We start from the raw sequence: 57671 nt of genomic DNA on the forward strand, positions 1-57671 counted from the left end.
TCGCAGCCGCCAGCAGCAGCCCCAGACTCCGACGCCTCATGACACCCCCATCGGACGATTCCTGCGCCACACAGTAGAACCGCGCACACACTTACACAATGTCTCTGCAAAAACTCACTGGATGCCCCCGTGAGCCCGCATGCTGGCCGGATGACGATCGACAGCGCGGTTGACTGCCCGCAGTGCAGCCGGCCGTTGCCGCAGGACAAGCGGTACGCGGTCTGGTGCCGGCACTGCGGGTGGAACCTGGGGCCCGCGCCCACGCCGGACGAGCCGGCCTGGCAGCTCGAGCGGGAACGCAAACTCGCCGATTCGCTCGTCGAACGCCCGGCGTCAGGACCGGAGCGGTCGCTCGGTGCGTTCCTGTTGTCGTTGCCGGTCCTGCTCGTGCCGCTACCCGGTCTGCTCGGTGGAATCGCCCTGCTCGCGTTCTACCGCCCGATCTGGTTCGCGGCGCCGTTCGCGGCGGTCCTGTTCGTCATCACAGCGATCTTCCGTCCGCGCATCACCCGCCTCCCGGACGGCGCGCAGTACGTCACCAGGGCCGAAGCACCCCAGCTGTACGACGTCCTCGACCGCTTGGCCGCGCACACCGGTACGCCGAAACTGGGACACGTCGTCGTCACCACCGGCACCCGGATCGCGGTCGACCGGGTCGGTTGGCGCTACCGCCGTACGCTCCGCATCGGCCTCGCGGCCTGGAGCGTCCTCGGCCCGCAGGAGCGGTACGCCGCACTCGCACACGCCCTGTACGACGACCAGCGCGGCCTGCACGACCGGGTGCTCGGCGCCGCGCAGCACATCATCGGCGAACTCGCGGCGGCCGTCACGCCGGGCGCGCTCGACTCCGCCGGCGACGGGCGGATCAAACACTCCGAAGGCGTCGTGGTGATCGTCGGGCAGGGCAGCGACGACCAGATCCTGCACGCCTGGCTCGTCAAGCTCGGCAGCGCCGTGCTCGGTCCACCGATCCGCGGGTACCGCCGGCTGCTGCACCGCCTCGACCTGGCCGGCCGGCAGCGGCGCGAGTACCGCATCGACCGCCGGGTGGCCGAGCAGGTCGGATCCGAACCGGCCGCGGCCTCGCTCGAACGCGTCCTGCTCGCCGGAATCGCCCTGCGCGCCCTCGAGCGGGCCGTTCGGTTCGACCGGTTGACCGATCCGCTCGACACGTTGCGGCGTACCGCGGCCGAGATCCCCGACCACGAGTTCGCACGGCTGGTGCGCGTGGACCAGGCATCCAACGGGCGCAGCGACGTCGACCATCCGCCGACCTGGCAGCGGACCCGCCTGTTGCGCGCGCACCCGACGCCGACGACCAGCGTGTTCGCGCCGGTCAAGGACGACGAACTCAGGGCCGCGGCACGAGCGGCAGCCGCCGTGCTGCACGAATGACGAGATGCGTCAGTCCGCGGTGCGGACCCGGGTACCTGGATAGGGTCGCCGGCATGACGACTGTTGCCGCTGACCTCGCGCCCACCGGTGTGCTTCGCGCCTCGATCAACCTCGGGAATCCGGTGCTCGCGCAGGGTACGCCGGACGCGCCCACTGGGATCACCGTCGACATCGCGCGCGAGCTGACCAAGCGGCTCGACCTGCCGCTGGAGCTGGTCTGCTTCGACGCGGCCCGGAAGTCGTTCGAGGCGCTGACCACCGGCCAGGCGGACATCTGCTTCCTCGCGATCGAGCCGGCCCGGGCGGCCGAGGTCGCGTTCACCGCGCCGTACGTCGTGATCGAAGGCGTCTTCACCGTCCCGCAGGACTCGACGCTGACCACGGTCGCCGAGGTGGACGCGCCGGGCGTGCGGATCGGCGTCAAGCAGGGTTCGGCGTACGACCTGTACCTGACCAGGACGTTGCAGCACGCCGAGATCGTCCGGGGCGCCGAAGGGGTGGACGTGTTCCGCGCCGAGGGCCTCGAGGTCGCGGCCGGGATCCGCCAGCCGATCACGCAGTACGTCGCGCAGAACCCGGACCTGCGGCTGATCGACGAGCGGTTCATGCAGATCCAGCAGGCCGTCGGTACGACGAAGGACAAGAGCGCTGAGACGGTCGCTTACCTCACTGACCTGATCGACGAGCTGAAGTCCTCCGGCTTCGTCGCTGCGTCCCTCAGCTCGGCCGGGCAGTCCAGCACTCTCGTCGCCCCGTAGCGGAAAGTAGTCAGGCAGGAACCTGCCGTGGCAGCGGGTTCGGGCAACCTTTCGGTCGGCTCCGGACATCTACCGGTGAGTGGTCGCGCGGCTCCGCTCTGTAAGTGGTCCAGCGCGACCCCATGTGAGGACAACGATCGGGAGGGACTCATCGTGGTAGCCACACCACGATCGAGGCGCTTCGGCCTAGCCGCCGTCGCCTCGGTCGCCGCTCTGGGGCTCGGGCTGTCCGCCCCGGGCCAAGCATCAGCCGGACCGCAGACCCCACCAGCCGCGAAGCCGAAAGGATCCGACCGCAGCATCACGCTGATCACAGGCGACCGGGTCACCCTGCAGGGCGGCGACCCCGCCCGCGCGACGATCCAGCCCGGCAAGGGCCGGACCCATGTTGCGTTCAGTTCGTACCGGCAGAAGGACCACCTGTACGTCGTACCGTCCGACGTCCGCGCGCGGCTCGCCGAGGGGAGGCTGGACGCCCGCCTGTTCGACGTGACCGGCCTGATCAAGGACGGGTACGACGACGCCGTGCCGCTGATCGTGACGTACAAGGGCAGGCGGGCCGCCGTACCGGGCGCGCGTCAATTGCCCGCGATCAACGGCGCCGCGCTGGCGGCGACGAAGGACTCGAAGGTGCTGGACGACGCCGGCATCGACAAGGTCTGGCTGGACGGCAAACGCCAGGTCACGCTGGACCAATCGGTCCCGCAGATCGGCGCGCCGACCGCCTGGAAGGCCGGCTACACCGGCAAAGGCGTCCCGGTCGCGGTCCTCGACACGGGCATCGACAAGTCGCACCCGGACCTGGCGACCCAGGTCGTCGGGATGAAGAACTTCACCGACTCCCCGGACGGCGATCACTTCGGCCACGGCACCCACGTGGCGTCGACGATCGCCGGTACGGCGGCCGCGTCGAGCGGCAAGTACAAGGGCGTCGCACCGGACGCGCGGCTCTACGACGGCAAGGTCTGCGACGACGGCGGCAGCTGCCAGGACTCCGCGATCGTGGCCGGGATGGAGTGGGCCGCGAAGGACGTCAAGGCGAAGATCGTCAACCTCAGCCTCGGCAGCACCGACACCCCGGAGATCGACCCGCTCGAGGAGGCGGTGAACCGGCTGACCGCCGAGACCGGCACGTTGTTCGTGATCGCGGCCGGCAACGACGGTCCCGGCGAGCGGACGATCGGCTCGCCCGGCAGCGCGGAGTCCGCGCTCACCGTCGGCGCGGTCGACAAGCAGAACGGGCTGGCCGACTTCTCCAGCCGCGGTCCGCGGATCGGCGACGGGGCGGTGAAGCCGGACATCAGCGCGCCCGGCGTCTCGATCGTCGCGGCGAAGGCGCAGGACTCCGTGATAGGCGAGCCGGTCGGCGACCGGTACCTCCGGCTCGACGGTACGTCGATGGCGACCCCGCACGTCGCCGGGTCGGCCGCGATCCTCGCCCAGGAACACCCGACCTGGAAGGCCGCCGAGCTCAAGGGCGCGCTGATGGGTTCGGCCAAGCCGGCCGCGGACCAGACCGCGTTCGAGCAGGGCGCCGGACGCGTGGATGTTGCCAAGGGCATCAAACAGACCGTGATCGCGGAACCCGGCGACCTCTCCTTCGGTACGGCGGTGTGGCCGCACGGCGACGACACACCGGTGACCAAGACGCTGACGTACCGCAACCTCGGCGACAAGGCCGTCACGCTCAAGCTGGCCGCGAACCTCAACGCTCCGGACGGCGCGCCCGCTCCAGCCGGTGCGCTGAGGCTGAGCGCGACCACGGTGACCGTTCCGGCCGGTGGTACGGCGTCGGTCCAGGCGACCTCGAACACCAAGCACGACGGCGCCGACGGCCTGTACTCGGGCCGGATCACAGCGACCGGCGGCGACGTCAGCGTCACGTCCGGAATCGGTGTGGAGAAGGAGAAGGAGAGCTACAACCTCACGCTGAAGGCGATCGGCGTCGACGGCAAGCCGACGGCCTTCGACGGCGTACTGCTGGGGCTGAGCCAGAACCTCTTCCAGTTCATCGGTGACGGTAGCGAAACGCTCAAGCTGCGGTTGCTGAAGGGCGAGTACTTGGTGCAGAACAGCCAGTTCGTCGAGAAGTCCGACGGCAGCGTCGCCAGCTACGGCCTCGTGCAGCCGTCGATCCAGCTCACGAAGGACACCACGGTCGTGTTCGACGCGCGGACGGCGAAACCGGTCAAGGTGACCGTGCCGCAGGTCGGCGCCAAGGCGGCCCTCGCCGACGTCGGCTTCGACCGCGCGTCCGCGGACGGCGCGTACGGCCTGAGCTATGCGGGCTTGTCGTTCGGCTTCGACGACATCTACAGCGCGCAGGTGGGATCCGCTGTCCTGCCGCCGGCGCAGTTGACCGGGCACGTCGCGTCGCAGTGGGCGCAGCAGGACGCAGAGGGCAGCTTCGACAACTCGCCGTACCTCGTCGGTCAGGCGAACTCGTTCCCGGGCGTCTTCCCGACCGGGTTCATGCGCGCGGTGAAGCCGACCGAGCAGGCCGCGGTCGCGCAGGCCGTCAACGCCACCAGCGATCACCCGCTCCAGCGGATCGTGCAGGGTGTGGCGCCGGGCATGAGCGGCGGTTGGGCGATCGTGCTGATGTACGGCAAGGCGCCGCTGACCACCACGCTGTACGCCGACGCCAAGCCGGCTCGCTGGCAGACCGAGGTGGACGAGGTGGTGCCGAGCACCGATCCGAACAACCCGTTCCCCGAGACGCTCAGCACGCTGCTGTCGCCGTCGACGGCGTACCGCGCCAAGCCGTACCGCGAACGGTTCAACGCGGCGGCGTTCACGACCGCGCCCGGCGAGGCGGTCCGTACCGGCGGCGACCTGTACCTGTCCGCGTACGGGCACGCCGACGCGGACGGCAACCGTGGCTTCATCGCCGCCGACTCGCAGTCGAGCAAGCTGCTGCACGACGGCAAGGTTGTCGCGGAGTCGCCGTACTTCGGTTACATCGAGGCGAGCGGTCTGCCGGCGGCGAAGACGGCGTACACGCTGGAGTCGACGCAGACGCAGTCCGCCGGTCCGTCGTCGACCAGGATGGACCTGCGCTGGACGTTCACGTCGGCGGCGACCTCTACCGCGACCAGGCTGCCGTTGCTGGGGATCCGTTTCCAGCCGAAGGTGGACGACCACAACCGGGCCGTGCGCAAGCCGATCACCGTGCTGCCGGTGGTGGTCGACCCGCAGGACGGGCAGCAGTTGCCGGCGATCCGGAAGCTGACCGTGCAGGTGTCCGGCGACGACGGCAAGACCTGGCACAACGCCGCGGCGGTGCCGATCGGCCACGGCCGGTACACGGCGATCTTCGAGACCCCGGCCGGTTCGTCGATCTCGGTGCGCTCGCACCTGGCCGACGGCTCCGGGAACCAGACGGACCTGACGGTGGTCAGGGCGTACCAACTGCGGTGAGAACGGCGGAAGGCCCCCGGGATCTGAACTGGTCCCGGGGGCCTTCTGTTCTGCTGGTGTCAGCCGATCAGGCCGAGGTCCTTCACCGCGTCGCGCTCCTCGCCGAGCTCGGCGGTCGAGGCGTCGATCTTGCCGCGGGAGAACTCGTTGATGTCCAGGCCCTGGACGATCTCCCAGTTGCCGTCCTTGGTGGTCACCGGGAACGACGAGATCAGGCCCTCGGGTACGTCGTACGAACCGTCGGAGACGACCGCCATCGAGGTCCAGTCGCCCGCGGCGGTGCCCTTCAGCCAGTCGCGGGTGTGGTCGATCGTGGCGGCCGCGGCGGAGGCGGCCGAGGACGCGCCCCGGGCCTCGATGATCGCGGCGCCGCGCTTCTGCACAGTCGGCAGGAAGTCGTTCTCCAGCCAGGCCTGGTCGTTCACGACCTCGGCGGCGTTCTTGCCGGCCACTTCGGCGTGGAAGATGTCCGGGTACTGGGTCGCGGAGTGGTTGCCCCAGATCGTCATCTTCTTCAGGTCGGTGACGTGCACGCCGGCCTTCTTCGCCAGCTGCGCCAGCGCCCGGTTGTGGTCCAGCCGGGTCAGCGCGGAGAACCGCTCGGCCGGGATGTCGGGCGCGTTGCTCTTCGCGATCAGCGCGTTGGTGTTCGCCGGGTTGCCGGTGACGGTGATCCGGATGTCGTCGGCGGCGTGGTCGTTCAGCGCCTTGCCCTGGACGGTGAAGATCGCGCCGTTGGCCTCCAGCAGGTCACCGCGCTCCATGCCCTTCGTCCGCGGCCGCGCGCCGACGAGCAGCGCGACGTTGACGCCGTCGAACACCTTGTTCGGGTCGTCGCCGATCTCGATCCCGGCCAGCGTCGGGAACGCGCTGTCGTCGAGCTCCATCACGACACCCTCGAGGGCCTTCAGCGCCGGGGTGATCTCCAGCAGCCGCAGCTCCACCGGGGTGTCGGGCCCGAGCAGCGCACCGCTCGCGATCCGGAACAGCAGGCTGTAGCCGATATTCCCCGCGGCCCCGGTAACGGCCACCTTCACCGGTGTAGTGCTCACGACTCGCTCCTTTGTGCTTTGTGGTGCTTGGGACGCTAGCAAGCCACGTGCTCGGTACCAACGCTGGGGGCGGGGCGATTACCTCACACCCCGATGGATCGTTCACCGATCGGCCATCCGGCGTACCTGATGAGGCCGACGCCGTGCCTGAGGGTGAGCTGAGAGTCCCCTGACGTGTGAGGAGTACCTGATGAAGCTGTCCCACCGGTGGTTGCCGGTCGCGGCGTTGGCGGTCGCGGCGGCGATCGCCGTACCTGCCTCGTCTCCTGTTGCTGTTGCCGGTCAGCACGACGCATTCGTGATCGTGGGTCATCGGGGCGCGTCCGGGTACCGGCCCGAGCACACGTTGGCGTCGTACGAGCTGGCTGCCCGGATGGGGGCCGACTTCATCGAGCCGGACCTGGTCAGCACCAAGGACCACGTGCTGGTCGCCCGGCACGAGCCGGAGATCGGCGGTACGACGGACGTCGCGAACCACCCGGAGTTCAAGGACCGCAAGAAGACGAAGGTGCTCGACGGCGTCGCCACCACCGGCTGGTTCACCGAGGACTTCACGCTGGCCGAACTGAAGACACTGCGCGCGGTCGAGCGGATTCCGGCGATCCGGCAGCACAACACGGTCTTCAACGGGCGGTACCAGATCCCCACGTTCCAGGAGGTCATCGACCTGTCGAAGCGGCTGTCCAAGGAGCTCGGCCGGCCGATCGGCATCTACCCCGAGACCAAGCACCCGACGTACTTCCGCGCCCAGGGTCTCCCGCTGGAGCCTGAGCTGGTGAAGGCATTGAACCGCAACGGCCTGAACCGGCGCGGCGCCAAGGTCTACGTGCAGTCCTTCGAGGTCGGGAACCTCAAGGCGTTGCGTCGCGAGCTGCGGGTCCCGCTGGTGCAGCTGACCAGCGCGAGCGGAGCGCCGTACGACTTCGTGGTCTCCGGCGACAAGCGCACGTACGCCGACATCGTCAGCGCGGCCGGTCTGCGCGACGTCGCGACGTACGCCGATGGTGTCGGTCCGTCGAAGGACCAGGTCATCCCGGTCGACGCGACCGGCAAGCTCGGTACGCCGACCGCGCTGGTCGCGAACGCGCACCGGGCCGGGCTGGTCGTGCACCCGTACACGTTCCGCGTCGAGAACACGTTCCTGCCGGCCGAGTTCGACAGCTCGGCGGTCCCGTCGGACGCGGGCAACCTGTTCGCCGAGATCGCGGCGTACCGCCGCGCCGGCATCGACGGCCTATTCACCGACAACACCGACGTCGCGGCAGCCGAGGACCGCGAGACCAGCTAACTGCTGAACCGGCAGGTGCTGCCGCGGAGGGTGATGCCGCGGCGAGTGCTGCACACCCGAACCAGGTACCCAGGCGCAAGGTGGGGTCGGGAGTGGGTTGTTGGGGGTGCGCCGCGGCGAGTGCTGCCGCGGAGGGTGCTGCGGCGGGTGTTGCCGCGGAGGGTGCTGCGGCGGGTGTTGCCGCGGAGGGTGCTGCGGCGGGTGTTGCCGCGGAGGGTGCTGCGGTGGAGGGTGCTGCGGTGGAGGGTGCGGGGCGGAGGGTGCGGGGCGGAGGGTGCGGGGCGGAGGGTGCTGGGGCGGCGGGTGTTGCCGCGGAGGGTGCTGCCGCGGCGTGTGCTGCTCGGAGGGTGCTGCGGTGGAGGGTGCTGCGGCGGAGGGTGCGGGGCGGAGGGTGCTGGGGCGGAGGGTGCCGGGGCGGCGGGTGTTGCCGCGGAGGGTGCTGCGGTGGAGGGTGTTGCCGCGGAGGGTGCTGCGGTGGAGGGTGTTGCCGCGGAGGGTGCTGCGGTGGAGGGTGCTGGCGCGGAGGGTGCTGCCGCGGAGGGTGATGCCGCGGCGAGTGCTGCCGCGGCGAGTGCTGCCCGGAGGGTGTTGCCGCGGAGGGTGCTGGGGCGGAGGGTGCTGGGGCGGAGGGTGCTGGGGCGGAGGGTGCTGGGGCGGAGGGTGCCGGGGCGGAGGGTGCCGGGGGAGCCGGAGGGTGTTGCCGCGGAGGGTGCTGGGGCGGAGGGTGCTGGGGCGGAGGGTGCCGGGGCGGAGGGTGCCGGGGCGGAGGGTGCCGGGGGAGCCGGAGGGTGTTGCCGCGGAGGGTGCTGGGGCGGAGGGTGCTGGGGCGGAGGGTGCCGGGGCGGAGGGTGCCGGGGGAGCCGGAGGGTGCTGCGGTGGAGGGTGCCGGGGGAGCCGGAGGGTGTTGGGGCGGAGGGTGCTGGGGTGGAGGGCGGGTCGGTGGGCGAGGATGGGCGGGTGGAACGTAGGACTGCCTCCGGGCTCGCCAGCGTCGAGGCGCAAGCCGACGGCACGTTCGTACTGCGGGTCGACGGGACGCCGCAGTCCCAGGTCGACCTCGCGGATCCCGCCCACCTGCCGTTCGAGTACATGCGCCGGATCGGCGACGTCATGGACGCGATCGCGCCGCGACGTCAGCCGATCGCCGTCGTCCATATCGGCGGCGCCGCCCTCAGCCTGCCGCGGTACGTCGCCGCGACCCGGCCACGCTCGCGCCAGATCGTCCTCGAGCCGGACGAGGACCTGACCGAATTCGTCCGCGAGACGCTGCCGCTGCCGAAACGGTCCGGCATCAAGGTCCGCCCGGTGACCGGCCGGGCCGGGATCGTGGAGCTGTACGACGACTCGATGGACGTGGTGATCCTCGACGCGTTCGAACACGAGGCGGTACCCGCGAACCTCGTGACGTCTGAGTTCTTCACCGAATGCGCCCGCGTCCTGCGCCCGACCGGCGTACTGATAGCCAACCTGATCGACGGCCAAGCCGGCCTACCCTTCATCCGCCGAACAGCCGCGACAGTCCTCTCCACCATCGGCCCCGGCGCAGTCCTGGCCGAACGAAAAATCCTCCGCGGCAAATCCTTCGGCAACGTCATCCTCGTAGCCTCCCCCCACCCCCTCCCCACCCTCACCGATGCCGGCCGCCAAGCCCAGCCCCCGTACGACGTAGCCCCCCTCACCGAACTGGCCGGAAAAGCCAAACCCCTAACCGACGCCGACTCCTACCCCACCCCCCAAGCCCCCGCCGCAGTCTTCCGCACCTAACCCCCCCGCCGCCCACCTGTCGTCGCCCATCTGCTGCGCACCAGCCGGCGCCCACCTACGGCCCGCATATCTGGTGCCAGCCAACTGCTGCCGCGCACCTGCCACCGCCCACCTGCCACCGCCCACCTGCTGTCGCCCACCTGCTGTCGCGCACCTGCCACCGCCCGCCTGCCACCGCGCAGCAGCCGCCTGCCACCTACGGCCCGCCCATCTGGTGTCAGCCGCCTGCCGCCGCGCATCTGCCGCCCGCTCCGCGCCTATGACCGGTCGGTGGGTGCATGCTGGTCGCGTTTATCGGATGGTGGCTGGGGTTCGTTCGGTTGTGCTGAGACGCGACAGTGTGCGGGCTACGGCGGAGCGTTCGGCTGGTGTGCCGCCGACGGAGCGGACGAGGTGGTCGAGGCGGTCGCGGCTTGGGAGGCGGGTGCCTCGGAGCCAGGCTTGAATGGTCGCGCGCGGAATGCCGGTGGTCTGCTGGAGGGTCCGCAGCGAGCGCGGCCGGGTGAGTACGGCGACAGCAGCGCCCAGGTGCTCAAGGGTTTGGGCGTGCTCGAGCAGAGCGACCACGTCGCGCGGGTCGCGCGCGGCCTCCTCCCAGCGCCGGCGCCATACCGGCATCAGATCCGCGGGTACTCCGCAGCCCGTCAGGTACGCGGCCGCCACCTCCCACGTCGGCAGTTGCTTGCCGCTGGTGGCGCGGATGAGATGCGCATGGGAGTAGTGCGCCCGCTCCGCCAGCTCGCGGTACGTCAGCCCAGCATTCCGCCGTACCCGTTGCAACGCGTCAGCGAACTCTTCGACATCCTCCACGTATTCAAACATAACTCAACATGATTCAACAGAGCAAGCGCCGGTTACGCTTGACCACGTGTCTGTCGCGAAGGTTGCCGCCTTGAACTACTACCCGGTGAAAGGCCTCGCCGGGATACCCGTCGACTCCGCCGAAGTCGGCCCGACCGGCCTGCTGAACGACCGCCTGTTCATGCTCGTCGAGCCCGACGGCACGTTCCTCAGCCAACGCAAACTCCCCGCGATGGCCACGCTGCAGGCCGCGGTGAACGGCGGTACCCTCCGCCTCTCCGGACCGAACGACCCCGAGCTCGAGGTCGACATCCGGTACGACGGAAAGCGCCGCGACGTCAGCCTCTTCGGCAAATGGTTCGGCCAAGGTGTCGTACAGGACCCGGCCGCCGACGCGTGGTTCACCGAGCGTCTCGGCGTACCGGCCGCGCTGGTCCGGGTGACGCCCGAGCATGAACGCCCCGGCTGGGGCGCACACCGCGGCTTCACCGGGTACGGCGACGCGCACGCGCTGATGATCACGTCGCAGTCGTCCCTCGACGGCCTGAACGCCCGCATCCTCGAACACGGCGGCAACCCGATCCCGATGAACCGCTTCCGCCCGAACATCGTCATCGCCGGCTGGCCCGACGCGCACACCGAGGACTCGGTACTCCGGATGACCGCCGGCACCGTGGAAATCGGCTACTCCGCCCGCGGCATCCGCTGCGCTGTACCAACCGTCGACCAGTCCACCGGCACCAAGTCCGGCCCCGAACCGACCCGAACCCTGGCCACCTACCGCCGCGAACCCACCTACGGCGGCGGCGTCAGCTTCGGCATCAAAGCCGCCGTACTAACCCCCGGCACCATAACCGTCGGCGACCCGCTGACGGTCCACGAATGGATCCCCCCAAACACAGACCCAGCCCCCGCCACCCGCACCCCCTAACAACCAACCACCCCCAAGGAAGAGCTACCAAGCAGCCACCCGAGAAAGAGCTGACAGCCGAGCACCTACGCGAGGACGGGCTGGCAACCGAGCACCTACCCGGGGAAAGCTGCGAGGTGATGTGCTCCGTGGGAACAGTTGGCTGGCGGGGAAGTGGCGGCGGAGGACCTGGCAGCTCGTCACCCCGTGGATGTAAGGCCGAGGACCGGGCTGTCGCCTCGTCCGGCTGTCCGTCTTGGAGGAGGTCGGCGCGCTTGCAGGCGCCATCGTCAGCCCGCAGGCCCACCGGCTGGCCGGCCCGCAGGCCCGTCGGTCAGTCAGCCGATCAGCCAGCAGTCGGTCACAGAGCAAGTCGGCTAGGCAGCGCTGTCGGTTTGCGCAATCCAGGCAGGTGTCGCCGGCAGGGCAGCCCATCAGTCAGCCAGCAAGTCAGCCAGCAAAGTCAGCCAGCAAAGTCAGCCAGCAAAGTCAGCCAGCAAAGTCAGCCAGCAAAGTCAGCCAGCAAAGTCAGCCAGCAAGTCGGCTCGGGGGCGCCGTCGGTGGGGCAGTCCGGGCAGGTGTCAGCCGGCGAGGCAGCCCGTCAGTCAATCAGCAAGCCAGCAAGCCAGCGAGCCAGCCAGCGAGTAAGCCAGCGAGTCAGTCGGCCAGCAGGTCGGCCCGGGGGGCGGTCGGTTGGGGCAGGCCGGGCAGGTGTCGGCCGGCGAGGGAGCCCGTCGGTCGGTCGGCCAGCAGGTCGGCCCGGGGGCGGTCGGTTGGGGCAGGCCGGGAGGTGTCGATCGGCAAGGGGGCCCGTCAGTCAGTCAGTCTGCACTTCGGTCAGTCAGCGAGTCGGCCCGGGGGCGCCGCCGGGGGCCGCGGAATCCGGGGAGGTGTCAGCCAGCAGTCAGTCCATCACTCAGTTTCTGGAAGCGGAGCGGGAGGTGGGGTGGTCAGATGGTCGCGAAGGATGGGGGGTCTGTGGTGGGGGTGGTCGCGGGGGGTCCGTTCCAGACTGCGAAGCGGGCGGCTTCGGTGTAGGTGGTTGGGTTTGCGCGCCAGCGGCTGGGGATGGTGGGTGCTGGGTGGGCAGGGCTGTTTTGGCCGGGGGTGTCTGGCCACGGGTTGGGTGTTGGTGATTTTGAGTGCGGGGGATTGGGGGGTGGTGGGTTGGGGCTCGGGGTAGGCGGGGGCGGGGGGTCTGGGGTGGTGTGGGGTTTGAGGGGGTTGATTGTGGCTGGTCTTGGGTGGGGCAGGGGTGGTGGGTCGGCCCAGGTGGGGCGGGCTACTTGGGGGTGGCCGTTGGTGAACGTGATGGTCCAGCGGTCGTTGTGTACGTCTACGTGGTGGCGGCGGCACAGTAGAGGCTGTCGCACGAATCGCGCGCCTGCGGGGTCTGGCTGGGGTTTCGCGGGAGTATTTGGTGTGGCTGTGAATGTGCGTTGTGGCGACGTGGATCAGTTGATGTTGATGCCGCCTTCGGTGCGGGAGTGGCTGCCTGGGGATCATCTGGCGTTCTTCGTGCTGGACACGGTGGCCGAGCTGGATCTGGCGGAGTTCTTCGCGGCGTATCGGGCTGACGGGCGGGGTGGTTCGGTCTACGACCCGGCGATGATGCTTGCTGTGTTGCTGTACGCGTATTGCACTGGTGAGCGGTCTTCGCGCCGGGTCGAGCGGCGTCTGGTCGAGGACGTCGCCTATCGGGTGGTGGCGGCGAACCAGCAGCCCGATCACGCGACGATCGCGCGGTTTCGGGCGCGTCATCAAGAAGCGATTGCCGGGTTGTTCGGGCAGGTCCTTGGTTTGTGTGTGAAGGCCGGTCTGGTTGATGCCGGCGTGGTCGCGATCGACGGCACCAAGATCGCCGCGAATGCATCGTTTTTCGCCAACCGCGAAGGCAAAGCCCTGGCCAAGGAACTCACTGCGATGGCCGAGCACAGCCAGGCCGGCCAGATGGATCCTGGCGATCTGGTCGATGCGGCGCGTGAGGTCGCCAAGGCGGTCTTGGCCGAGGCTGCCGCGGTCGATGAGGCCGAGGACGCTGAGCATGGCGATGCCCGCGGCGACGAGCTTCCCGTCGAGTGGGCGGGAGGCCGGGATCGTCGGGCCCGGATCCGTGCCGCGCTCGATGAGCTGGAGTCGCAGAAGTCGCGCGACTACGAGTCCCGGATGGCTGAGCGCGCGAAGAAGGAGGCCGGGCTGGGACGAAAGCTGACCGGCCCCAAACCCAAGGAAGACGCCGCTCGGCGCTCGAAGCCGCGGCGGGCCAACACCACCGATCCGCACTCGCGGATCATTGCTCAGGCGTCGAAGGGTGTCATGCAGGGCTACAACGCCCAAACAGCTGCCACGACTGCTCAGATCGTGGTCGCGGCCGAGGTCACCGCAACCACCAACGATCAACCCCACTTCGTGCCGATGGCCACCGCGGTGAGCGAGAACCTGACCGACGCCGGACACAACGACGGGGTCGGGGCGTTCGTGGCCGATGCCGGTTACTGGACGGCTGCGAACGGCACCACCGGTGTTGGTGCCGAGGTGCTCATCGCGACGAAGAAACCCTCATGGCGCAAGGCAGACAAGCCCGACGACGACAAGCTCGCGGTCCTGGCCAAGGTCAACCGTGGCGAGTTGTCACAACGCAAGGCCGGCGAGATCCTCGGTGTCTCCTACACCTGGGTGCGGGACATGACCAAGCGGTACTTCGGAAACGACGGGCAACGCATCACCCGAAGCGCCGAACCCGAACCCGCCGAATGGATCCCGGTCATCGAACAAGTCGCCCGCGGGGAGATGTCCAAACGCGCCGCCCGCGACGAGCTCACCGTCTCCGACACCCGCATCAACGCAATGCTTGCCCACGTCCGCGGCGAAGCCACCGATCCAACGGTCGCCCGCAAAACGATGGACACCAAACTCGCCGACCCCGGCAACGCCGAACTCTACAAGCAACGGGCCTCGAGCATCGAACCCGTGTTCGGCAACATCAAGCACAACCTCCGATTCCGGCGCTTCGCCCGCCGCAGCCTTCCGGCCGTGCACAGCGAATGGCGCCTCATCTGCACCGTCCACAACCTCCTCAAACTCCAACAAGCCACCCCCGCCTGACCGGCAGGGGCAGCACCCCCGGACCGCCGAACACACGACCAACCCCCGGCCCCGAGGATTCGCGCGACAGCCTCAGTAGGGCGAGGTTGGTGATTGCTGTGATGCCGCCGTCCAGCCAGTGGATCAGGTGGTGGGCGTCACACATGATCGGTGGGGCGCCGCAGACTAGGCAGCCGCGGTCGCGGGCGTTCAGGGCTCGGCGGATGTGCTTCGTCACCAGGCGTTCGCAGCGGCCGACGTCCAGGGGTTCGGAGTTGGAGCCTAGGACGATCGGGATGATGCCGGCGTCGCAGGCCAGTCGCCGAATGGCGGCCGCGGACAGGCCGTTGCTGTAGACGGTCTGGCCGATCGCGTCCGCGGTGGCGGTTTTCAGGTCGTCGAGGTCGATGGTGACGGTGATGTTCGCCTTTGCGCCGTACCCGGGCACGCACTCTCCGCGCCGAGAAGCCTGTGGATCCGCCGCATTCGCGGAGCAGTCGGTCGTTGGAGCGGCCATCGGTTCATCTGTCGGCGGAGGAGTTGCCGCTGTGTTGGTGTCCCACGCGGCGGCGGCGACGCTCAGGGCGGTGGAGAGGGCGTCTGCTTGGCGTTTGTCGCGGGAGCGGGGGTCTTGTTCGCCGTCGGGGGTCTTGTGGGGGCGGGCGCCGGCGTGGACTATGGCGCGGAGGAGTTCGGCGTTCTCGTTGGCCAGGAAGCCCTTGAACTTCACGCCTCGGTCGGCTGCGGTCAGTGTGAGGGATTCGCGGGCGGCGGCTTTTTGCTCTTCGGGTTCGGGGCCGTCGGAGTCCAGTAGGTCGCAGACTTCCCGGGCCGCGGAGCGCAGTTCGGCCGGTGACATGTGCAGCGCCAGTCCGACGAACTGCTCCTCGACGACGTCCAGGTGCTCGACCGGTACGCGCGAACGGACCCGCTCCAGCTCGGAGACGATCGCCGCCGCCTGCGCGGTTCGCATCGGGCGAAATGCACGCGGCCCGGACCCGCTGACCGAGGCATTGGCACCGCCGTCGCCGAGCTGCGAAACGCCGGTGCCCTCGGGAGTGCCGGTGTCGCTGGGGGCGACCGCACAGTCAAGGTCACCAGGGCCGTCAAGCGCGGCGGGGCGGTCGAGGGCCGCGGGACGGTCAAGGGCGACGGTGCCGTCGAGAGCGCCGGTGTCGCCGGGGGCGACCGCACAGTCAAGGGCGACGGGGCGGTCAAGGTCACCGGAGCCGTCAAGGGTGGCGGGGCCGTCAGCGGCTACGTGGTCGTTGGGGTTGTCTGGGGTGGCGGCTTCGGTGGGGGGTTCGATGCCGTGGGTGAGTGCGTCGGAGATGGCGTTGTACCTGGGCAGGGCTTTCGCCAGGCGTACGTCGCGCCAGGTCTCGGCGCGGTCGCGGCGGTAGCGCTTGGAGACCAGTTCGACAGCGTCGCGGGCGCCGACCTCCTGGGCGTAGCCGGTGTCCTCGATGCGGGCGATCAGCTGTACCCGGAGGTGCTCGAGTGCGTTGATCTCGGCGTCCACCGCGTCGAAGGCAGGCAGGAGCTCGGCGTCGCTCAGCGACACCACCGATCGCCCATCCAGGACGCCGAGAATCTCCATGCCCGCAACGTTACCCACGCCCTCGGACAGTTTTCAAAGCCGGATCCCCTTGTTTCCAAGGGGATCCGGTCATCCACGATGTCAAGCCCAATCTTGCGTTCTGTGGATATTGCCTAAGGCAACGATTCTCAGCAGCCGACGCGGTACCGGCCGGTGACTGCCTTGTAGGTGCAGGTGTCGAAGGTCTTGCCGGCCGGGGTCTGGAAGCGGGCGGTGTCGCCGGTGTTGTTCCAGACGTACCAGCTCTGGTTCCAGTACAGGGTCAGTGCACGGTTGCGGTTCTTGCCGGTACGGACGATCACCGTCGACCGGCCCGGCAGTACGTACCCGCGGGGAAACACGAACAGGTGGTTCGCCGCGTCCAGCACGCGGAACCCGGACAGGTTGATCGGCCGCGAGCTGATGTTCCGGACCGTGAAGAACTCGTTGTTGATCTGCGCGTTGGTACGGGTGTCGGTGCCCGGTGGGTCGTACTGGATCCCGCTCAGCACGACGGTGATCGCCGCGTCGGCCGTCAGTGGTGCGAGTACCGCGGTACCGGCCAGCACCACTGCGGCCGTGGCGGCGGAGAAGAGCGTGCGAAAACGTCGTACGAACACAGGAACTGGTCCCCTTCGGCAGTGGGCCGATGTCCCCCCGGCCCGATGAAGTCAAGCTGCCGGTTCCCCCCGGCGGTCGGCCACGCTAGCCGTCACGCTCCGTACTCGTCAAGCCCTCAAGCAACCGTTTTCGGAACGCCGTGCGTCAGCAGTTCGACGCGGTCCTCCAGGCCGGCCTCCCGGAAAGCGGCCAGGAAACGTTCCGGTCCTTCGGTGAAGTGCGTCCAGCCCTCGGTGTGGACGGGCACGATCCGCGCGTCGCCGAGGATCCGGGCGGCCTCGACGGCGTCCTCGGAGGCGAGGGTCAGGTTTGCTCCGTTGAGCAACGGCGTACGAGCCGCGCCGGCGAACAGTACGGCGACGTCGATCGGCGCGAACCGGTCAGCGATTTCCTTCACGTGACCGAGCGATGCGTTGTCCCCGGAGACATAGACGGTCGGCAGACCCTCGCCCTGCAACACGAAACCGGTGACGAAGCCGAGAACGGCCTCGGCGCCGTCCGGCCCGTGCAGCGCCGGTACGCCGGTCACCGTGACGACGCCGCCGTCCGGCCGCCGGAGCTCGATCGACTCCCAGTTCTCCAGGCCGCGCACGCCCTCGATGCGCAGCGCCGCGCCGGGCGTCGAGAGAACGGTCGGCACCGACGGCAGCAGTGCGCGGCCGGAGTCGTCGAGATTGTCCTTGTGCTCGTCGTGGGAGAGCAGTACGACGTCGACCGGGCCGAGGTCCGCGGCCGGGATCGCCGGGCCGGTCAGCTTGGTCATCACCCGCCCCGGAAGCTGGTAGTCGCGGGGCTCGTCGAACGCCGGGTCGGTCAGGAAGGTGAGGCCGCCGAGGTTCAGGACGGCGGTCGGGCCGCCGATGTGCGTGATCTTCATGACCACGATCCTCGGTCCCGGCGACCTGTCTCACCATTGGCCCGGGAGCCATAGTTTCCGAAGATCGGGCCATACTGGTCTCATGCGCAGCGTCGCGATTTTCGCGTACCCCGGGATGAGCCCGTTCCACCTCGCCGTACCGTGCCTGGTCCTCGGCGAACGGCGCGGCCTCCCACCGCGGTACGACGTACAGGTGTGCGCCGAGGAGCCGGGGTCCTTCCCGACCAGCGCCGGCTTCGGGATCACCGTGGATCAGGGGCTCGACGCGATGGAGACAGCCGACGTCGTCGTACTGCCGAGCTGGGAGCCCGGGCTGGTCGCATCCGACGTACTGCTCGACGCGATCCGGCGTGCGCACGCCCGCGGCGCGACCGTCGTCGGGTTGTGCGTCGGTGCCTTCCTCGTTGCGGAAAGCGGCATCGCGGAAGGTCGCGAGGTCGTGACGCACTGGCGGTTCGCCGACGAACTGCGGTCGCGGTACCCGTCGTTGAAGGTCCGGGCGGACGTGCTGTGGTCGGATCAAGGTGACCTGGTGACCTCGGCCGGTACGGCGTCCTCCTTGGACTGCTGCCTGCATCTGGTGCGGCGGCATCACGGGTTCGAGGTGGCGGAAAAGGTTGCCCGTGACATCGTCGTGGCGCCGCATCGGAGTGGGTCGCAGGCGCAGTACATCCCGGTACCGGTACCGCCCGACCCGGACGACGACGTGATCGAGAAGGCGATGGTATGGGCGCGGGAGCGGCTCGACCAGCCGGTGTCGCTCGACGAGTGGGCCGGGGCCGTCGCGCTGTCCCGGCGTACGTTCACGCGGCAGTTCCGGGCGCGGACCGGGAGTTCGGGCCAGGCCTGGTTGTTGCGGCAACGGCTGGACCGGGCCCGATTGTTGCTGGAGACAACCGATTTGTCAGTCGAGCGGGTGGCGGCAGAAAGCGGTTTCGGAAGCAGTGACACGCTGCGGCACCATTTCCATACGGTGCTCGGTACGACGCCACAGCGGCATCGGCAGGAGTTCTACAGCAGTGCGAGCAGGATGTAGACCACCGGCGCCGCGAACGTGATCAGCAGGATCCACGCCATCATCTTGTGGCCGGGTTTTCCGCGGTCGAGGGACGAGGCGAAGTAGAGGACGGCGCCTTCTTCGGTGTGCCGGCTCAGACCCATCCGCCGCGCCTCGTCCGGCCGTGGATCCGGCCGCTCCTCGGCGAACGCGTCCGGATGGATCCCGAAGTGCGCCGGCCCGGCCCGATCCACATCATCACGCTCGGAAAACATCCAGCCTCCCGCAGGTTGGTGGACCAGGTCCTCCAATCATGTTCGCACCAACCGGCGGGAAGAGTGCCGCAGTATTACGAGAAGTTCGCCACCCACACGTTGCGGTCGGTGTAGCCCAGGCACCCGATGATGATCGGGATCGTGCACCGCTGCGCCGTGCCGAACCCGACACCGAGGGTTGTGAGACCGCAGTTCAGGACTGTGCTTCGGCTGTTCGACATGAGGTTGTTGTAAGCCTGCTGGGCGGTCATCTTGTCGCCGCCGGCGCCGATCTGGGAGCCCGACGGGTCGTTCATGCCGCTGCCCGTCTTCGCGCGGCTGCCCGCAGTCGCCTCGGCGCTGTTGGTGAGGCTCGGGTCCTGTAGCAGCCGACCGCAGCCGTTGTTCACTCGCGCGTTGTCGATGAGGTCGAACAACTGCTTCTCGTTGGCGTCCATACCGCCGTCGACCGGCGGTGGGGGTGGCGGGGTTGTCGTTGTCGGGGGCGGTGTGGTCGGGGTCGGCTTGGAGGTGACGGTCCCGCCTGGAGACGTCGGCGCGGTGGTCGGGTCGGTCGACGTGGGGGCCGAGGTCGGGGCGGACGTCGGGACGGTCGTCGACTCGCGGGTCGGGGCGTCGGTCGGGATGTTGGTGGGGCTGCCCGTCGGGGTTGCCGAGGGGGCGGCGGTCGGGGTGGTGGTCGGCGTGACCGGCGGGGTTGCGGTCGGCGTGGTCGTTGCTCGGGTCGACGGGGTTGCTACGGCTGCCTTGGTGGTCGGGGTGGGGTACGTGTCGTCCGTACGCGTGACCATCGGGATCGAGGCGTCCGCCGGGTCGTTCTGCGGTTGGTGCAGGAGGATCCAGGAGATGGGCGTGATCACCAGCAACACCGAGGCGACAGCAATCACCGTCCGCCGCCCGCGAGCAGCCCGCCCACCAGCCGCCACCCGAGCCGCACTCCGCCGCCCGGGCCGTCCAGTCCCGCGGGTCCCTGACCCACCGGTCCCAGACCCACCGGTCCCAGACCCACCGGACCCGGAGCCGCCGCGTCCGCCACGGCTACGGCCGCCAGCAGCAACATGCTCACCGTCACCACCAGCCGCCCATGCGGAACCAGCAGCCGAGCCGTCGGAGCCGGCAGTCGCCGCGGATACCGCGGCACCAGTCGCGGCGCTGTAGGCGGTGCGGGTGGCTGTGGGCCTTGTGTCGGGGGCAGCGGGTGTGCCGGAGCCGGTGGCTGACGTACCTGCGTCGGCTGCTGCGCCGTACGTGCGCTGTGCAGCTGCCGGTGCTGTGTGGGTGGCTGTGGGCCTTGTGTCGGGGGCAGCGGGTATGCCGGAGCCGGTGGCTGACGTACCTGCGTCGGCTGCTGCGCCGTACGTGCGCTGTGCAGCTGCTGGTGCTGAGTGGGTGGCTGTGGGCTCTATGTCGGGGGCAGCGGGTGTGCCGGAGCCGGTGGCTGGCGTACCTGCGTCGGTTGCTGCGCCGTAGGTGGGTTGTGCAGCTGCCGGTGCTGTGTGGGTGGCTGTGGGGTTTGCGTAGGCGCCGAGGGCGGTGGTGGCGTCCGGGGTGCTGCGTGAACTGGCGTCGTACTCGCTGGGTGTGGCGGAGTATGTGGTGTCGCCGGGTGCGGTGACGGTGCCTGCGGCTGAGCCTGCTGCGGCGAGGCCTGCAGCTGCGTCGATGCCGGCTGCGCGGCGCTTTGAGGTGGAGTCTGTTGGTAGGTCGCCTGAGGTGGGGCGCTTGGTTGTGTCGGCGGACAGGCTCGCGTCGGACCTGATGGACAGGCTGTTCGCCGCGGTCGACGTGCTGGGGGTTGCGGCCGGGCCGAGGGATGCCCAGTCGTCGGCGGCGCTGCGGGCGGACCAGGTGCCGGCGGTGTCGCCGAGCGGCGCACGGCCGGATTCCACTGCGGAGGCGCCGCTCGGGGATGCGTCGGCGGTGGTGTCGCCGAGAGCCGCGCGACGTGCCGACTCGCCGAACGACGTACGGGACTCCGACTCGCCGGACGACGTACGGGACACCGACTCGCCGAACGAGGTACGGGACACCGACTCGCCGGACGACGTACGGGACGCCGGGTCGCCGATCGAGGTCTGGTTGTTGATGGTGGAGTCGGTGCGGCGGGCGGCTCGGCGGGCTCGGGTGGGGGGTTCTGGGTCGGTGCCCCCGAGGGACTGGTCCACCCAGGAGGGGCCGCTGCCGGCGGGGCGTCGGATGGCTTCTGCGCGGCTTGCGGTCAAGCCGGACGGCGTCTCCGCAGCGCGCGATCCCGAGGCGTAGCCGGATGACGTGTGACCGGTGCGGGATTCCGAGGCGTAAGCAGATGACGTCTGGCCGCCGGGAGATTCCGAGGCATAGGCAGATGACGTCTGGCCGGCGGGAGATTCCGAGCCGTAGCCGGGTGACGTTTCCTCTGCGCCGGCTCCGGGCGTGTAGCCGGACGCGACCGGGCGGTCCACCGTGGGAGTTGGGCGGGTGGGGAGGCCCGAGGTGGTGTCTGGGGTGGTGTAGCTGGGGAGGGCGGTCCGGGGCGCGTACTGGGGCGTGGCGGGGCGGGATTGGTTGCTGCCGACCCAGAACGGGGAGTCGGTACCGCCCTTGGGGGCGTTGGCCCAGAACGGAGACTCGTCGCTGCGCGGGGCGTAGCGCGGGGGTTCTGGTGGTGTCGGCGGGGTGGATTCCGCGGGCGGCGGAGTGGACCGGTTGCCGGAACGCGAGGAGCGGGCGGCTCGGGTCGCCTTCCTGCGCGGTTTGTACCGGCCGTTGCCGGACTCGGACATTATGTCGTTGTTCCCTTCAAAGTCGCGCCCCCAAGACGTGCCTCATCAACGAGACGAGCCTCACCAGCCGTCTCACCGGAGCCCCCCAGGAACGTCCGGCAACATGACAAGGACGGAATTACCCGCCGCGACCGGCCGGCAACCGGTCGGACATTGTGGTGGTTGAACAACGTTTCCGCCACATTCGGTGTGTTCGAGACAATGACATCAAGGACATCCACGGTGCCGGCCGGTCTCAGCTTCGGCCGAAGTCCTGGACCCAGCTGCCCGGTCCGTAGTCGGACTTCACCCGGCCGGGGTCGTAACCGATGCCGATCGAGGTGAACCGGCAGTTCAGGATGTTCTTGCGGTGGCCGTCGCTCTGCATCCAGGCGGCGACCACCTTCTGCGCGCTGTCGTACCCAGCGGCGATGTTCTCGCCCCAGGTCGACCCGCGGTACCCGGCGGCCGCCATCCGGTCGCCCGGGTCCTGGCCGTCGGGGTTGGTGTGGTCCATGTAGTGCCGGCGGACCATGTCGGAGGCGTGCTCGCCGGCCGCCTCGACCAGGGCGCTGTCCAGCTTGAGCGGGCCGCAGCCCTGCTGCTCACGGATCTGGTTCGTGTAGTCGAGGACCTGCCGTTCCTGCGCGTTCGTCCCGCCGCCGCCGGTCGGCGGTTCCGGGGTGTCGCTCGGGGTCGGCTCGGTCGTCCGGGTCTTGGTCGGCGTACTCGACGGCTGCCTGGTCGGCCTGGTCCTCGGCGAACCGGTCGGCGTGACCCACGGGGTCGCGGCGGTACTGCGGGGCCCGGTCGGCGAAACGATCACCGTTGTCACCCCAACCGTCGGCACCGTAGGCGCAGTCGGCACGGTCGGGGTGGCCGGCGAGCTGCTCGGCGTACTCGAAACCACTGTCGCGCCCTCCGCCGGCGTACCCACGACGGCCGTGGTGGTGACGCCGTTCGGCAGCGTCTTGGTGATCGTGATCAGCGGGGAGCTGGTCGTGGTGGCCTCGACGGACGCACCGCCGTTCAGCCGGGTGTCCTCGGAAACGTTCAGCACCTTCGCGGCGCCGTCGGTCCGCGGCTGGTCGTGCGACATCAGCCAGACCACTGGGCCGATCGCGAGCAGCACCGAGAGCGCGCTGATGACCGGGCCGACCAGGCCACGGCTCCGCCGGGGAGCTCGTCTACTACCGCGGTGCCGCCGGGGGGTTGGCGAATCCGTCATGGGTGGGCGAATCCTCTTCGTTTCTTCGTGATACCGAAACTGCGCGTCGTTCCCCGTGAGTACAGCCAGGTCCCCCCAAGGGTGTGTCTGACGGTTCCCCGCCTACTGCGCGGCACTCGGCACGGCACCTCGCCACCCTGGAGCAAAGGCCACGATGCGCCGCATCGAGGCCTTCGCTCCAGGGCGCCGATGCACCGCACCGAGCACCTGCTCGCGACGGCGCGGAACCGTCAGACACACCCTGGTCACCGAACAGCGACCTTAACCGACGCGCGAGGTCATCGTTACACCGATGTGAACACTCTTAACGAAGCCCGAAGAAAACGATTGACTGAAACTCGCTGACCATCGAAAGTCAGCCGCCGAAGTCCTGCACCCAGCTCCCGTTGCCCCAGTCCGGCTTGACCTGGCCGGGGTCGTACCCGATGCCGATCATCGTGTACCCGCAGTTCAGGATGTTCGCGCGGTGCCCGGGGCTCTTCATCCACCCTGCCACGACCGCGGCCGGACTGCTGTACCCGACCGCGATGTTCTCGCCCATCGAGCCACCGGCGAACCCGGCCGCCTTCATCCGGTCGAACGGGCTGCGGCCGTCCAGGCTGTCGTGCGCGAAGTAGTGCTGGTCGACCATGTCCGCGGCGTGCGCCTCGGCCGCCCGGACCAGTGACTTGTCGAACCGCAGCGGACCGCAACCGGACTTCGCCCGTTCCTGGTTGGTCAGCGTGAGTACCTGCTCCTCGGCCGGCCCCGAGCCACCGACCGGCTTCGGCGTCTTCGTCGGTTTGGACGTCCTGGTCGGCGTTGGCGTTGGCCTGGGGGTAGGCGTCGGCGTGGCAGTAGGCGTAGGCGTCGCCGTGTGCCGAGGCGTGTACGTCGACTTCGCCGGCGTCCGCGTACTACCCCGACTCGGCGCGCTAGTAGACCTTGTCGGTGTAGGCGTGGCCGTCGTACGCCGAGACGGCGTCACGGATGAAGCGTCGTCAGCAGGCAGCGCGGACGTGATCGAGGCGTCCTGGCTGGTCGGTCGAGGTGTGCCGGTCTGCCGCATGACGAACCACCCGACGCCCACGAGCAGGACAAGAGCGGACAGCGATGCGAGGAGGGGACCGGCCACGCCCTTGCCTGGTGACCGTCGGTGGTTCGTCATGCTGAGCAGCCTTGCCCAGGTCAGCGGTTGCCGACTCCCGGCAGGGCAAGCACTTCACAAACCTCTGACGATGGCAATCGTTTGAACGACTACCGCGACCGGGCGATCACGATGTCCGCGATCACCTTCCACCCCAAGCTCCGGTACAGCCGCAGGCCGTCGATGGACGCGATCAGGATGCCGCGTTTGGCGCCCTTCGCCGCGGCCGCCTCGACCAGGGAGGCCATCACCGCGCTGCCGAGCCCGCGCCGCCGGTGCGCCGGGTCGGTCTCGATCCGGTCCGCGACCGCGTCCTCGCCGACCACGGCCATCCGGCCGCTGGACACCACGCCGCCGTGCAACGTGGCGCGGGTGATGATCAGGTCGTCCTCGAGCTCGGTGTGCAACGCGTAGCGCTCGTGCAGCTTCAACGCCGGCTGCTCCGAGAGCTGGATCGTCATCAGCCAGTCCTGGTCCTGCTGGACCTCGAGGCCAAGCTCCTCCAGCTGTTCGATCCGGGCTTCCTTGTCGTCGGTGGCCAGCGTGATCCAGCCCGAACCACGCCCGCCGCCGTCGGCGAAGGCCAGCTGGGCGGCGCGTTCCACCCGGTCCGGCTTCCCGTCGGCGTCCAGTACGACGTACTCGGTCGGCCGGCTCTCCTCACCTGCCCGGACGATCAGAATGCCGTCGTTGTCGTCCTCAACCGTGGTCCAGCCCCGCGAGACGGACCACCCGGCCTGCCAACGGCGGACGAGTTCCTCACGATCTCTCACCCGTCGATTCAAGCAGCCCGGCCGCGCCACGGCGAGGGGAACCGGTGTCGGATGTCACCAACCGGCCGTGAATCAATGCCTGCGCGCGGTGACCGATACCGCTCAACCGCGCCCGTCCGCAACCCCTCGCCGGTGCGCAACTCACCGCTCGTCGGCGAGCAGGTCGTAGGTCAGCAGGTTGTCGTAGCTGCCGTCGCGGCGCGGGTCGGCCCGGCGTTCGGTGCCGACCAGCGTGAAGCCGTTGATCTCGGCAACGTGCGCGGACGCGGTGTTCACATCGGCGCACTTCACCACCAGCCGCCGCCGGCCCAGACCGCCGTCTTCGATCGGCCGGAAAGCGTGTCCGATCACCAGTTCCACCGCGGTCGTCATCACCTTGCGGCCGCGCGCCTCCGGGTGCATCCAGTACCCGATCTCGCCCTTGGTCTTGTCGATCCGGTCGCTCAGCTCGAAGACGCTGACGTTTCCGAGCAGTTCGTCGCTGGTGGCGTCGGCGACTGCCCAGGTAACCGCCTCGCCGCCAGCCGCCGCGTGCGGACGGCTCGCGATGAACCAGGCCGCGTCGTCGAGCGTGTACGGCGACGGCATCCCGGACAGCCAGCGCTGGGTGCGTTCGTCGTTGCAGGCCTCCATCACGCGCTGGGCGTCGGTTTCCCGCATTGCCCGCAACCTGATTCCGTTGTTCTCCAGCACCGGCACCGCCCACCAGTTGCCCTGCGGCTCGAGTACGTCGTCCCGGCCGACCGTCGCGACCCACTCGTCCTTCCGGACGCCGCGCGACACGCCGCCACCAGGGACGGTCACCAGCCCGCGGAACCCCACTTTCCACGCCACCCGGCGGCTCGCGTAGTTGCCGACGTACGCGCGCCAGATCACGCGGCTCCACCCCAGTGTGTCGAACGCGTACCGCACCACTAGCCGCAGCGCGCGCGTCATCACCCCCTGGCCGCGAACCTCGGGCGACACCGCGAACCCGACCTCGCCGACGCCACCCACGCCGTCGCGCAGGTCGATCGTGCCGACGTACTTCCCGGCGTACGAGATCGCCCACGCCCACGAGGTGTTCTCGCGCCAGCCGGCCGGGATCACCTCGGTCAGATAGCCGACGGCGTGCTCGCGCAGGTACGGCACCGGGATCGTGGTCCATTCCTGCATCACCGGGTCCTGGCACATCCGGTACGCCGGTTCGACATCGTCGGCCGTGTGCGCACGCAGGGTCACCGCGTCGTCGGTCAGCACCGGCACATCCTCAGGAAAACGCATGCTTCAGGGTGCCGCGCAGCCCCCGCGTCGGCAACGCATTTCACTGACACGAGGACGTTTGAACACTAGGCTGTGGACCGTGAACGCAGCCGGAGCAGAGCCGCCCCGCGGTCGTGGCGGCCAGTTGGCCGCCCAGCGGCAGGCCACGATCGTTGCCGAGGTCAACAGCCGGGGCGCGATCACGGTGGCCGAACTGGTCGACCGGTTCGGGGTCTCGGACATGACGATCCGCCGCGATCTGGACGCCCTGGACTCCAGCGGCCTGCTGCACAAGGTGCACGGCGGCGCGACCTCGGTCGGCCTGCGGTCCGCGCACGAGCCGGGCTTCGACGCCAAGCTGACGCAGGAGTCCGCGGCCAAGCAGGCGATCGCGGCCGAGGCCGCCACCCGCGTGCAGCCGGACAGCGCGATCGGCATCGGTGCCGGTACGACGACCTACGCGCTGGCCCGGCAGTTGCTCCGCGTGGAGAACCTGACCGTGGTGACGAACTCGGCCCGGATCGCCGACGTGTTCCACGGCAACGGCCGCTCCGACCGCACCGTCGTCCTGATCGGCGGGATCCGGACACCGTCCGACGCGCTGGTCGGGCCGATCGCCACCGCCGCGCTGGCGTCGCTGCACCTGGACCTGCTGTTCCTCGGTGCGCACGGCGTGGACGCCGAACACGGTCTCAGCACGCCGAACCTGATGGAGGCCGAGACCAACCGCTCCTTCATCGCGGCCAGCCGCGAGGTGGTCGTGGTCGCCGACCACACGAAGTGGGGCACGGTCGGCCTGAGCACGTTCGCCACCTGGTCCGACCTCGACGTCATCGTCACCGACAACGGCCTGTCGGCCGCAGCCCGCAAGGCAATGCGCGACACGGGCTGCGACCTCGTGATCGCTAACTGATCCGGGACGCGCCGGCCGAGGGAGTAGCCGCGAGCGACGACGGGGCCGCGAAACCGTGCTCCGCAAAGGCTTTCTCGATCGCCGCGAGCACGGATTCGGCCGCGGACGCCTCGACCAGCGCGATGATGCAGCCACCGAAACCGCCGCCGGTCATCCGGGCGCCGAGCGCACCGGCGTCCAGCGCGGCGTCGACCGCGACGTCCAGTTCGGGCACCGTGACCTCGAAGTCGTCGCGCAGTGAGACGTGCGACGCGGTGAACAGCGGCCCGACCTCGCGCAACCGACCGGCGCGCATCAGCGCGATCGCGTCCTCGGTCCGCTTGATCTCGGTCACCACGTGCCGGACGCGACGCCGGTCGACCTCGTCGTCCAGCCGGGCGAGCGCTGCGTCCAGCCCGGCGTAGTCCACCGAACGCAGGGCCGGTACGCCGAGTGCGGCCGCGGCGTGCTCACAGCTCTGGCGGCGCGCGGCGTACTCACCGTCGGCGTGCCGGTGCGGCGCCTTCACGTCCACCACGAGCAACCGCAGCCCCTCGGCCTCGGGGTCGAACGGGATCTGGTCCAGCGCACCGGACCGGATGTCGAAGGCCAGCGCGTGACCGGCTGTGCAGCACATCGACGCGGTCTGGTCCATCAGACCGACGGGCGCGCCGACGTACTGGTTCTCGGCGCGCTGGGCGAGCCGGGCCACCTCCGCCGGATCGACCTCCTCGCCGGCCAGTCCGAGCAGCGCGATCGCGGTCGCGCAGAGCAGCGCCGCCGACGACGACAGACCCGCGCCCGAGGGCAGGTCGGACTCGAAGTGCAGGCTCGCGCCGCCGATCGGGTACCCGGCCTCGCGCAGCACCCACGCCGCACCTGCCGGGTACGCCGCCCAGTCGCCGACGGACCCCGGCGCCAACGAGTCCAGAGGGAACTCGATCACCTCGCCGTGCCCACCTGACGCCACCGCCACCAGGCCGTCGGTACGCCGGCCGGCGGTGACCACGATCTGGTTCGGCAGCGCGATCGGAAGGACGACGCCATCGTTGTAGTCGGTGTGTTCGCCGATCAGGTTGACCCGGCCCGGTGCCCGCCAGCTGCCGTCGGGCGCCGTACCGAAAACGTCTGCAAAGCTCACGAGCCAACCTTCCGCAGGGTCTCGGCCACGTCTTCCGGCCGGGTGTCGCTGATGAACGCGCCCATGCCGGACTCCGAGCCGGCCAGGTACTTGATCTTGTCCTTGGCCCGGCGGATCGACAACACCTCCAGGTGCAGGTAGCCGAGCTCGCGGTCCACCCGGACCGGGGCCTGGTGCCAGGCGGCGATGTAGGGCAGCGGTTCGCCGTACAGGCCGTCGAGGCGCTGCAGGACGTCCAGGTACAGCTCGGCGAAGTCGTCGCGCTCGCCGACCGACAGCTCGTCGATGCCGCCGACCTGGCGGTGCGGGTACAGGTGCACCTCGACCGGCCAGCGGGCCGCCTCCGGGACGAACGCGGTCCAGTTGCCGTTCTCGCCGATCACCCGGGTGCCGTCCTTGCGCTCGGCGGCCAGTACGTCGGCGAACAGGTTGCTCCCGGCAACCTCTTGGTGCTTGCGGGCCTGCCGGAGCAGGTTCTGCATCCGCGGCGGCACGAACGGGTAGGCGTAGATCTGGCCGTGCGGGTGGTTCAGCGTGACGCCGATCTCGCGGCCGCGGTTCTCGAACGGGAAGACCAGTTCGACGTCGTCGCGGGCGCCGAGCTCGGCGGTCCGGTCGGCCCAGGCGTCGACGACCAGCCGGGCCTGGCCCTGCGACAGGCCGGTGAACGAGCCGTTGTGGTCGCTGGTGAAGCACACCACCTCGGTCCGCCCGGGGCCGGCGAAGGACGGGAACCGGTTCTCGAAGACTGCGACGTTGTAGTCGTGGTCCGGGATCTCGGTCGGGTTGCCGGGCTTGCTCGGGCACAGCGGGCACTGGTCCGCGGGCGGTAGGTAGGTTCGCGTGTTGCGGTGCGTCGCGTACGTGATCACGTCACCGGTCAGCGGGTCGGTCCGCATCTCCACCTGCGGCTGCGGTGCGGGTAGCCCGCGGGTGTCCTCGAGCGGCACCCGCGGCGGCGTGTCGGCCGGGTCGTAGTAGATCAGCTCGCGACCGTCCGACAGGGTGGCGTCGGTACGGCGGACACCGCGCGGTGTGTTCATCGTGAGACCTTCCCGGCCGTACGACGTGTCCGGCCAGGAATCATCGTAAACCAACAAAGTCGAACATGCATCGTGATACCACTCGCCAGTAGAGTGGATAAATGGACGACTACGCCCAACGCCCGCCCTCTCGACATACGACGAGAGGGCGCTAGGAACTCCGAGCCATGAACGACACCCTGCTCAACATCGTTCTGATCCTGGTCTTCGTGCTGATCGGGGGCGTGTTCGCCGCCGCCGAGATGGCTCTCGTGTCACTGCGAGAGAGCCAGCTGAAGGCCTTGTCCCATCGCGGCAGGCGTGGCGAGATCGTCGCCAAGGTCGCCGCCAACCCGAACCGCTTCCTGTCCGCCGTGCAGATCGGCGTGACCCTGATGGGCTTCCTGTCCGCCGCCTTCGGTGGCGCGACGCTGGCCGACGGCCTCGCCCCGCACCTGCACAAGCTCGGCCTGCCGGAGTCGCTGGCCAGTACGGTCGCGCTGGTACTGATCACGATCTGCATCTCCTACGTCTCGATCGTGATCGGCGAACTGGCCGCGAAACGCCTCGCGCTGCAGCGGGCGGAAGGCTTCGCGCTCGCCCTCGGCCCGCTGGTGGACCGGATCGCCTCCGGCGCCCGCCCGGTGATCTGGCTGCTGTCGAAGTCCACCGACCTGGTGGTCCGCGCGCTCGGCGGCGACCCGAACGCGAACCGCGAGGTGATGACCGACGAGGAGCTCCGCGACCTGGTCACCGCCAGCGAGTCGCTCGGCGAGGAGGAGCGCAAGATCGTCGACGACGTCTTCGAGGCAGGCAGCCGGCAGCTCCGCGAGCTGATGCTGCCGCGCACCGAGGTGGACTTCGTCGACGCCGAGATGCCGGCCTACAAGGCGGTCAAGTTCGCCGCCGAGCGGCCGCACTCGCGGTACCCGGTGATGAACGGGTCGGCCGACGACATCGTCGGGTTCGTGCACGTCCGGGACCTGTTCGACCCGGCGGTGGCGACCCGCTCGGTCCGGGTCGGTGACCTGGCCCGCGAGGTGCTGATGCTCCCGGACACCGCGAAGCTGCTGCCGACGCTGACCGAGATGCGCCGCCGCAGCACCCACCTCGCGATCGTCCTCGACGAGTACGGCGGTACGGCGGGCATCGTGACGCTGGAGGACCTGGTCGAGGAACTGATCGGCGACATCAAGGACGAGTACGACGAGGAACCGGCCGAGACGACCCGGCTGCGCAGCGGCGACATCGAGGTGGAGGGCCTGCTGAACCTCGACGACTTCGCCGACGCGACCACGATCGAGCTGCCCGACGGCCCGTACGAGACGGTCGGCGGGTTCCTCGCCGCCGCGCTCGGCAAGGTGCCGTCGACCGGCGACGAGGTACCGCTGGACGCGCACACGCTGACCGTCACCGAGATGGACGGCCGCCGGGTCGCCCGGGTCCGCCTGCACCGGGTCACACCGGCTGAGGAACAACCCGAGACAGCACCCGCCGCCGAGTGAGAACGACCAGCCCACCCACGACGTACCCGAGGCCCTGGAAGACCAGGATCGGGATGATGCCGACGGCGTCGCCGAGGAAGCCGGCCGCGGTGATGCCGATCAGCACCGCGACGCTCTCGGCGGCGCCGACCGCACCGTAGATCCGGCCCCGGGTGCCGTCGACGGTGAGGTTCTGGAACACCGTCATCATCCCGGCGATCGTGAGCGCACCGGGCAGGCCGACGACGATCATGCAGACGAACGCCGGGATCACGCTGTCCGACGCGAGTGGATAGAGGAACAGCACGGTGTCGATCAGCCCGAATACGAACGCACCGATACCCCAGAGCGTCGCGGCCGGCCAGCGGTTGCCGATCGCGGCCGCGACCAGTCCGCCGATGATCCCCCCGATCGCCTGCGAGGAGACGATCAGGCCGTACACCCGCCCGTCGCCGCCGAGGTCGGCGCGGACGAACGGCGCGAACAGCGTGCTCATGATGCCCTCACCGACCCCGGTGACCAGGCAGAACACGAAGAACAACCGCATCGCCGGCCCGGCCACGCACAGCCGCAGTCCCTCGGTCCACTCCGCCTTCAGCCGCTTGACCGCACCTCCGGCTGATTCGTCCGTGCGGTCCGGCCGGGACTGCCGATGCCGCATCGCCGCGACCAGTACGACGGCGATCAGGAACGTGGCCGCGTCACCGAGCGCGAGCAGCGTGAGCCCGCCGGCGGCCGCGAGTACGCCGCCCAGCGCCGCGCCGATCAGTCGGGCGAGGTCGCGGATCTGACTGTTCAACGCGTTCGCTGTGACGAGTTGGTCGGAGTTCACGAGCAGCGGGACGAGCGATTGTTCCGCGGGCGTGAAGAACTGTTGCAGACAGCTCTGCGCGAGCACCACGGCGTACACGATCCAGATCATGCTCGCGTCGTGGACGGCGATCAGCGGCAGCAGGACGACCGCGTTCAGCACGTTCGTCACGATCATCGTGGTCCGCTGGTTCCACCGGTCGACGAAGACACCGGCCAGCGAGCCGAGCAGTACGGCGGGCAGGAACGACGCCAGCAGCAATCCACCGGAGGCCAGCGTCGAGCCGGTCAGTACGTAGATCTGGAACGCGAGCCCGGTTCGCAGCAGCCAGTCGCCGATGAGCGAGATGAGCCCGGCGCTCAGCATCAGCCGGTAGTCACGCTGCCGTGCAAGGACGCCCCATAAGTCCTTCATGGCTAGTCCTCCGCGGCGATCGTGACGATCTGCGTGAACGACACGTACTTGCTGCCGGGCGGGCGGGTGGACTTGTCGTCGATCGGGCGCTCGTCGACCCAGCGCTGGAGTAGGTCGTTGATCTGGCCAACGATCTCGGCGAGCTCCGCACCGGTCAGGTAGATGCCGGTCTGGCCGATGCCCGAGTTGTCCCGCCAGACCGGATCGGCGTCCGGGCGCAGCTGCTGCCATTTCGCCAGCGCGTCCAGGGCCCGCTCGGCCATCAGTTGCTCGAGTACCTCGGCCGCCGCGGCGCCGTCGGGCGTCTTGAGCGCGTCCTCCCAGGACTGCGAGGTCGACACCAGCCGCCACGGCCGCTCGCGGTTGTCCTTGCCAGGCGCCGGCTCGACGAAGTCGTACTTCGCCAGCTGCCGCAGGTGGTGCGACGCCAGCGCCTGGCTGATCCCGAGCCGGCGGGCCGCGTCCGCCGCGGTCATCGGGCCCTCGCGTCCGAGCAGCGACTGCAGGTCCAGCCGTACCGGGTGTGCCATCGCGCGGATGGCCAGCGGATCGTCGAGCAGCCGCGACCGGCGCGGGTCCTTCTCCAAAGACATGCTTGGAATATGCGCCGGACCGAATCCGATGTCAAGGCATTGCTTGGAATGTCAGTGCTTGCCGTGCTGCTTGTGCTTGACCTTGCCGTGGCCCGTTGCCTTGGCGCTCCCCTTGGCGGGAGTAGACGCCGAGTGGCTCGGGGCCGGCCGCGTTGTGGTCACAGCCTTGGTGATCGTGACAGTGGGGGTGACGGTGGGCGTGACCACTGGGCGCGGTGGAGCGATCGTCCGCCGCGCCGGTTGCGACGGAACGACGTTCGCGGGCGCGATCGGCCGGTCGGTGTCCGGGTCGCTGAGTACGCCGGCCGCCATCACGCAGCCGGCGGCCACCACGGCGGCCGCCACCGCGACGGCCTTCCGCCAGTTCTGCCGGGGTAGCGCTCTGAGCTCCAGGGTGGGCAGCTCGGGCGTCTCGGCGAACGTCCAGCCGGCGACGTCGGCGGCGGTCGGGCGGTCGGCCGGGTCCTTGGCGAGCATCAGGTAGACGAGATGGGCGAGGGGTGCGGAGAACTGCTCGGGAACGACCGGAGCGGTGTGGACGTGCTGGGAGAGGATCGCGGTCGGGTCGGCGCCGGTGAACGGAGGATGGCCGGTCAGCAGTTGGTACAGCACGCAACCGAGCGCGTACACGTCCGACGCCGCGGTGGCCGGATGCCCCAGCGCGCGCTCAGGGGCGACGTAGTGACTGGTGCCGAGGATCCGGCCGGGCGTCCTGGTCTCCGGTTCCATCGCCGAGCGGGCAATCCCGAAGTCGGCGACCTTGACCGAGCCGTCGACATCGATCAGCAGATTGTCCGGCTTGATGTCGCGATGCACGATGTCGTGCTCGTGGGCGGCCGCCAGGCCCGCGGCCACTTGCTGGACGATGTCGACGGCGCGTTCCGGATCGAGCGGTCCGTTCAGCGCGAGTTCGCGGGTGACGGTGCGCCCGGCCATCAGCTCCATCACCAGGAAGTACTCGCCGTCGGACTGGCCGAAGTCGTACACGGCGACGACATGAGGATTCTTCACCCCGGCCGCTGCCCGTGCCTCCCGCCGGAACCGTGCGGCCGCGAGCGGATCGCGGACGTCGGGGCGGAGCAGTTTCACCGCGACCGGACGGCCGAGCAGTTCGTCGCAACCGCGATAGACCTCGCCCATCCCACCATGGCCGAGGATCTCGGTAATGCGGTAGCGCTCCGCGAGTAGCACACCGAACCGGTACCCCGGCAAATGCTGAGGACTCAGCCGATCTGTTTGCGGATCCACCGCAGGGCGGGTTCCGCCTGATCGAGGATCGTGATGTGGCTGAGATCTTGGCGTATGTCGAGGGTCGCGGCCGGAAGGTTCTCCGCGAGCCAGCGGGCGTGTGACCACGGGATGATCCGGTCGGCGGTGCCGTGTACGAGCAGCGTCGGCGCGGTGATCGTTGCCCAGTGCCACGGTTGGACGTACGAGCAGTCGTCGTCGACCGGGCCGTCGGGTCCGTGCGGACCGCCGGCCACGGAGCCGAGCCAGCCCCACGGTCCGTCGAACATCGCGAGGTCGGCCGCGGTGAACTCCGGGTCGTACTCGACGGCCTCGTTCGCCAGCCGCGCCTCCCGGCCGTCCGCCGCGGCGTGCAGCGAGGCGAGACCGGACGCGATCATGCCGTCGTACCAGTCGAGGCCTTTCGCTGTGTCGTCCGGGTACGGCGCGATCGCGGCGAGGGTGGCGACGGCCGTGACCCGGTCGCCGAGGAGGGCGGCGGCGCCGAGCGCGTACGTGCCGCCGCCGGAGTAGCCGAGCTGGGCGCAGCGCCGGATGCCGAGCGTGTCGAGGACCGTGGTCAGGTCGGCGGCGACGGATCCGACCGTACGGCCCGGCGCGGGCGTCGACCCGCCGTACCCCGGCCGGTCGAACGAGATCCACCTGATCCCGAGCTCCTCGGCGGCCGCGTCGAGCGGCGCGGGCGGCGTACCGAGCCCCGGAGTGCCGTGGTGCCAGACCACCACGGCCCGCTCGTTGTCGCCGGGCGCGCTGTCGTAGGCGTGCAGCACCCGGCCATCGGGCAGCGGGAAGTCGATCTCGTCCATGGTCCACAGCGTAAAACCCCGAAATGTCGAGTACGGCGGACCGCTTCCGACCTCTGCTGCGAAGATCCACTCAACTGCCCGAAAGGACACCGATCATGAAGTACCTGCTGATGATCCACAGCAACCCGGTCACCTGGAGCCACCCGTCCTTCCTGCACACCGAGGAAGGCAAATCGCTGCCGAAGAAGGCCCGTGACGCGCTGGTCGACCAACTCAACAACCTGCTCGAGGAACTGCGCGCGAGCGGCGAACTGATCACCGCCGTCCCGCTCGACCCGCCGGCGAAGACCCGGGTGGTCCGCGTCCGCGAAGGCATTCGGGCCACCACCGACGGCCCGTACTCCGAGGCGAAGGAACAGTTGGCCGGCGTCTTCCTGATCGACGTAGCCAGCCAGGAACGCGCCGAGGAAGTGGCCGCCACCATCCCGGAGGCCGCCTTCTACGCCGTAGAGGTCCGCCCGGTCTCGGTCTTCGACTAGTGCTCTACCAGGCGGGTGTGGTTCTCGGTGGTGGCCAGGTCGAGGGCGGCCAGGGCCAGCCAGGTGGCACCGCCCACCCCGTCTTTGGCGGTGCGGACGTCGCCGGCGAAGTGCTCCCGGATCAGTTGACCTACCGGGGAGGACTCGCCGGCGACGCTGCCTGCCAGCACCATCGGGCCGCTGTCCGAGGTGACCTTCAGCCGGGCGGCGGTTTCGGTGAGCAGTTCGGCTGCGCGTTTCACCAGGGCCCGCGCAGTTTCGTCCTGCTGGTGATACGCCGCGATGACGGCCGGCGCCAGTTCGGCGAGCATGACCGGCGGGCGGCTGTTCACCGTCATCACCAGCAAATCACGTAGCGCGTCGTATCCTTCACGGTGTGCCACCAGATCCTCGTCCCGGCCGGGCAGGATCGCCTGTACGACGGCCTGCCCGAGCAATCCGAGCGGCTCCCGCAGATCCAGCGACTCCAGCACGCTCCGGACCGCCTCGCGGCCCAGCCAGAAGCCGGATCCGTCGTCGCCCAGCAGCCACCCGTGCCCGCCCGCGGTCCGCTGCAGCTGGTGATTGCGGACCAGCCCGACGTTGCTGCCCGTCCCCGCGATCAGCACCGTCCCGTCGGGTTCCGGCGTACCGGAGGCGAACGCGACCTCGAGATCCCCGATGTAGCCGGGCGGCACCGTGAGCCCCGCACCGGTCCACGCCGCGTCGAACTGGGCCGCGACCTCCGGGCGCTGGAGCGCGACGCCGCCGGCCATCCCGACCACCGCAGACTTGATCGCGGCCGGGTCCAGCCCGGTGAGGGCCGCGTGCAACGCCTGACCGAAGTTCGCCGCCGCGCTCGCCGGATGACTGGTCGGATTGCCGCCGGCGGCAGCGCCGCGGCCGATCACGTTGCCCTCGGAATCCGCGACCACGATCCGGGTGGAGGTGCCACCGAGGTCCCCGCCCAGGACCAGTACGTCCGACATGCGCAATGGCTCCAAACTGCTGACGCAACGGTCCCGATTGGGGAGATTACACGGATCAGCCTTGACTTTAGCTGTGAGTTGAGAAAAGTTCTGTCCAGTAAACCGCAAACTTGCGCATTTGTCGGCACTGCAAGTGTCGCGCGCGGATCAGTCGAGGGGTTGGCCGCCGATGGGCAGCACTAACACGGGCGACGCGGGCGTGAGCGCACAGGCGTACTTCCAGACGTTGATGCCGATCATGGCCGCGGTGACCGCGCAGATCGACGGCCCGATCCAGGACGCCGCCGACCTGATGACCACGTCGCTGCGCGCGAACGGCGTGATCCAGGCGTTCGGCTCCGGGCACTCCGAGGCGCTCGCGATGGAGATCGCCGGCCGCGCCGGCGGTCTGATCGCCACCAACCGGATCGCGTTGCGCGACCTGGTGCTGCTCGGCGGCGAGCCGCCGGAGCTGCTGCGCAGCGCCGAGCTCGAGCGCGACCCGCAGTACTCGCGGAAGCTCTACGAACTGTCCGCGGCCCGCGAGGGCGACCTGTTCGTGATCGCCTCCAACTCCGGCGTGAACGGCTCGATCGTCGAGCTCGCGAACGTGGTCAAGGAGAAGGGCCACCCGCTGATCGCGATCACCTCGCTGCAGCACACCGGCGGGATGGAGTCCCGGCATCCGTCCGGCAAGAAGCTGATCGACTTCGCCGATGTCGTGCTCGACAACCACGCGCCGTTCGGCGACTCGGTGCTGGACCTGCCCGGCGGCGCCGGCAAGGTCTGCGCGGTCTCGTCGATCACTGCCGCGCTGATCGCACAGATGCTCGTCGCCGAGGTGCTCCGCCGGATGACCGCCGCCGGCGAGACCCCGCCGGTCTACCTGTCCGCGAACATCCCCGGCGGCGACGACCACAACCACGCCCTCGAGGCTTTGTACGCCGGCCGCATCCGCCGTACCGCCTGAAACCCCGGCGAGGTAATAACCTGCCGGGGTGTTGAGACGGCGGTCGTTACTGCAGGGGGCGTTGGCCGGTGCCGTGCTGGCCGGGTGTTCGAAGCCACCGGTTGTGCCGGTTGTGTCGCGCGACAACCCGTTCAGCGTGGACGCGAGTGCGCCGGTCGACGTGGTGGTCAGCGAGGAGTACGGCGGGTTCGCGGCCGCGGCGTACCGGAAGAAGTACGCCGCCGCGGCGATCAGCCCGAAGGTGACGGCGCGGCTGTCGGACGACCTGTTGCCGCGGTTCGCGACCGGTACGCCGCCTGATGTCGCGCTGTCCACCGGTGATCAGAAGCTCGAGCTCGGCAAGCTGGTCAAGGACAACCAGCTGGCCGACCTGCAACAGTTGCTGGAGGCACCTTCCTGGGACGACGCGTCCGCGAAGGTGCAGGACCAGCTGCTGCCGGACATGCTCGAGGTCGGCCGGTTCGACGGCACGCAGCGGACCGTCAACTACATCTCGACCGTCTACGGGATCTGGTACTCGGCCGGCCTGTTCCAGCGCAACGGTTGGGACGTCCCACGCAGCTGGGCGGAACTGCTTGCCCTCGGCACCGAAATGAAAGCGGCCGGTCTCGGCCCGTTCAGCTACGCCGGCGCGCACCCGTACTACCTGCTCGAGCTGGTTCTCACCCTGGCCGCGAAGACCGGCGGCCCGGACGTCACGAAGCGGATCGACAACCTCGAGGACGGTGCCTGGCAGGACGAGAGCGTCACCGCGGCGATCACCGCCGTCGGTCAGCTGGCCAAGCGCGGGTTGCTCGCGCCCGGCACCGCGCAGTACGACCACATCGGTTCGCAGCGGCGCTTCCTCGCCGCGAAGGCCGGCATGCTGCCGTGCGGGAACTGGCTCGAGAACGAGATGAAGGGCCTGGTCAAGGACGACTTCGCGCTCAGCATGTTCGCGGTACCGCCGCTGGACTCGTCACCGGCACTCCCGAGCGGGCTGCACGTCGCCGCGACCGCGCCGTTCTTCGTACCGGAGAAGGCGAAGCACAAGGCCGGCGGGCTCGAGTACCTGCGGGCGCTGCTGTCCGCGGACGTCGCGGCGCAGGTCACCTCGGAGTCCAAGCAGCTCACGATCGTCCGCGGTGCGGCCGACGGGCTGGAGCTGACCACGGCGCTGAGCTCGGCGCGGGACCTGGTGGCGGCGGCCGGCGACCAGATCATCAAGTGGTACTTCGACACCTGGTACCCGGCGTTCGCGACCGCGGCCGCCGAGGCCACCGGCCAGTTCATGGCCGGCGGCCTCCAGCAGCCCGAATGGACCACCCGGATCCAGGCCGCCGCCGACCAGCTCAAACAGGACGATGCGGTGACCAAATATCACCGGGATTAACGGGGTAGAAGCAGGCCGCACAGCCGCCGTACGCTCTGAAGTGGAGAGTGAGAGCGATGGCTTGGCTGATGTCGGTGGGCGTGTTCCTGCTGCTCTGCGTCCTGCTCGGGCTGGTGCTCCCGAACCCGCCGCCGTCGCGGTGGCGGCGTGGCTTGCAGCGGAGTACGTCGCGTCTGACGGCGCGGCTGCACCGGCAACCGGCCGCGGCGCCGGACCCGTTCGACACGCTGCGGCTGCAGACGCGGCTCGGATCCGTGTCGACGAAGATCCGCAGCGTCGAGTCGACGCCGCATGTGTACGCCCGCGCGCATCGGCTGATGGCGCTGGAGGCGGCGTACGACGACCTGCTCGACGAGGCGTGCCGGCTGGCGGGCTGCCCGGGTGAGCCCGGCGGCGAACGCTCCGAGGCGAAACGGTGGCAGGAAGAGCAGGAACTCGCCGCCAGAGGCTGGACGTGGTGACCCGGCTCCGTGACACATAGTCCTTGAGATATGACTGATACGCCGCCCGGGTACAGGGTCGGCGGGGGCCGCTGGCAGAATCACCCCTATGTCCCAAGCTGCGTCTGACCCCTCCGCAGCCGGTTCCCAGCGACGCCCGCGCGTGCTCTCCGGGATCCAGCCGACGGCGGACTCCTTCCACTTCGGCAACTACCTCGGTGCGGTGCGGCAGTGGGTGGCCCTGCAGGAGGACCACGAGGCGTTCTACTGCGTGGTCGACCTGCACGCGATCACCGTCGAGTACGACCCGAAGGCGCTCCGCGAGCGCACCCGCCGGTCGGCGGCGCAGCTGCTCGCGGCCGGGATCGACCCGGAGCGGTCCACGCTGTTCGTCCAGTCGCAGGTGCCGGAGCACGCCCAGCTCGCCTGGGTGATGTCCTGCATCACCGGGATGGGCGAGGCGAGCCGGATGACGCAGTTCAAGGACAAGACCGCGAAGGGCGGCGCCGACCGCGCCACGGTCGGCCTGTTCACGTACCCGATCCTGCAGGCCGCGGACATCCTGGTGTACCAGGCCGATCGGGTCCCGGTCGGCGAGGACCAGCGCCAGCACGTGGAGCTGACCCGCGACCTGGCGCAGCGCTTCAACCACCGGTTCGGCAAGACCTTCCGGGTGCCCGAGGCGTACATCGTCAAGGAGACCGCGAAGATCTTCGACCTGCAGGACCCGTCGTCGAAGATGAGCAAGTCCAGCTCGTCCCCGGCCGGCATCATCGACCTGCTCGACGACCCGAAGGCGAGCGCGAAGAAGATCCGCTCGGCGGTCACCGACTCCGGCCGGGACGTGATCTTCGACGAGGAGAACAAGCCCGGTGTCGCGAACCTGCTGACGATCTTCTCGGCGCTGACCGGGAAGAAGATCAGCGAGCTCGAGGACGAGTACGCCGGCCGCGGGTACGGCGACTTCAAGAAGGACCTGGCCGAGGTGGTGGTCGAGTTCGTCACCCCGTTCCGGGAGAAGACGATGACCTACCTGGACGACAAGGCGCAGCTGGACGCGATCCTCGCGGCCGGCGCCGAGCGCGCCCGGGCGGTCACCGAGCCGACACTGGCCAAGGTCTACGACCGGCTGGGCTTCGTCCCCGGCCCGGCCCGATGACGACGATCGGTGTCGCGATCCCGATCGCGGAGCCGTACGGGACCGAGCTGCAGAAGTACCGGGCCGACTTCGGCGACCCGATGGCGGCGTCGATCCCGACCCACGTCACGCTGCTGCCGCCGACCGAGATCGAGGCCGGTGACCTGGAGCTGATCGACGAGCACCTGCTCGCGGTCGCGGCCCGGTTCCCGCGGTTCCGGATCCGGCTGCGCGGTACGGCGACCTTCCGGCCGGTCTCGCCGGTGGTGTTCGTACCGCTCGCGGAGGGCATCTCGTCCTGCGAGGTGCTGCAGTCGCAGGTCCGGTCCGGCCCGCTGCAGGTCGACCTGAAGTTCCCGTACCACCCGCACGTCACGGTCGCCCACGACCTCGGCAAGGAGGCGCTGGACCGGGCGTACGACGCGTTGTCGGAGTACGACTGCGACTTCGACGTCGAGTACTTCAGCCGATACGAACACGGCGCCGACGGCGTGTGGCGCCCACAGCGATCGTTCCCGCTGGCAGGCTGAGTCTCCGCACCCGGGGTACAGGAGACCAATGAAGAAGCTCAAGGCGGTCTGGCAGCGATTCAGCCGGACCCAGCTCTGGCGTGCGTGGCAGCGGTACGGGAACCGGCGGGGGAACCGGCTGGCCGGGGCGACGAGTTTCTTCGGGTTCCTGTCGCTGTTCCCGCTGATCGTGCTGGCGGCGGCGATCACCGGCCCGCTGCTCGGTGGCGAGGCGATCAAGGCGCTGAAGAAGGCGCTCCAGCAGAACCTGCCGGGGATCGGCAACCGGATCGACATCGACGGCCTGATCGCCCACGCGGGCACGATCGGGCTGATCTCGGGTGTGTCGCTGCTGCTCACCGGCCTGGGCTGGATCGACTCGCTGCGGGCCTCGATCCGCTCGATGCACGAACTGGACGACGAACCGGGCAACGCGATCAAGCTGAAGGTCGTCGACCTCGGCGCGCTGATCGGCCTCGGCCTGATCGGCCTGATCGCGACCGGCGCCTCCTCGGTCCTGACCGGGATGTCCCGGCGGATCATCGACGCCACCGGCCTGGACGGTACCTGGCTGGCGAGCTGGGGGATCGACGTGATCAGCTTCGTCGTCGGTGTCGCCGCCGGCGCGGTGCTGTTCCTGTACATGCAGACCGCGCTGCCGCGGATCATCCTGCCCCGCAAGGTCGCGCTGATCGCGGCGCTCGCGGGCGGCATCGCGTTCTACCTCGCGCAGAAGCTCGGCAACCTCTACGTGAGCCACGTGATCGGTTCGAACGCGGCGTACGGCGCACTCGCGCTGCCGCTCGCGCTGCTGGTCTGGATCTACCTGCTGACCCGCGTGATCATGCTGGTGGCGGCGTGGACCAAGGAGGCGTCGGCGGATCGTGAGATCGTCGATGAGCGCGCCGAGCCTGAGGCCGAGCCTGAGCCGCTGCTGCCCGGTCCGCCCGGCAAGTGCTACCAGGTCGTGCCGGTCCCGGAGCGGAAGGCGGACACCGTCTCGGTCGCGGCAGGTGCCGTACTGGGCGCCACCGCCACGACGCTCGCCGTACAGGCAGTCCGCGCCCTCCGCGCCGTACGCCACCGCTGACAACGGCGAGCAAGGGGCGCGCGGCTAGTGGCGGCGGCGGCGTAGGGCGCGCGGGCGGCGGAGGAACAGGCCGAGCAGGAGGACCGGCGGGCCGGCGTACGCCCAGACGGGCACGCGGAGCGCGAGTGACGTGACCGCCTGGCCGGGGCCGAGCGCCGTCCGGGCCGGTGGATCGCCGGCCTTGCGGCTGGTCGGCTTGTCCTCGCCCTGCGTCTGCGTGGTCTGCGGCGGCGCCGAGGCCGGCTTGACCAGGGTGCCGACCGGCTTGAGCTTGTCGTAGTTCGCGAACGTCCAGGTCAATAGGTTGCTCGCGTCCTCGGTGATGCCGTGCGGGGCGTTCATCATCGTCACGACCAGCGTGTGCCCGTTGCGGCGGGCGGCGCCGATGAACGTGTTCCGGGCCAGCGTCGTGTACCCGGTCTTCACGCCGAGCGCGCCGGGGTAGTTGAACAGCAGCTTGTTCTGGTTCGCGACCTGGTACGTGCCCTTGTTGCCCACGTTCGGGAAGTTCGCGTACTTCGTGGACGCGTACGTCGCGAAGTCCTGCCGGGCGAGTCCCGCCTGTGCGAACAGTGCCAGGTCGTAGGCGCTGGAGTACTGTCCGTCGGCGTCGAGGCCGGTCGGGTCGGTGACGTGCGTGTCGAGCGCACCGAGCTCCTTGGCCTTGGTGTTCATCCGCTGGATGGTGGCCGGGATCCCGCCCTGGTCGTGCACGCAGAGGGCGTGCACGGCGTCGTTTCCGGACGCCAGGAACATGCCCTGGAAGAGCAGGTCGACGGTGTAGTGCAGGCCCGGGTACACGCCGACCTTGCTGCCGATGATGCCGGCGTCGGCGCTCGACCCGATCACCGGATCGGTCTTCTTCAGCCGTGGCAGCAGGACCAGCGCGGTGAGCGTCTTGAGCGTGCTGGCCGGGCGGAGCTGCGCGTGCGGGGCCTTCGCCGCCAGCACCTGGCCGGTGTCCAGGTCGGCCACGACGTACGCAGACGCCTGCACGGCCGGCGGTGTCGCCCCGTCCGCGACCACCGTCGGCTTCGCCGTCAGCAACTCGCCGCCGACCGAGTCCTGCGGACCCGTACCGGCGGCGGTCGCTGTCAGAGGTCCGCTCACCACCAGTGCGGTGGTAGCGCAGGCCGTCAGAAGCAAACGCATCGGCCGCACTCTAGTTGGCGAACGGGGCAGATGTCACAAACGGGTCTCATGCCCAGAGTCGGACACAGCTAGGCACGGTATGCGGTCCACATGTTGCTCATCCGGGTCGACTGGCCCGGGGTGAACTGGTTGTAGCAGGAGTCGTAGGAGTAGTCCATGTAGTTGTGGATCGGGTCCAGACCGGGCAGCGAGCAGGAGTCGCGGCCGGTCGGGCAGCCGCTGGAGGCGCTGCTCTGTGCGGGCGTGTCGGCCACCGAGTCGTTCGTACTGGTGCAGCCGCCCTGGAACGTGTGGTACAGCCCGAACCAGTGACCGGCCTCGTGGGACGCGGTCTTGCCTTCGTTGTAGTTGGTCGCCGAGCCGCCGGGCAGCGAGCTGTACTGCACCCGGATGCCGTCGATCGACGGGTTGCTCGCGTAGTCCCACGGGAAGGTCGCGATCCCGAGGTACGAGAAGTCGACCAGCCAGATGTTCAGGGCGTTCTTACCGCCCTTGCGAGTTTGTGAACGGTACGTGGTGCTCTGCTTGTCCTTGTGCCACTGGTCGTTGTTGAACCGGTCGGTGCCGGCCAGGTAGAACGTGAAGCCGGTGTTCGCCGCCTGCGACGACTCCTGGCCCGCGTAGTCCTGGTTGAGTTCGGCGATCTGCTGCGAGATCTGCGTGTCGGTGACGTCGCCGGCACCGGTGCTGCTGCGCATCACGTGCACGTACACGGGCACGCTCGCGGACGCCAGCGTGCCGACGCGCGCGTTCTTGGCCTTGAGGATCTGCGCCGTACGGGCGTCGATCGCCTTCTGCTCGGCCACCGACAGGTCGCGGTGGTCCGCGCCGAAGCCACCGCGTGCGGCGGCTCCTTGCTCTGGCGTGAAACAGGCCGGATTCCCGAGCTGGTCGAGCGGCAACTTCGCCGTCGCCTGCCCGCCGAGCGGGCTGAACGCAAGCGCCGTACCGGCCAGCAGAACGGCCAGGGCGCGGGGGCGGGTGATGAAAGATCGCATAGCGGTCCTCCAGAGATCGGGCCGCGTGGGCGGTGCGGCCGGAACCCAGGATTCTCCGGACAACCCCCCAACCTGCCAACCACTTCCCTGTCCCCCCAGTGCCACGGCACCACCACGCCGCAGCAGTCCACCGGCCTCATTGCCTGCCCGGGGCTGATTGCTGTGTGGCGTTGACAGGGGTGGTTAGTCTTGAGTCAATGGGCTGGAAACAGACCAATAGACTCCGGGAGTGGTCGTGGGCGCGTTGGGTGTGGAGGAGTTGCGCGGGCTGGTTGAGGCGGGGGCGGTCGACACGGTGCTGGTGGCGATCACCGACATGCAGGGGCGGTTGCAGGGCAAGCGGTGTGGGGCTCGGTACTTCCTGGAGGAGGTGCTGAAGCACGGGACCGAGGGGTGCAACTACCTGCTCGCGGTGGACGTCGACATGAACACGGTCGACGGGTACACGATGTCGTCCTGGGAGCGCGGGTACGGCGACATGGTGATGGCACCCGATCTGGAGACGCTGCGGCTGGTGCCCTGGTTGGAGGGGACCGCGCTGGTGCTCTGCGACGTCGAGTGGCTCGACGGTACGCCGGTGGTCGCCTCGCCGCGGCAGGTGCTGCGCAAGCAGCTCGACCGGCTGGCCGAGAAGGGGCTGAAGGCGTACGTCGGTACCGAGCTCGAGTTCATCGTCTTCGACGACACCTTCGAGACCGCGTGGAACAAGCGGTACCGCGATCTCACGCCCGCGAACCAGTACAACGTCGACTACTCGCTCGTCGGCACCTCCCGGATCGAGCCGCTGCTGCGCGACATCCGCAACGGGATGGAAGGCGCCGGCATGTACGTCGAGTCCGCGAAGGGCGAGTGCAACCTCGGCCAGCACGAGATCGCGTTCCGGTACGACGAGGCGCTGGCGACCTGTGACAACCACTCGATCTACAAGACCGGTGCGAAGGAGATCGCGGCCAAGCACGGCAAGAGCCTCACGTTCATGGCGAAGTACGACGAACGCGAGGGCAACTCGTGCCACATCCACCTGAGCTTCCGCTCCGACGACGGCGACCCGGTGCTCGCGGGTGACCGCGACCACGGCTTCTCGCAGCTGATGGAGCAGTTCATCGCCGGCCAGCTCGCCTGCCTGTCCGAGTTCACCTATCTGCTGGCGCCGAACATCAACTCCTACAAGCGCTTCGTGCGCGGCAGCTTCGCGCCGACCGCGGTCGCGTGGGGTCTCGACAACCGCACGTGTTCGCTGCGCGTGGTCGGGCACGGCGACTCGCTCCGGGTCGAGAACCGCCTGCCCGGCGGCGATGTGAACCCTTACCTCGCGGTCGCCGCGATCATCGCTTCCGGCCTGCACGGCATCGAGCAGGAGCTGGAACTCGAGCCGCTGCTCGAGGGCAACGCGTACGAGTCCGACAAGGAACACGTACCGTCCACACTGCGCGAGGCAGCCGCGCTCTTCACCGGCTCGAAGCTGGCGCGGAACGCCTTCGGCGACGAGATGGTCGACCACTACAGCAACGCGGCGCGGGTCGAGCTCGACGCGTACGACGCGGCCGTCACCGACTGGGAGCGGGTCCGTGGTTTCGAACGACTCTGAGCGCCCGCGGATCGGCATCACGACGTACCTCGAACCGGCGTCCTGGGGTATCTGGCATCGTGAGGCTGCACTGGTGCCTCGCGTGTACCTCGACGCGATCGCGGCCGCCGGCGGCACCCCGCTGCTGCTGCCCCCGGTCGGCACCGATCCATCAGTACTAGGTCTGCTGGACGGTCTCGTCATCGCGGGCGGCTGTGACGTCGACCCGGCGCAGTACGACGCCATTCCGCATCCCGAGACCGTGGGCACCCGGCCGGACCGGGACCACCACGAATCGGTCCTGATCCGAGCAGCCCTGGACCGTGATCTGCCGTTGCTGGCGGTCTGTCGTGGGCTGCAGATGCTGAACGTGACGCTGGGCGGGACGTTGCACCAGCATCTGCCCGATGTCGTCGCGCACGACGAGCATCGCCCGGGGCCCGCGGTGTTCGGCCGGGTCGACGTGAAGATCGAGCCCGGCACGTTGACCGCGCGGATCCTCGGCGAGAGCACGACCGGCAGTTGCTACCACCACCAGGCCCTCGACGTGATCGCGCCGGGTCTGAAGGTCACCGCCCGGTCCGGCGACGGAACGGTCGAGGCGGCCGAGGTGGAGGGCAAGGAGTTCGCACTAGGCGTCCAGTGGCATCCGGAGGAGAACCCCGAGGACCTGCGGCTGTTCACCGCTTTGATCAGGAGCAATCGATGACGGTACTGATGCCACGCCTCCGGCGCGGCGGGTCACGGGGCTGTAACTCCCGTTCTTCCCTCGTCGCTCCGGTCGCTTCGCTCCCTCCACTCCTCAGTCCAGAACGGGAGGCCCCGTGACCTACGACGTGATCAATCCGGCCACCGAGAAGGTGGTCCGGACGATCGAGCTGGCCGACGAGCTGGCCGCGGACGCGGCCATCGACCGGGCCCGGAAAGCGTTCGAAACCTGGCGGAACGTCGCGCCCGCGGACCGTGGCCGGCTGCTCCGGCGGTTCGCCGACGCGGTCGACGCGGACCTGCAGAACCTGGCCGCCCTCGAGGTGGAGAACGCCGGTCACACGATCGGCAACGCCCGCTGGGAAGCCGGCAACGTCCGCGACGTCCTGACCTACTACTCAGCCGCGCCGGAACGCCTTTTCGGAAGACAGATCCCGGTTGCCGGCGGGATCGACGTCACGTTCCAAGAACCGCTCGGTGTCGTCGGCGTAATTGTCCCGTGGAACTTTCCGATGCCGATCGCCGGCTGGGGTTTCGCCCCTGCGCTGGCCGCCGGAAACACCGTCGTACTGAAACCCGCCGAGCTCACCCCGCTGACCGCGATCCGCCTCGGTGAACTCGCGCTCCAAGCCGGCCTGCCGGAGGGCGTGCTCGAAATCATCCCCGGTCGCGGGACTGTGGTCGGTCAACGTCTCGTGACCCATCCGGCCGTCCGCAAGATCGTCTTCACCGGATCCACCACAGTCGGCAAGCAGATCATGGCCGGCTGCGCGGATCAGGTGAAGCGGGTGACGCTCGAGCTCGGCGGCAAGTCCGCGAACGTCGTGTTCGCCGACGCCGACCTGGAGAAGGCGGCAGCGCAGGCGCCGTACGGCGTGTTCGACAACGCGGGGCAGGACTGCTGCGCACGGTCGCGGATCCTTGTCGAGCGGTCGGCGTACGAGAAGTTCATGGAGCTGCTCGAGCCCGCGGTGAAGGGGTTCAAGGTTGGCGACCCCAATGATCCGGCGACCGAGATGGGTCCGTTGATCTCGAAGGCTCAGCTGGAGCGGGTCGCTTCGTATGCCCAGAACCCCGCATTCCAAGGCAGTGCGCCGACCGGGCCTGGGTACTGGTTCCCGCCGACGGTGCTCGCGCCGCCGGACGAGCGGGCCGCGCGGGAGGAGATCTTCGGGCCGGTGGTCGCGGTGATCCCGTTCGAGGACGAGGCGGATGCGCTGCGGATCGCGAACGACAGCGAGTACGGGCTGTCCGGCTCGATCTGGACGCGGGACGTCGGGCGCGCACTCCGGGTCGGGCGCGGGATCGAGGCCGGCAACCTCTCGATCAACTCGAACTCGTCGGTGCGGTACTCGACCCCGTTCGGCGGCTACAAGCAGTCCGGCCTCGGCCGGGAGCTCGGTCCGGACGCGCTCGCCGCGTTCACCGAGACCAAGAACATCTTCATCAGCACGGAGGACTGACACATGGACGTCAACGCTCATCGGCTGGAAGGCCGCGTCGCGGTGGTGACCGGCGGCGCGAGCGGGATCGGGCTGGCCACGGTACGGCGGCTGGCCGCGGAAGGCGCCCACGTGGTGATCGGCGACCTCGACCCGGCAGCCGGCAAGGACGCCACGGACGAGGTGGGCGGACTGTTCGTGCCGACCGACGTCACCGACCCGGTCGCGGTGGACAACCTGTTCCAGCAGGCCTTCGACACGTACGGGGCGGTCGACATCGCGTTCAACAACGCCGGCATCTCGCCGCCGGACGACGCGTCGATCCTGGACACCGGCCTGGAGGCGTGGCGCAAGGTGCAGGAGGTCAACCTGACCTCGGTGTACCTGTGCTGCAAGGCCGCGATCCCGTACATGCAGCGCCAGGGCAAGGGCTCGATCGTCAACACCGCGTCGTTCGTCGCGATCATGGGCGCCGCGACGTCGCAGATCTCGTACTCCGCGTCGAAGGGCGGCGTACTGGCGATGAGCCGCGAGCTCGGCGTCGAGTTCGCGCGGCAGGGGATCCGGGTCAACGCGCTCTGCCCGGGCCCGGTGAACACGCCGCTGCTGACCGAGCTGTTCGCGAAGGACCCGGAGCGGGCCCAGCGCCGGCTCGTGCACGTACCGATGGGCCGCTTCGGCGAACCGGAGGAGATCGCCGCCGCGGTCGCCTTCCTGGCCAGCGACGACTCGTCCTTCATCACCGCCAACACGTTCCTCGTCGACGGCGGAATCTCCGGGGCGTACGTGACACCGCTCTAAGCTGGGGGCCATGGTCGTACAGGCGGATGACGCGGTGTTCCGGCCGGTCCGGGCCGGGAACCCGTTCGAGGAGACGGTCGAGCGGTTGCTGCAGGCAATCAAGCTCGGCGTCGTCGTGCCTGGCGACCGGTTGCCGCCGGAGCGGGAGCTCGCGGCCCGGCTGAACGTCAGCCGGGTGACGCTCCGGGAGGCGATCCACGCACTCACCGAGGCCGGGTACGTCGAATCCCGCCGCGGCCGGTACGGCGGCACGTTCGTCAACGCGCAGCTGCCGAAACCCCGCCGTACGACCGCCAAACGCCTCGCCCGCGACCTCGCCGCCGGCCTCGACGATGCCCTCACACTGCGCCAGGTGCTGGAAACCGGCGCCGCGGAGGCCGCCGCGTCCCGCACCCTGTCAGACGCCGAACGCGACCACCTGCAACGCTGCCTGGACGAGACCGCGGCCGCGAGCCTGACCGACTACCGCCGCCTCGACTCCCGCCTGCATCTCGCCATCGCCGAGGTCACCGGCTCACCGTCCCTGCTCTCGGCCACCGCCGACGTACGCATGCGCCTCAACGAGCTCCTGGACGCGATTCCCCTGCTCGAGCGGAACATCGAGCACTCCAACCAGCAACACGGGGCCATCGTCGACGCCGTGCTGGCTGGAGATCCGGACGCCGCCCGGCACGCCATGCAGGAGCACCTGCAAGGCACAGCGGTACTACTGCACGGCTTTCTCGACTGACTCCTTGACACGTGGCCCGCCCGGCTGCCTCAATGAGCCTAAAGGTCTGGGGGGAGACCATTGAGGCGCTGTCTAGGAGGCTCGCAGTGAGTGACGAACGTACCGGCTCCGCCCCGATGACCGATGACGAGCAACGCCTGCACCAGTTGGGTTACGCCCAGGAACTGTCCCGGACGATGTCCGGGTTCTCGAACTTCGCAGTGTCGTTCACGATCATCTCGATCCTGTCCGGCTGTCTGACCCTGTACGGGTTCGGGATGAACACCGGCGGCCCGGTGATGATCGTCTGGGGCTGGCCGATCGTCGGGCTGATGACGTTGTTCGTCGGCCTCGCGATGGCCGAGGTGTGCTCGAGCTACCCGACCGCCGGCGGCCTGTACTACTGGGCCGCGAAACTCGCGCCGAGCAACGGCGCGGCCTGGTCCTGGTTCACCGGCTGGTTCAACTTCCTCGGCCAGGTCGCGGTGACGGCCGGCATCGACTTCGGGGCCGCGTTCTTCCTGAACGCGTTCCTCGACCTGCAGTGGGGTTTCACCGCCTCACCCGGCCACACGATCCTGTTGTTCGGGATCATCCTGGTGGTGCACGGCCTGCTGAACTCGTTCGGCGTGAAGCTGGTCGCGAGGCTCAACGACATCAGCGTCTGGTGGCACATCGTCGGCGTGCTCGCGATCGTCGTCGTGCTGATCGTCGTACCGGACAAGCACCAGTCGGCGTCGTTCGTGTTCGGCCACTTCGTCAACAACACCGGCTGGGGTTCGACCTTCTACGTCGCCCTGCTCGGCCTGCTGCTCGCGCAGTACACCTTCACCGGGTACGACGCGTCCGCGCACATGACCGAGGAGACGCACGACGCCGCGCGCTCCGGGCCGCGCGGGATCGTGATGTCGATCGTGGTCTCGCTCGCGGCCGGGTGGGTGCTGCTGATCGGGCTGACGTTCGCGATCCAGAACTACGACGGTTCGCTGAAGAGCGCGACCGGCGTACCGCCCGCGCAGATCTTCATCGACGCCGCCGGCGCGGTGACCGGGAAGATCCTGCTGCTGGTCGTGATCGGCGCGCAGCTGTTCTGCGGGATGTCGTCGGTGACCGCGAACTCGCGGATGATCTACGCGTTCTCGCGCGACGGCGCGCTGCCCGGGTCGAAGTTCTGGCACAAGATCAACCACCGGACCCGGACACCGACGAACGCGATCTGGCTGGCCGCCGGCGGTGCGTTCGTGCTCGGCCTGCCGTACCTGTGGAACGCGACCGCGTACGCCGCGGTGACGTCGATCGCGGTGATCGGTCTCTACATCGCGTACGTATTGCCGACGCTGCTCCGGCTGCTGCAGGGCGACAACTTCCAGCGCGGCCCGTGGCACCTCGGCCGCTGGAGCCGGCCGATCGGGATCGTCGCGATCGCCTGGGTCGTCTTCATCACGATCCTGTTCATGCTGCCGCAGGTCAGCCCGGTCACCGGTAGTACGTTCAACTACACGCCGATCGCCGTCCTCGTGGTGCTCGGCTTCGCGGCGGCGTACTGGTTCCTGTCCGCCCGCCGCTGGTTCACCGGCCCGAAGGTCCAGGGCACCGAGGCGGAGCTCGCCGCGATCGAGCGCGACCTCGAATCCATCTAGCACGCGCCCTCATGGTGCCGGGGCGCAGGCGTGCCCCGGCACCATCGTGCCGTGTTCTTTCGTCTGCGTGCTGTGATAATCCTCGAAGGTAATCCTTCGAGGAGTTCGATTGACAGACGACGAGCTGGTCGGGCGAACGGGGCTGGTCGAGCGGGCGACAAAGCAGCTCGAGACCAGCGGCAGCGTGCTGCTCTACGGTCCGACCGGTATCGGGAAGTCTGCGCTCGCCCGCGCCCTGGTCGCCGACCGGTGCCGGAAAGGCTGCCGGATCCTCAGCGCCGCGCCGTCCAACTCCGAGGCCGGCCTGCCGTACGTCACGCTCCTCGACCTGCTCTCCAGCCAGCTCGAGTTCGCCTGGCAGGTGCTGCCCGACCACCTCCGCCAGCCGCTCGAGGTGGCGCTGCTGAAGGCCAGCGCGCCGGACACGGTCCGTGACGAGCTCGCCGTACGGCTCGCTGTCCTGCACGTCCTCCGCCGCCTCGCCACCACCGGGCCGGTGCTGATCGTGGTCGACGACATCCAGTGGGTCGACCCGTCCAGCCTCGAAGTGCTCACGTTCTGTGCTCGTCGCTTGTCCGACGGCGTGCACCTGCTGGCCACCGAGCAGGTCGCCGACGGCGACCTGCCGATGATGGCCGACGCCTGCCCCGAGCCGGTCCTGCAGCTCGAAGTGCCGCCGCTGACCGAGCCCGACGTCCTCGGCCTGCTCCGCCAGCGGCTGTCCAGCCCCCTTCCGGTCCGTACGGCGCGACGCATCTTCGCCGCCAGCGCCGGCAACCCGTTCATGGCCCTCGAGCTCGGCCGGGCCGTACTGCGGCATCCGAAGAGCGTCTCGCCCAACGACCCGCTGCCGGTTTCCAGTCGCCTGAAGACCCTGCTCGGTGAGCGTCTCGCCGACACCTCCGCCACGACGCACGAGCTGCTCCTGCACGCCGCCTCGTCGCCGCGCCCGACCACGACCCAGCTGGCCCGGTCGCTGGATCGCCCGATCGACGCCGACCTGGCCGAGGCGGAGGAGCTCGGCCTGATCGACATCTCGGCCGAGCGGCTCCGCTTCACCCACCCGCTGCTGCGCGAATTCGTGTACGCCGAGGCGACGTCAGCGGACCGCCGGCGCGCGCACGCGAAGCTCGCGGCGGTCGTCGACGAGCCGGTCGAGAACGCGACCCATCGCGCACTGGCCACCCAGGCGGCCGACGTACAACTGGCGGCCGCGATCGAGGAGGCCGCCGCCGTGGCCGCCGGTCGTGGGGCGCCGGGTGCCGCCGCGACGCTGTGGCGATTGAGTGCCGAGCGGACTCCGGTGACGGAGGCCGACGAGCGGGCGCGCCGCCTGACCCGGGCCGCCGACGAGGCGGCCGCGGCCGGTCACGTGGCCGAGTCGGCCGACATGGCACAGCTCGCCGCGCAGGTCGCCACCAAACCGGAGACGAGGGTTCCCGCGTTGTTGCTGTGCGCCGACGCCGTCTGGCCGGAGCGCGACCGCCGCGTGGAGCTGCTGACCGAGGCGTTCGAGGCGGCCGCCGGCGACAAGGCGCTCGAGGCGCGGGTCCGGATCGAGCTCAGCAACAGCCACTACTTCGACCGCAATCTCGACGGCGCGCGCGAGGAGGCCCGGATCGCCGAGCAGCTCGCCCGCGAGGTCGGCGACACCGAGGCGCTGGTCGACGCTCTGAGCGCGGCCAGTTCGGTGCTGATCTCGCGGGACGCCGGCGAATCCGCGGACGCCGTGCTGCAGCAGGCGGCCGAGCTGGCGAAGGGCCTGCCGCTCACCCGGACCGCGGTGAACGCGCGCCAGATGGCCGCGATGCAGGAGCTGTTCCGCGGCCGGACCGCCGAGGCGATCACCGCGATCAATGCGCTGGCCGACGAGGTCCGCGAGCACGGCGCGATGCGCTGGCTGGCATCCGTACTGATCTCCGCGACCGCGATTCACGAGCGCAGCGGCCGCGGTGCCGAGGCGCTGGCCGCCGGGCACGAGTGCTACCAGCTGATGCAGGACATCGGCGACGAGTCCGAGGTCGGGCTGGTGGTCGCGAGCCGGGCGGAGTGGGTCGGCGGGTCGGCAGCGATGGCGCGGCAGTTCGCGGAGGCCGCGCTGGAAGGCGTCCGCCTGGTCGGGAACGACGAGTGGACCGGTCCGGCGCTGGCCGCGATCGGGATGATCGGCGTACTGACCGGCGACCCGCAGCGGGCGGTCGAGGCGTTCGACGCGATTGCGGAGTCCGGCGAGGCGGCGATGCCGTTCGACCCGGCGGTGATCCCGTGGCACGCGGACTACGCGGAGGCCCTGGTCGCGGCCGGCCGGCTGGACGACGCGGCCGCGCTGATCGCCGAGATCCGGGCCCGGGCCGAGAGCCTGGACCGCGTGGTAGTGAAGCTCGGCCTGGACCGCGCCGAGGCGCTGCTGATCGCCAAGCAGGGCGACCCGGCCGCGGCGCTGGAGCTGCTGGAGAAGTCGCTCGGTACGGCGGGGGACCGGGTCTACCCGCTCGACCTGGCCCGCGGTGAGCTGACTCGGGGCCGGATCGCCCGCCAGGCCCGGCGCCGGTCGGTCGCGCGGACCGCGTTCCTGGACGCGATCGAGCAGTTCGAGTCGTACGGCGCACCCGCCTGGCGCGAGGTCGCGGAGACCGAGCTGGCGCGGCTCGACGTACCGAGCCGGAGCCGGCAGCCGTCGGAGCTGACCGACAACGAGCAGCAGATCGTCTCGATGGTCCGCGACGGCTCCACGAACCGCGAGATCGCCGCCGCGCTGTACCTGTCGGTGAAGGCGGTCGAGTCCCAGCTGACCCGCCTGTACCGGCGCTTCGGCGTCGCGAACCGGACCCAGCTGCTCAGGATGGTCGAGCGACCCGGTAACAATGGCTGAGTGAAACTGGAACGCAAACACGCTCTCGTCCTGCTCGCCATTGCTGCCTGGAACGTCGTCACGTACGCCCGGTTCATCAAGGCGCTCGCCGACACCGAAGGGCGCCCGACCGGGTACTACGTGGCGCACACGATCCTGATCATCGTGAACTTCCTGATCGCGGCGCTGCTCGGCACCTGGGGCGTGCGCGCGTACAAGGCGGCTAAGGCCTCGCAGGCCGGGGCGCCACAAAACTCTTCGGTGTGACGCCGAGCACCTTCTTGAAGTGCCGGTTGAGGTGCGACTGGTCGTAGAACCCGGCCAGCGTCGCCACCTCGGCCGCCGGCCGCCCGTCGAGCAGGTACCGGCGCGCGAGGTCGACCCGCCGCCCGGTCAGATACCGGTGCGGCGGCATCCCGAACTCCCGGCTGAACGCCCGGACCAGATGCACCGGATGCGCATGCACGATGCGTGCCGCCTCCTCGAGGCTGATCCCGTCGGCGACACGAGCATCCAGCAACTCCCGCAACTGCCCCGCTACCCCCGCATCCCGCCGCTGTACCGCCGCTGTCACCTCTCGGGTGAGGTGCTGCTGGAGCCTCTCCTCGATGAACAGCAGACGGCTCTGGGCTTCCAGGTCTTCGCGGCCGTCCCGGAGCACCCGATGCAACTGGTGGATCCGATGGCGTAGCAGCGGGTCGACGTACTCGGGCTGATCGACCGCGGCCCCGATGAGCTGTACTCCGAGTCGATCGGGCTCCAGGTACAACACCCGCTTACGAAAACCCCCAGGGAGCACGGACCGCCCGTCGTGCGGCACATGCGGCGGCAACAACGAGACTTGCGCCTGCGCCAACCCGTGCTCGTGCCGATCCAGGTCGTACCGAACCGCACCCTCGTCCACGATCAGCACGGTCCACGCGTCGTGCGTGTGACTCGGGTACGCATGCGTCGGAAAATGCGCATGCAACACCTCGACGACCCCAGGCACCCCAGGCCGCCACGCCCGCACCTCGGCGCCACCGCTCATGGTTAGAACATACGCTCTGGGGTGTGAAGGTCTACGTGAGTGCGGACATGGAAGGCGTCACCGGGGTCGTCGACGCGGAGGACGTACAGCCGCCGGGACGGGACTACGAGCGCGCCCGGGTGCTGATGACCGAGGACGTGAACGCCGCCGTCCGCGGTGCGTACGCCGCCGGCGCCACCGACGTACTGGTGAACGACGCGCACGGCCCGATGCGCAACCTGCTGCCCGACCTCCTCGACCCGCGCGCCCGCCTCATCAAGGGCCGCCCGAAACCGATGGGCATGATCGAGGGCCTGACCCCGGAGTACGACGCCGCGCTCTGCATCGGCTATCACGCCCGCGCCGGCATCCTCGGCGTACTGAGCCACAGCTTCATGGGCCACGAGATCGAGGACATCTGGCTGGACGACCAACTCACCGGCGAAATCGGCCTCTTCCACGCCACCGCCGCCGCGTACGGCGTACCCCTGGCCCTCCTCACCGGCGACGACACCGCCTGCAACGAACTGAAAGCCTGGGACCCCACCGTCGCCACCGTCCCCGTCAAGTTCGCCAAGGACCGCTTCGCCGCCGAACTGGTCCCGGTCGCCGAAGCCCGCGAGTCGATCGAAACGACCACCACTGCCGCCCTCAGCCGCCTCCTCACGCCCGAGCGCCGTTCCGGACCCCGCACGTTGGCCGTCCGCTGGCAGTCCGCCTCGGTCGCCTCCCACCTGACCGCCATCCCCGGCGTGACCCGCCGAGACGACCGCACCGTGACTGTCGAAGCCGACATGCTCCACCTCTACCGCCTCTTCAACCTCTTCCTCCGCGTCTGCACAGCCGTCACCTCGAACCCGCCGTACTGCTGAATGGGTTGGAGATCGGGGACTTAGACGGGCAGGATCTGAACCGTGGGTCGGTCGGAAATCCTGTCTATCGGTTATGAGGGGCGCAGCCAGCAGGATCTGCTGGCTACTTTGACAAGCCATGGTGTCACCGTGGTTGTCGATGTTCGGCTCAACCCGATCAGCCGCAAGCCGGGTCTGAGCAAGACTCGTCTCGCCGAGGCGTTGGCGGCGGCCGGCATCGAGTACCGGCATCTGAAAGCGCTCGGGAATCCGCGGACGAACCGCAGCCCGTTCCACGAGGGCAGGATCGCCGAGGGCTGCGACGAGTTCCGAAAGTTGCTCGCCGCGCCGGAGGCGGAGTCCGCGCTCCAGCAGATCGTCAACGCGAGCCGGCACACCAAGCTCGCCGTGCTGTGCTTCGAGAAGAGCCACGACCACTGCCATCGGCAAATAGTCGTTGACGAGGTCGACAGTCGAGAATCGCGCGACATCACCTACGTCTAGAACGGGCTGTTAAGAACGTACAAGACCGTCGTCGCTCGGGACCGGCAGGCTTCTGGTTGTGGAAAAGTTTGATACGAAGATTGCTGTGTTGTTGCGGGATGATCTGGCTGTTTGGCAGCGGTTGAATGTGGCGGCGTTTCTGGTGAGTGGGATTGCCGGTACGCATGCCGAGGTGGTCGGTGAGCCGTACGAGGATGCGGACGGCGTGCGGTACTTGCCGATGTTCCGGCAGCCGGTGATGGTGTTCGAGGGGGCCAAGGAGTTCATGGTCACCGCGCACCGGCGGGCGTTGGACCGGGGGATCGAGCACTCGGTGTTCACCCAGGACTTGTTTGCTACCGGCAACGACCACGACAACCGCGCGGCGGTGAAGGCGGTCCCGACCGCCGACCTCGACCTGGTCGGAATCGCTTTCTACGGCCCGAAGAACGCCGTCGACAAAACCCTCAAAGGCGCCACCAAGCACCACTGAGCAGATACCGCTCGGCTGCGGATGGCCGGAGTCGGTCGGCTCACGGTCAGCCGGACGATCCTGCGATTCGGCCTCGACGGCCGTGTCACACGCTCGCGGTAGATCACCCGCGTCGAGGTACGAGGTCGCGAGGGAGATCCTGCAGAAAGCGCGGCTTCGTGGATGCAGCTCCGATGACCCGCCGAGAGCAAGCTTCGCGTGCCGCTCGGTATCTTTCGGCACTCGGAGAGCAATGAAGCAGTGAGCGAGTTCGTCTTGGAGTTCTGCCTCATCGAAGTACTCGATCCACGCCGGCTCGTCACCGTCCGAGCTTTCGCGAAGTCCGTCTCCGCTTGCTTGATCATCCGCAGACAAGCGCGTTTGTCACCAATACTTGCCAGGCCTCGGGCTTCCATAGCCGCGTACATCGCTCGGATCCGGGGCGTGGCTTGGCCGCCTGCTCCGAGCGCGGCAGCCCTCGCCAAGTCCACAGCCTCTTGGTGCTCGCCGAGGTAGAAAGCTGTGGAACGACATCGAGGCGACCCACCGCTTCTGGATCCGAGCGGGTCGACCCGCCAGGGAGCGCTACCAACTGAAGCTCACCCGGTCACATCAGTACGTCGTACTCGACGAGTCCTCGACGCCGATCCACGACTTGCTCGTGCCAAGCCACTGATTCACCAACGACTGACTTAGCGGCTATTCAGAAGTCACCAGGCAAACCCCCGCCTACCCGATAAAGCCAGCAACCACTCTAATCTCTCTTTTTTCTTTATCTTCTGTTCTTCCGTTGTCTACCTCGCCTGCCTCGCGTCCCATTTGAACTAACGGGGCGCGAACTTCGACCAGGTGTTGCCGCCGTCGGTGCTCAGGACGACCTCTGTCGTGCGGCGGCGCGGCACCTCGAAGCCGTACATCAGCTTCTCGTCACCCTCGAGGTCGGCGAGGTCGCCCGGATTGGCGTCGAGGAGCTTCGCGGACCCGTCCTGGATCCGGTACAGCCGCGGCCGGGCGCCGACGGCACCGCCGAGCATCAGCGCCGTACCGTCGTCGAGCGCCAGCGGTGGCACGTCCAGGCTCGGCGGCGGGTTCTGTACGGTCTTCCAGTTGGCGCCGCGGTCGGTGGAGATCTCCATCTTCGCCACGGCCTGCCCGGTGGCGGTGACGGCGACCTGCGTGGTCAGCAGCGTCTTGCCATCGGGGCTGACGGCGAGCCGGCCGAGCTGGTTGTGGGTGTCGAGCGAGCGCGAGCCCCAGGTCTGCCCGCCGTCGTCGGTCCAGACGATGTCTGTGCGCCCGATACCGGTCAGCATCCAGCACCGCCCGGTCCCGTCACACACCGGCGACCGAGTACCGCGGCCCTCGAGCATCCGGACCGTCGAGTCCTCCGGGTCCACCACGACGATCCGGCCCGGCACGATCTGGTCGCTGAGCACCTCGTTCTTGCCGAACGTCGTGGTCGGCAGCCGGTACCGGAGCTTGGTCAGCAGCGGTCCGTCGTACGTCAGCCGGTACATCATCGTCGCGCCGCCCTCGAGCGTGCCCTCCGGCGGCGGCGCGATCGCGATCGCCTCGGTACCGGACCGCAGCGTCACGTACGGCACCGGCCACTCCGGCGCGGTCGCGCGCGAGCCGTCCCGGTCGACCACCGCGGCGTACTTGCAGGTCGGGCCGCTGGTGCAGTCCGACCAGCCGGCCGCC

General features: G+C 69.2%; 53 protein-coding genes (2 of these 53 cut by a window edge). 29 read left to right on the top strand and 24 right to left on the bottom strand.

Features of this window, described 5'->3' with window-relative positions; all coding sequences use genetic code 11:
• Window positions 1-40, bottom strand: the 5' end (the start) of a protein-coding gene (locus FB475_RS21555) for a glycoside hydrolase family 18 protein (RefSeq protein WP_141858380.1). The gene continues 1211 nt to the left of window position 1, outside the view; only the first 40 of its 1251 coding nucleotides appear in the window; it begins with the start codon at window positions 38-40; its stop codon lies beyond the left edge, outside the window.
• A 110-nt stretch (window positions 41-150) separates the two neighbouring features.
• On the opposite strand from FB475_RS21555, the gene FB475_RS21560 reads away from it, so the two are divergent.
• The 3 genes from FB475_RS21560 to FB475_RS21570 all read left to right on the top strand — a co-directional run bounded on the left by FB475_RS21560 (window position 151) and on the right by FB475_RS21570 (window position 5573).
• Window positions 151-1395, top strand: a complete 1245-nt coding sequence (locus FB475_RS21560) for a M48 family metalloprotease (RefSeq protein WP_141858381.1) — start codon at window positions 151-153, stop codon at window positions 1393-1395.
• Window positions 1396-1448: 53 nt separating this feature from the next.
• A complete protein-coding gene (locus FB475_RS21565; RefSeq protein ID WP_141858382.1) occupies window positions 1449-2153 on the top strand; it encodes a transporter substrate-binding domain-containing protein in 705 nt (234 codons plus the stop codon).
• Window positions 2154-2306: 153 nt separating this feature from the next.
• Entirely contained in the window at window positions 2307-5573 is a 3267-nt protein-coding gene (locus FB475_RS21570) for a S8 family peptidase (RefSeq protein WP_141858383.1), read from the top strand.
• A 59-nt stretch (window positions 5574-5632) separates the two neighbouring features.
• On the opposite strand, the gene FB475_RS21575 is transcribed toward FB475_RS21570, so the two are convergent.
• Entirely contained in the window at window positions 5633-6625 is a 993-nt protein-coding gene (locus tag FB475_RS21575) for a malate dehydrogenase (protein WP_141858384.1), read from the bottom strand.
• A 190-nt stretch (window positions 6626-6815) separates the two neighbouring features.
• Here FB475_RS21575 and FB475_RS21580 point away from each other — a divergent pair, with 190 nt between their 5' ends.
• Window positions 6816-7913, top strand: a complete 1098-nt coding sequence (locus tag FB475_RS21580; protein WP_141858385.1) for a glycerophosphodiester phosphodiesterase — start codon at window positions 6816-6818, stop codon at window positions 7911-7913.
• Window positions 7914-8870: 957 nt separating this feature from the next.
• Entirely contained in the window at window positions 8871-9677 is an 807-nt protein-coding gene (locus FB475_RS21585; protein ID WP_141858386.1) for a spermidine synthase, read from the top strand.
• A gap of 291 nt (window positions 9678-9968) precedes the next feature.
• Here the strand turns inward: FB475_RS21585 and FB475_RS21595 are convergent, their stop codons facing one another.
• Window positions 9969-10487: a helix-turn-helix domain-containing protein gene (locus tag FB475_RS21595; RefSeq protein ID WP_185759386.1), complete on the bottom strand. Its 519-nt coding sequence runs from the start codon at window positions 10485-10487 to the stop codon at window positions 9969-9971.
• Between the two features lie 58 nt (window positions 10488-10545).
• Between FB475_RS21595 and FB475_RS21600 the strand changes: the two genes are divergently transcribed.
• Window positions 10546-11409: an MOSC domain-containing protein gene (locus tag FB475_RS21600; RefSeq protein ID WP_141858388.1), complete on the top strand. Its 864-nt coding sequence runs from the start codon at window positions 10546-10548 to the stop codon at window positions 11407-11409.
• 1401 nt (window positions 11410-12810) lie between these two features.
• Window positions 12811-14493, top strand: a complete 1683-nt coding sequence (locus tag FB475_RS21605) for an IS1182 family transposase (RefSeq protein WP_238332091.1) — start codon at window positions 12811-12813, stop codon at window positions 14491-14493.
• On the opposite strand, the gene FB475_RS38160 is transcribed toward FB475_RS21605, so the two are convergent.
• The 3 genes from FB475_RS38160 to FB475_RS21620 all read right to left on the bottom strand — a co-directional run bounded on the left by FB475_RS38160 (window position 14465) and on the right by FB475_RS21620 (window position 17549).
• Window positions 14465-16072, bottom strand: coding sequence for an HNH endonuclease signature motif containing protein (locus FB475_RS38160; RefSeq protein ID WP_141858390.1), 1608 nt, complete (start codon window positions 16070-16072; stop codon window positions 14465-14467). The genes FB475_RS21605 and FB475_RS38160 overlap by 29 nt on opposite strands.
• Before the next feature lie 128 nt (window positions 16073-16200).
• Window positions 16201-16671, bottom strand: coding sequence for a lamin tail domain-containing protein (locus tag FB475_RS21615; RefSeq protein ID WP_141858391.1), 471 nt, complete (start codon window positions 16669-16671; stop codon window positions 16201-16203).
• 116 nt (window positions 16672-16787) lie between these two features.
• Entirely contained in the window at window positions 16788-17549 is a 762-nt protein-coding gene (locus tag FB475_RS21620; protein WP_141858392.1) for an MBL fold metallo-hydrolase, read from the bottom strand.
• 82 nt (window positions 17550-17631) lie between these two features.
• Between FB475_RS21620 and FB475_RS21625 the strand changes: the two genes are divergently transcribed.
• On the top strand, window positions 17632-18585 hold the full coding sequence (locus FB475_RS21625) for a GlxA family transcriptional regulator (protein ID WP_141858393.1): 954 nt from the start codon (window positions 17632-17634) through the stop codon (window positions 18583-18585).
• On the opposite strand, the gene FB475_RS21630 is transcribed toward FB475_RS21625, so the two are convergent.
• The 3 genes from FB475_RS21630 to FB475_RS21640 all read right to left on the bottom strand — a co-directional run bounded on the left by FB475_RS21630 (window position 18561) and on the right by FB475_RS21640 (window position 19887).
• Window positions 18561-18821, bottom strand: a complete 261-nt coding sequence (locus FB475_RS21630) for a hypothetical protein (protein WP_141858394.1) — start codon at window positions 18819-18821, stop codon at window positions 18561-18563. The genes FB475_RS21625 and FB475_RS21630 overlap by 25 nt on opposite strands.
• A gap of 74 nt (window positions 18822-18895) precedes the next feature.
• On the bottom strand, window positions 18896-19681 hold the full coding sequence (locus FB475_RS21635) for a CAP domain-containing protein (protein WP_238332326.1): 786 nt from the start codon (window positions 19679-19681) through the stop codon (window positions 18896-18898).
• Between the two features lie 23 nt (window positions 19682-19704).
• Window positions 19705-19887 (bottom strand): hypothetical protein, encoded by a 183-nt coding sequence (locus FB475_RS21640; RefSeq protein WP_141858396.1) that lies wholly within the window; start codon window positions 19885-19887, stop codon window positions 19705-19707.
• A 656-nt stretch (window positions 19888-20543) separates the two neighbouring features.
• Here FB475_RS21640 and FB475_RS21645 point away from each other — a divergent pair.
• Window positions 20544-21083 (top strand): hypothetical protein, encoded by a 540-nt coding sequence (locus FB475_RS21645; RefSeq protein ID WP_141858397.1) that lies wholly within the window; start codon window positions 20544-20546, stop codon window positions 21081-21083.
• A gap of 735 nt (window positions 21084-21818) precedes the next feature.
• Here the strand turns inward: FB475_RS21645 and FB475_RS21650 are convergent.
• The 4 genes from FB475_RS21650 to FB475_RS21665 all read right to left on the bottom strand — a co-directional run bounded on the left by FB475_RS21650 (window position 21819) and on the right by FB475_RS21665 (window position 25952).
• Window positions 21819-22790: a CAP domain-containing protein gene (locus tag FB475_RS21650; RefSeq protein ID WP_141858398.1), complete on the bottom strand. Its 972-nt coding sequence runs from the start codon at window positions 22788-22790 to the stop codon at window positions 21819-21821.
• A gap of 355 nt (window positions 22791-23145) precedes the next feature.
• Window positions 23146-23937 (bottom strand): CAP domain-containing protein, encoded by a 792-nt coding sequence (locus FB475_RS21655; protein WP_202878466.1) that lies wholly within the window; start codon window positions 23935-23937, stop codon window positions 23146-23148.
• Between the two features lie 89 nt (window positions 23938-24026).
• A complete protein-coding gene (locus FB475_RS21660; protein ID WP_141858399.1) occupies window positions 24027-24689 on the bottom strand; it encodes a GNAT family N-acetyltransferase in 663 nt (220 codons plus the stop codon).
• 141 nt (window positions 24690-24830) lie between these two features.
• The gene (locus tag FB475_RS21665) at window positions 24831-25952 is read right to left on the bottom strand and encodes a GNAT family N-acetyltransferase (RefSeq protein ID WP_141858400.1); all 1122 of its coding nucleotides are present in this window, start codon (window positions 25950-25952) and stop codon (window positions 24831-24833) included.
• 79 nt (window positions 25953-26031) lie between these two features.
• Between FB475_RS21665 and FB475_RS21670 the strand changes: the two genes are divergently transcribed.
• Window positions 26032-26844 carry a DeoR/GlpR family DNA-binding transcription regulator gene (locus FB475_RS21670; RefSeq protein ID WP_141858401.1) on the top strand — a complete coding sequence of 271 codons (813 nt, stop codon included), beginning with the start codon at window positions 26032-26034 and terminating at the stop codon, window positions 26842-26844.
• Here FB475_RS21670 and galK read toward each other — a convergent pair.
• The gene (galK, locus tag FB475_RS21675) at window positions 26837-27964 is read right to left on the bottom strand and encodes a galactokinase (RefSeq protein ID WP_141858402.1); all 1128 of its coding nucleotides are present in this window, start codon (window positions 27962-27964) and stop codon (window positions 26837-26839) included. The genes FB475_RS21670 and galK overlap by 8 nt on opposite strands.
• Window positions 27961-29007, bottom strand: coding sequence for a galactose-1-phosphate uridylyltransferase (gene galT / locus FB475_RS21680; protein WP_141858403.1), 1047 nt, complete (start codon window positions 29005-29007; stop codon window positions 27961-27963). Before galT ends, galK begins: the two co-directional genes overlap by 4 nt.
• Window positions 29008-29174: 167 nt before the next feature.
• Here galT and FB475_RS21685 point away from each other — a divergent pair, with 167 nt between their 5' ends.
• A complete protein-coding gene (locus FB475_RS21685) occupies window positions 29175-30491 on the top strand; it encodes a hemolysin family protein (RefSeq protein ID WP_141858404.1) in 1317 nt (438 codons plus the stop codon).
• On the opposite strand, the gene FB475_RS21690 is transcribed toward FB475_RS21685, so the two are convergent.
• The 4 genes from FB475_RS21690 to FB475_RS21705 are packed head-to-tail and all read right to left on the bottom strand — an operon-like array spanning window position 30445 to window position 34342.
• Window positions 30445-31695 (bottom strand): MFS transporter, encoded by a 1251-nt coding sequence (locus FB475_RS21690; protein ID WP_141858405.1) that lies wholly within the window; start codon window positions 31693-31695, stop codon window positions 30445-30447. The two genes, FB475_RS21685 and FB475_RS21690, sit on opposite strands and share 47 nt — an antisense overlap.
• Window positions 31696-31697: 2 nt before the next feature.
• On the bottom strand, window positions 31698-32288 hold the full coding sequence (locus tag FB475_RS21695; RefSeq protein WP_141858406.1) for a helix-turn-helix domain-containing protein: 591 nt from the start codon (window positions 32286-32288) through the stop codon (window positions 31698-31700).
• 51 nt (window positions 32289-32339) lie between these two features.
• Window positions 32340-33479 carry a serine/threonine-protein kinase gene (locus FB475_RS21700; protein WP_141858407.1) on the bottom strand — a complete coding sequence of 380 codons (1140 nt, stop codon included), beginning with the start codon at window positions 33477-33479 and terminating at the stop codon, window positions 32340-32342.
• A 32-nt stretch (window positions 33480-33511) separates the two neighbouring features.
• A complete protein-coding gene (locus FB475_RS21705) occupies window positions 33512-34342 on the bottom strand; it encodes an alpha/beta fold hydrolase (RefSeq protein ID WP_141858408.1) in 831 nt (276 codons plus the stop codon).
• Between the two features lie 95 nt (window positions 34343-34437).
• Here FB475_RS21705 and FB475_RS21710 point away from each other — a divergent pair, with 95 nt between their 5' ends.
• Window positions 34438-34821: a YciI family protein gene (locus FB475_RS21710; protein ID WP_141858409.1), complete on the top strand. Its 384-nt coding sequence runs from the start codon at window positions 34438-34440 to the stop codon at window positions 34819-34821.
• On the opposite strand, the gene FB475_RS21715 is transcribed toward FB475_RS21710, so the two are convergent.
• Complete coding sequence (locus tag FB475_RS21715; protein WP_141858410.1) at window positions 34818-35789, bottom strand: N-acetylglucosamine kinase; 972 nt, start codon at window positions 35787-35789, stop codon at window positions 34818-34820. The genes FB475_RS21710 and FB475_RS21715 overlap by 4 nt on opposite strands.
• Before the next feature lie 169 nt (window positions 35790-35958).
• On the opposite strand from FB475_RS21715, the gene FB475_RS21720 reads away from it, so the two are divergent.
• From FB475_RS21720 to FB475_RS21745, 6 genes are all read left to right on the top strand, one after another.
• On the top strand, window positions 35959-36738 hold the full coding sequence (locus FB475_RS21720; RefSeq protein WP_141858411.1) for a sugar isomerase domain-containing protein: 780 nt from the start codon (window positions 35959-35961) through the stop codon (window positions 36736-36738).
• Window positions 36739-36766: 28 nt separating this feature from the next.
• Window positions 36767-38110, top strand: a complete 1344-nt coding sequence (gene ngcE / locus FB475_RS21725; protein ID WP_141858412.1) for an N-acetylglucosamine/diacetylchitobiose ABC transporter substrate-binding protein — start codon at window positions 36767-36769, stop codon at window positions 38108-38110.
• A gap of 56 nt (window positions 38111-38166) precedes the next feature.
• Entirely contained in the window at window positions 38167-38571 is a 405-nt protein-coding gene (locus FB475_RS21730) for a hypothetical protein (protein ID WP_202878467.1), read from the top strand.
• An 88-nt stretch (window positions 38572-38659) separates the two neighbouring features.
• Window positions 38660-39709 (top strand): tryptophan--tRNA ligase, encoded by a 1050-nt coding sequence (gene trpS, locus FB475_RS21735; RefSeq protein ID WP_141858413.1) that lies wholly within the window; start codon window positions 38660-38662, stop codon window positions 39707-39709.
• Window positions 39706-40218, top strand: coding sequence for a 2'-5' RNA ligase family protein (locus tag FB475_RS21740; protein ID WP_141858414.1), 513 nt, complete (start codon window positions 39706-39708; stop codon window positions 40216-40218). Before trpS ends, FB475_RS21740 begins: the two co-directional genes overlap by 4 nt.
• A 28-nt stretch (window positions 40219-40246) precedes the next feature.
• Complete coding sequence (locus FB475_RS21745) at window positions 40247-41287, top strand: YihY/virulence factor BrkB family protein (protein WP_141858415.1); 1041 nt, start codon at window positions 40247-40249, stop codon at window positions 41285-41287.
• Window positions 41288-41311: 24 nt separating this feature from the next.
• Here the strand turns inward: FB475_RS21745 and FB475_RS21750 are convergent, their stop codons facing one another.
• Window positions 41312-42439 (bottom strand): D-alanyl-D-alanine carboxypeptidase family protein, encoded by a 1128-nt coding sequence (locus FB475_RS21750; protein ID WP_141858416.1) that lies wholly within the window; start codon window positions 42437-42439, stop codon window positions 41312-41314.
• 68 nt (window positions 42440-42507) lie between these two features.
• Window positions 42508-43437, bottom strand: coding sequence for a zinc metalloprotease (locus tag FB475_RS21755; RefSeq protein WP_141858417.1), 930 nt, complete (start codon window positions 43435-43437; stop codon window positions 42508-42510).
• Between the two features lie 235 nt (window positions 43438-43672).
• Between FB475_RS21755 and FB475_RS21760 the strand changes: the two genes are divergently transcribed.
• The 8 genes from FB475_RS21760 (at window position 43673) to FB475_RS21795 (ending at window position 53422) form a co-directional block, all read left to right on the top strand.
• Window positions 43673-45025: a glutamine synthetase family protein gene (locus FB475_RS21760; RefSeq protein ID WP_141858418.1), complete on the top strand. Its 1353-nt coding sequence runs from the start codon at window positions 43673-43675 to the stop codon at window positions 45023-45025.
• The gene (locus tag FB475_RS21765) at window positions 45006-45713 is read left to right on the top strand and encodes a gamma-glutamyl-gamma-aminobutyrate hydrolase family protein (RefSeq protein ID WP_141858419.1); all 708 of its coding nucleotides are present in this window, start codon (window positions 45006-45008) and stop codon (window positions 45711-45713) included. The genes FB475_RS21760 and FB475_RS21765 overlap by 20 nt, the downstream gene beginning before the upstream one ends.
• Before the next feature lie 115 nt (window positions 45714-45828).
• A complete protein-coding gene (locus tag FB475_RS21770) occupies window positions 45829-47175 on the top strand; it encodes an aldehyde dehydrogenase family protein (protein WP_141858420.1) in 1347 nt (448 codons plus the stop codon).
• A 3-nt stretch (window positions 47176-47178) separates the two neighbouring features.
• Complete coding sequence (locus tag FB475_RS21775) at window positions 47179-47955, top strand: 3-oxoacyl-ACP reductase (protein WP_141858421.1); 777 nt, start codon at window positions 47179-47181, stop codon at window positions 47953-47955.
• Between the two features lie 10 nt (window positions 47956-47965).
• The gene (locus FB475_RS21780; protein ID WP_141858422.1) at window positions 47966-48685 is read left to right on the top strand and encodes a FadR/GntR family transcriptional regulator; all 720 of its coding nucleotides are present in this window, start codon (window positions 47966-47968) and stop codon (window positions 48683-48685) included.
• An 86-nt stretch (window positions 48686-48771) separates the two neighbouring features.
• Complete coding sequence (locus FB475_RS21785) at window positions 48772-50304, top strand: amino acid permease (protein ID WP_238332327.1); 1533 nt, start codon at window positions 48772-48774, stop codon at window positions 50302-50304.
• A 109-nt stretch (window positions 50305-50413) separates the two neighbouring features.
• Window positions 50414-53176, top strand: coding sequence for a helix-turn-helix transcriptional regulator (locus tag FB475_RS21790; protein WP_141858424.1), 2763 nt, complete (start codon window positions 50414-50416; stop codon window positions 53174-53176).
• A complete protein-coding gene (locus FB475_RS21795; protein WP_141858425.1) occupies window positions 53177-53422 on the top strand; it encodes an SCO4848 family membrane protein in 246 nt (81 codons plus the stop codon). It abuts the gene before it with no gap.
• Here the strand turns inward: FB475_RS21795 and FB475_RS21800 are convergent.
• Entirely contained in the window at window positions 53379-54185 is an 807-nt protein-coding gene (locus FB475_RS21800) for a helix-turn-helix domain-containing protein (RefSeq protein ID WP_141858426.1), read from the bottom strand. The genes FB475_RS21795 and FB475_RS21800 overlap by 44 nt on opposite strands.
• A gap of 23 nt (window positions 54186-54208) precedes the next feature.
• Here FB475_RS21800 and FB475_RS21805 point away from each other — a divergent pair, with 23 nt between their 5' ends.
• The 3 genes from FB475_RS21805 to FB475_RS21815 are packed head-to-tail and all read left to right on the top strand — an operon-like array spanning window position 54209 to window position 55991.
• A complete protein-coding gene (locus tag FB475_RS21805; RefSeq protein ID WP_141858427.1) occupies window positions 54209-55036 on the top strand; it encodes a M55 family metallopeptidase in 828 nt (275 codons plus the stop codon).
• A gap of 42 nt (window positions 55037-55078) precedes the next feature.
• Window positions 55079-55519, top strand: coding sequence for a DUF488 domain-containing protein (locus tag FB475_RS21810; protein WP_141858428.1), 441 nt, complete (start codon window positions 55079-55081; stop codon window positions 55517-55519).
• A gap of 58 nt (window positions 55520-55577) precedes the next feature.
• The gene (locus tag FB475_RS21815; RefSeq protein WP_238332328.1) at window positions 55578-55991 is read left to right on the top strand and encodes a DUF2000 domain-containing protein; all 414 of its coding nucleotides are present in this window, start codon (window positions 55578-55580) and stop codon (window positions 55989-55991) included.
• 803 nt (window positions 55992-56794) lie between these two features.
• On the opposite strand, the gene FB475_RS21820 is transcribed toward FB475_RS21815, so the two are convergent.
• On the bottom strand, window positions 56795-57671 hold the 3' portion of the coding sequence (locus FB475_RS21820; RefSeq protein ID WP_141858430.1) for a WD40/YVTN/BNR-like repeat-containing protein. It continues 236 nt past the right edge of the window; the window shows 877 of its 1113 coding nt (coding positions 237-1113); its start codon lies off the right edge, out of view — the gene reads right to left on this strand; its stop codon occupies window positions 56795-56797.

The sequence above is a fragment of the Kribbella jejuensis genome, from assembly GCF_006715085.1.
Classification (GTDB): domain Bacteria; phylum Actinomycetota; class Actinomycetes; order Propionibacteriales; family Kribbellaceae; genus Kribbella; species Kribbella jejuensis.

Coding starts and splice junctions, on each gene's coding strand:
- trpS (WP_141858413.1), top strand. CDS start 38,660: ATGTCCCAAGCTGCGTCTGACCCCTCCGCAGCCGGTTCCCAGCGACGC.
- FB475_RS21665 (WP_141858400.1), bottom strand. CDS start 25,952: ATGCGTTTTCCTGAGGATGTGCCGGTGCTGACCGACGACGCGGTGACC.
- FB475_RS21690 (WP_141858405.1), bottom strand. CDS start 31,695: ATGAAGGACTTATGGGGCGTCCTTGCACGGCAGCGTGACTACCGGCTG.
- FB475_RS21745 (WP_141858415.1), top strand. CDS start 40,247: ATGAAGAAGCTCAAGGCGGTCTGGCAGCGATTCAGCCGGACCCAGCTC.
- FB475_RS21715 (WP_141858410.1), bottom strand. CDS start 35,789: ATGTCGGACGTACTGGTCCTGGGCGGGGACCTCGGTGGCACCTCCACC.
- FB475_RS21560 (WP_141858381.1), top strand. CDS start 151: ATGACGATCGACAGCGCGGTTGACTGCCCGCAGTGCAGCCGGCCGTTG.
- FB475_RS21565 (WP_141858382.1), top strand. CDS start 1,449: ATGACGACTGTTGCCGCTGACCTCGCGCCCACCGGTGTGCTTCGCGCC.
- FB475_RS21710 (WP_141858409.1), top strand. CDS start 34,438: ATGAAGTACCTGCTGATGATCCACAGCAACCCGGTCACCTGGAGCCAC.
- FB475_RS21705 (WP_141858408.1), bottom strand. CDS start 34,342: ATGGACGAGATCGACTTCCCGCTGCCCGATGGCCGGGTGCTGCACGCC.
- FB475_RS21730 (WP_202878467.1), top strand. CDS start 38,167: ATGGCTTGGCTGATGTCGGTGGGCGTGTTCCTGCTGCTCTGCGTCCTG.
- FB475_RS21620 (WP_141858392.1), bottom strand. CDS start 17,549: ATGAAGATCACGCACATCGGCGGCCCGACCGCCGTCCTGAACCTCGGC.
- FB475_RS21625 (WP_141858393.1), top strand. CDS start 17,632: ATGCGCAGCGTCGCGATTTTCGCGTACCCCGGGATGAGCCCGTTCCAC.
- FB475_RS21630 (WP_141858394.1), bottom strand. CDS start 18,821: ATGTTTTCCGAGCGTGATGATGTGGATCGGGCCGGGCCGGCGCACTTC.
- FB475_RS21750 (WP_141858416.1), bottom strand. CDS start 42,439: ATGCGTTTGCTTCTGACGGCCTGCGCTACCACCGCACTGGTGGTGAGC.
- FB475_RS21650 (WP_141858398.1), bottom strand. CDS start 22,790: ATGACGGATTCGCCAACCCCCCGGCGGCACCGCGGTAGTAGACGAGCT.
- FB475_RS21780 (WP_141858422.1), top strand. CDS start 47,966: ATGGTCGTACAGGCGGATGACGCGGTGTTCCGGCCGGTCCGGGCCGGG.
- FB475_RS21720 (WP_141858411.1), top strand. CDS start 35,959: ATGGGCAGCACTAACACGGGCGACGCGGGCGTGAGCGCACAGGCGTAC.
- FB475_RS21740 (WP_141858414.1), top strand. CDS start 39,706: ATGACGACGATCGGTGTCGCGATCCCGATCGCGGAGCCGTACGGGACC.
- FB475_RS21775 (WP_141858421.1), top strand. CDS start 47,179: ATGGACGTCAACGCTCATCGGCTGGAAGGCCGCGTCGCGGTGGTGACC.
- FB475_RS21800 (WP_141858426.1), bottom strand. CDS start 54,185: ATGAGCGGTGGCGCCGAGGTGCGGGCGTGGCGGCCTGGGGTGCCTGGG.
- FB475_RS21695 (WP_141858406.1), bottom strand. CDS start 32,288: ATGTCTTTGGAGAAGGACCCGCGCCGGTCGCGGCTGCTCGACGATCCG.
- galT (WP_141858403.1), bottom strand. CDS start 29,007: ATGAACACACCGCGCGGTGTCCGCCGTACCGACGCCACCCTGTCGGAC.
- FB475_RS21685 (WP_141858404.1), top strand. CDS start 29,175: ATGAACGACACCCTGCTCAACATCGTTCTGATCCTGGTCTTCGTGCTG.
- FB475_RS21755 (WP_141858417.1), bottom strand. CDS start 43,437: ATGCGATCTTTCATCACCCGCCCCCGCGCCCTGGCCGTTCTGCTGGCC.
- FB475_RS38160 (WP_141858390.1), bottom strand. CDS start 16,072: ATGGAGATTCTCGGCGTCCTGGATGGGCGATCGGTGGTGTCGCTGAGC.
- FB475_RS21580 (WP_141858385.1), top strand. CDS start 6,816: ATGAAGCTGTCCCACCGGTGGTTGCCGGTCGCGGCGTTGGCGGTCGCG.
- FB475_RS21655 (WP_202878466.1), bottom strand. CDS start 23,937: ATGACGAACCACCGACGGTCACCAGGCAAGGGCGTGGCCGGTCCCCTC.